This is a genomic window from Streptomyces sp. NPDC104309 (assembly GCF_055584025.1).
Genome location: NZ_JBVJMV010000026.1, coordinates 57,491 through 111,877, shown reverse-complemented (window position 1 = coordinate 111,877; position 54,387 = coordinate 57,491). Strand labels below are relative to the sequence as shown.

Here is a 54,387-nt window from a genome sequence, read left to right as displayed (position 1 = left end):
TCGACCGACACACATCCGCCGACCGACACCAAGAATCCTCCATCGCCCTGGCAGCGTGATCAACCCCCGAAGGACTTCCGGAGCCGACCACTTAGGCATTGTTCACCGGTTCGGGTAATCGCCTGTCATGGGGCAACGGCGTCCGGCATCGTCAGGGGTATGGGCCACCGGTACGTGACGGACCTGTCCGGAACGGTGCGAACAGGCTGGCGGCGCCCTTCCGTCCGGACCGAGAGGAGAGGTGGGAAATCGTGTGGCAGACCGAGGAGTTCGGTGTGGCTCATGAGGGCAGGCCGGGGGTTCTCGTGGCTGACGGCACGGAGCCGAAACCGGTGATCTTCGACGTCGGCAGTGGCCCGTCCGTGCACAGGAGCAGCGACTGGTGGGTGTACGACGGCACGCTGGGCGCACCGCGAGCCTCGGAGATGCGGGCGGTGTGCTCGTGCGGCTGGCGCGGTGACAGCCTTTATCCATTGGACTGGGATGCCGTGGACCGGCGCTGCCCGGACCTGTTCGACACGTCGGGCCCCGAGGAGGACTGGGACCAGCACATGGCTGACGTCGGTTCAGCCGCGGTACCGGTACCGGAGGACGTGGTCGCGCTGCTGACACGGGTGGAGGAGCGGCTTGACGCGCTCGCCGACGATGAGCCGCTGGCCGCACTGCGAGCGATCGCCACCCTGGAACGCACAATCGCCGATGCCGGCCGCACGGCGGCGTGCCACGCACAGTCGGACGCGAGGACGGTGACCGAGATCGGGACAGGACTCGGCCTGCCCGCGCGCGATGCCCGCTCACGTCTGCTCCGTTACACGCTGCCCCGCTGAGGGCGCGCTGGGCCAAGGATGAAGCACCGCCCTCAGAGCGGGGAGCGCGAGCAGCGACACCGCCGCCGACCACATCACCGCCACCCAACTGGCCCTGGCCCAGCTCCCGAAAGAAGTACCGGCGCGGACGCCGCACTGATCCGCACCGACTCCGGCGGCGGCACCCACGAGTTCGTCAACCGGCCCATCGCACGGGGCCGGTGGCTGTCGTACTCAGTCGGCATGACCACTACCGACGCCATTCGCCAAGCCGTGCTGAAGGTCCCGGCATCGGCCTGGACGCCGGCCATCGAGCCCGGCGGCCAGGTCCGCGACGGCGCCTGGGCCGCCGAACTCGCCGGAGACTGCCTGAAAGGCTGACCGAAGGGGATGCGCCTGATCGACCGCAAAGAACGCCCGTGCCCCGGCGCCCAGTTGCGTTTCACTGACGCCGACGACATGCGCCTGACCTGCTTCGCCACCCACACTCCCGGCGCGATCGCCGCCCTGGAACTGCGGCACCGCGAGCGCACCCGCTGCGAGGACCGCATCCGCAATGCGCGCGACACCGGCCCGCGCAACCTTCCCCTGCGCGGCTTCGCACAGAACCAGATCCGGCTGGAGATCGTCCAGCTCGCCCTGGATCTGCTGGCCTGGACGCCGATGCTCGCCCTCACCAGCCACACCAGGCCATGGGAACCCAAACGCCTGCGGCTGCGACTGTTCTCCGACGCTGCCCAACTGGTCACCACCGGCCGCCACCGCTACCTCCGCCTCGCGGCGCACTGGCCCTGGACCGGTGTGATCACCGCAACAGCCGAACGGCTCCAAACCCTGCCGAACCCCGGCCGGCCAGCACCTCCCGCCCCTACGAGCAGAACTGCCTCACCGGAGCTGTGGAAACCGGCGCCCACCCGACGCGACAGCCGGGCCGTCAGGATTCCCGCCATCAGCCCACAACAGCGAAACGGCCCGCCGGAAGAACCGACGGACCGTCATGCAAGATCGAGGCTGGGTCTGATGCCCTCAAAGGGTCACGAGAAGAAACCCCGGACCAATGCCGTCGAGGCGGTCAGTCCCCGGTGTTGGTGGCCCAGACCGGGCGCCTGTCCGCGTTGTAGACGACTACGTTTCCGTCGTCCTGGATGGCGAGGTACGCCCCCTTGTTCCAGGTGCCGGAGGCCCACAGCGGATTGCCGCCGCGGTCGTAGAGCACGAAGTTGCCGTCTTCCTGCATGACCGCGTGATCACCGTTGGGATAGGCGCCGGGAGCCTGCCACACCGGGCGGCCGTCCTTGTACAGGACGAAGTTCCCATCCTGCTGCACCCGCAGGATGGCCCGGCCGTTGCCCGAGGTCCAGGCTTGGTTCTTCTCCAGCGTCGCCCTCGGGTAGATCAGCGTGTCGGACGTGGGGCGCGCACCGGAGACCTGGGTGTGGCGGGCCGCGGCCGGTGCGGACACCGAGGCCTGAGCGGTGCCCGCCAGCATTCCGCCGACCGCGAGTACCGCGGTCGCGACGGCAAGGGTCGGGAAGGTACGGAGTTTCATCAATTTCCCTTCACGGGATCGGGATGCCCTGCTTTCAGGGCCACGCCCTGAAACTCCCACAAATCTCCCGGAGGAAACCCATTCCGAGAAATCAGGAATTAGTCAGGATTGCCGAAATCCATATCAGCATGAAAGGGATCTTGTTTCACGGAAAACCATCTCCAGACCTCAAAGGAATGTCCACCACAAACTCAATGCAACTGCCGTACGAATCTCGGCGCGACACAACCTCGGTGGCTACCGGGCACGGGCGTGGTGAGGATGCGCAGCGCATGGCTCGCGCCACAAAAGGGCGCTTGAGGCCGTCGGCGCGTTCGCCGTCCTGACCGTACGCCGAGGTGCATGGCGTACTGCTCGACGCCGCCCGGGACTTCGTGGCCGACGAGACAACTGGAACGTTCCCGGCGCCGGAGCACATGTTCTGACGGAATCAGTCAGGACCGAGCGGACAGCGAACAGTTGGCCCACTGCTGTCCACCCATGTCCGCCGCGGGTCAGCGCGGCTCCGCTGCCGGCCACGCGCGCGGGTACGGCACGCGCAGCGACTGCGGTGGTACCGCGGCGTGTTCGGCGGCCGCGTGAAGGCGCCCGTCGCGCACGACGACGGCTCCGCTGCGAAGCATCGCGGTGGTCAGCTCGGCGGCGAGCGCCTCGGGTGTGCGGTCCAGGAGCCGTGCGGCATCGGTCAGCCAGGCCCGCGCGTACAGGTAGGGCTCGACCTCTTCGGCCGGGATACCGCCGCGGATCATCAGGGCGAACGCGAAGATCCGCCGGGCTCCGTACCAGACCGCTCCGTCCGGGTCGTCCACGAGACGCCGGGCCCGGCGCAGGGCGGTGGCGAACGCCGCACCGGGATCCGTCGGGACGGGTCCGTGTGAGGGGAGCAGCACGCGCGGGGCGAGGTCGGCCATCCGCCGCAAGGAGGCGAGCGCCGTCGTGGCCGCGTCGAGCCCGTCGAGGGCGAGGTTCACCCAACCGACGTCGTAGTCCGACAGTGCGTCCCCGACCACCAGCAGTCGCTCGTCCGGCTGCCACAGCGCCAGATGCCCGGGGGTGTGCCCGGGAGTGCGGATGACCTCCCAGTCCGCTTCCCCGAGCCGGAGGGTCTGTCCGTCGTCGAGCGGTATGTCGACCGTGTACGGGGCAACCGGCTGGTCGAGGTACTCGGCCGCGCAGCATCCCGGGTCCCTGCGGGAGATGGCCTCCGCCTCCGGTGCTCCGGCCGCGATGCCCGCGCCCCTCGCCTGGAGGAGGGCGTTGCCGCCGACGTGGTCGGAGTGCCAGTGCGTGTTCACGACCAGGCCGACGTCCCCGGCGTGTGCGTGGGCCCAGTCGGCTGTCTCCTCGGCGTGGCCGACGAACCCACTGTCGACCAGGGCCGGTTGGCGTCCAGGCAGCAGCAGCGTGTTGGCGTCGGGGAACGGCCTCCGCCGCCAGGTCACCCAGGACGGCAACGACGGCTGTGGGCTCACGGAGCGGTCCTGTTCACGCGGATCAGCGTCTGCTGCCCGTTGGCGACAAGTTTCCGCTGTCCGTCCTCGGCGCCGAACACCTCCAGCCGGCACACGGTCAAGGTGCGTCCGGACTTCAGGACGGTCCCGACCGCCTCGATGTGGTCGCCGACGGCGGGCGCCAGCAGGTTGATCTTGTACTCGACAGTGAGCACATCGGTGTTCTCGGGGAACAACGTCAAGGCGGCGTAGCCGCCGGCGCTGTCCGCGATGGCGCTGGTGGCGCCGGCATGGAAATAGCCGTGCTGCTGGGTGACTTCGGGGCGGCTCGGGAGCGCGATGTGCACACGTCCGGGTCCGATGTGGGTTATCCGTGCACCGAGATGGCCCATGAGCCCTTGGCGGTCGAAGCCGGCCCGGATCCGTGCCCGCACCTCGGGGCTCGCCTGTTCCTGTTGCGTCTGGTCTTCCACGTGCTCTCCTTCGACGGACATCACGGTCTGTGAACGGGGTGAGGCGGGGTCGGTCAGCCGATCAGACGTTCCACCGGCAGGAACCCGGCAATGACGATCATCATGGCACCTGAGGCTCGGGGGACCGTCCCGACCGCCGACGGGCGGGTCTTCGGCACGGTGCGGGCGAGCACGCCGACGGCGAGGTGGACGACGGCGCAGGCCATCATGTGGAGCATGCCGAGCAGCGCCGACCGCGCGGCGGCCGGCCAGCCGCCGGTGGGGTCGATGAACTGCGGGACAGTGAGAAGTAGAGCAGCAGCGCCTTGGGGTTCAGGCCGCTGATCCCGGCCCCCTTGAGCATGGTCCGCCCGCGTGATGAGGCCACGGTCTCTGTTGACTCGCCCAGGGCCGTCGGCCGCGACAGGACACCCCAGCCGAGCCGCATCAGGTAGGCGGCCCCGGCAACGGTCAGCGCGGTGAGAACGGGCCCCGAACTCGCCACGATCCCCGCCGGACCGGCCACGGCGAGCACTGCGTATCCCGCGTATCCGGCTGTCAGCCCGGCAACCGCAGGAACGAGCGACCGGCCCCGCAGCCCCGCCGCGATCGCATAGGCCCAGTCCGCGCGTGAACACCAGCAGCAGATCCACTGCCAGAAAGGCCGCCACCCTCGTCGTATCCATCGATCGATTCCTCTCATTCCTTGCCTTGAGAGGGAAGATCAGATCGAATACGCCCGAAATAGTTTCCATATTTACCCCACAGACTGCCATGATGAGGGAGGCCTTTCATATGAATGCCCTGGGAAAATTCTTGCCGAGCTGCAGCTGGACGGCCGCCCGACGGTCACCCAACTGGCCGCGCGCGTGCGGCTGAGCGTCTCGCCCTGCCACCGCCGCCTGCGCGATCTCGAACGCGAGGGCACCATCCGCGGCTATCGCGCCGTCGTCGACCCAGCCGCGGTCGGCCTCGACTTCGAAGCCCTCGTCTTCGCCACACTGCGCTGAGAGGACCGCGACACCGTCACCGCCTTCGAGGAGGCCGTGACCGCCATCCCCCACGTCATCCAGGCTCAGCGTCTCTTCGGCGAACCCGACTGCCTCCTGCGCGTCGCCACCACCGACCTGGCCGCCTACCAGCAGCTCTACGACCAGAAGCTGGCCACTTCGCCGGGCGTCCAGCGCGTGACCTCCACCCTCGTCATGAAGAACGTCGTCGACGACCGACCACTGCCCCCATAGCCAACGTCGGCACACCACACGTCGGCCGACCCGAGAACCGCCCAAGCGGTTCGTCGGCGCCTTCCTGACAGTCACCTTCTTCGGGCCGACATCCCGCGCCGGCGACAACGGAACACTGTCCGGCGTCCCTGGCGGCCAACTACACGTCGGCGAAACGGCCGACTACGAATCGACACCACGCCATGGGCCGGGTCGGCGGTCGAGCCACCGGCCCTCCGTCGGCCGATGTCGCAGCCGGCGCCGGCACCTCCGCCGAGGCCGGGGAGGGGCGGACCGCTCCGCCGCTGCTCGACCCGTTGCGCCCGCGGCCGACCGCCTGCCGCTTTCCCTGGACGCACCGCGTGGCCGATCGGTACCGCCGGGCGCTCCGGACCGGTCGCTCGTGCTACGCGGCCGGGAGGCCCAGCCCCGCGGCAACCGCGCTGACTCGGGTGAAGACGGAGACCGGGAACTGGTCGTCGCAGAACTTGTTGCCTGTGGAGACGACACCGATCACCTTCCAGCCTGCCACCGGAGGACCGCCGGAGTCACCGCGGCAGATGCTGTCGTGGGCGCCGACGGCGGTGACCCCACACACCTTCTGTGTGTCGGACTCACTGGGGTCGGTGAAGGGCTCACAGCTCTTGAGCGGCGCCAAGGTGAGCACGGCCGACTTCAGCCGCGTCCCCGAGGTGTTGGTGCCGGTCCTGCCCCAGCCCACGGTCTTCGCTGTCTTCCCGAAGGTGTACAGGGCCGAGTCCTTCGGTCCCCCCACCGGAAGCGGCGCGTACGGCATCGCCGAGGAGAGCGTGACGACGGCAGCGTCGTAGGTGAGTGTGTTCTGAACGAACTTCGGGTGGACCTTGACCGAGGCAACGTGCCGGACTGCCCCCTTGGTGCTGCCCATGTCGGTGCGACCGCCTATGACCAGCAGGTCGAGGGGCGCGGCGGCGTCCTTGATGCAGTAGCGGCGGTGAGCACCTTGGTGGGGGCCACGAGAGTGCCGCCGCCGAACTGCTGGCCGTCCGGAGTCTCGATGAGCATGGCGTAGGGGTGATCCACCACGGTGGTGTTCTGCCCGCCGTGGATGGCGGTGGCCGGTGTCGCGGTGGCGGCGAGACCGGCCGCGGTGAGAAGGGAGGCGGTGACTGCGGCAGCCGCCGTACGCATGTTGAGCGCGAACACGTGATTTCTCCAAGGAGTGGTGGGCGGCCCGGTGTCCGCGTGTCTGACCTGCGATGTGTCCGCGATGGTGGCGTCCGGCGACGCCCCGGCGAACGAGTACCCGGCCGCGATGTGCAACGGCCCGCCCGGCGCGTGGGATGGACGAGTACGTACTCGGGCACGCCACACTGCGATTACGGAACGCGCTCATGGAGGTTCCCCCGAATGTGACGGTGCCGCGGACGCCCGGTCGTCCGGTGAGCCGCCCCTGACCCGATGGCATCAATCTCCCGCCCGGCGCTCACGTCCTGTTGCCGCGCCGCTGGCGTCGGGCTGACGTCCGCTCCACTTTCCCGAAGCGGGACGGGCCGCGCGACGCCGGTGACGTGTCGCCTCCTCTCCCGCTGCCTCACGCGTCTCGGCAGCCCCGACCCCCGGCCACGACGTCACCGGTCCGTAACCCCGACACGCGTCCCCCGCCCTGAACCAAGAAGTACCGATACGGGTCCGGCGTCCGCCCCACTGCGACCGACCGCCCCCGCCATTGCCTCAGCCGCCCCCGTCCACGCCTCGACGGCCATCCCGGCGAAGGGCCCCGATGCGGCCGTCATGCGGCTCGACTGCGCTCGCCGACCCGGAAAGCCGAGCGCCCGGCCGGACAGGCCACGCGCGGAGAGGCGGGCGGGGTCGTCATCGTGCATCGGCTCCCCGAGCACATGCGCCCGCGCGGTGAGCTCGTGGACCGCGCACGGGGGCTCCACGGCAGCCGGAATCAGCCGATGGCGGCTCGCTCGCGCTCGCTCTCGGCAGTCCGTCCCCGCCCGCGCGTCGCACGTGCCTAGTGCAGCCTCCAGTGGAACTTGCCGCCACCCACCCAACGGATCAGGCCCGGGTCATCGAGGTCATGGACGGTGATGCCTGCGGCCGCGGCGGTGAGCAGCACGTCCGTCACCGATGTGGCCGCGCTGACGACCTCTCCGTCGATCTCCACCAGGCGAAAGGGCGGATCACCGGGCTGGACGCCGAGCACGACGATCCGGGGCGTCGAGATATAAGGGCTCCCACTTTCAGTCATGCATAGATCGGTTCCACGCCGTGGTCGACGGTAAGCCCGCCAGCAGGATGGGTGACGCGACACCGCACGACACCGCCGCGGCGACCCGGTCCCTGCCCGGAGCGCCCTGATGGGCGGGGCTGTCGACACGCTCGCCTGACTGCAGCAACCCGGCGCGCGCGGCGAACCCCCCACCGCAAAGCTGTGGGCATACGCGCTCCCGCCGTCCTCTCGGCGAACGAAGAAGAAGGTTTCCCCGTGCGTTTGTATCGAATAGCGCTGTGGGTCACGGCTCCTGTAGCGATTGCTCTCTTGGCTGCGCCCCCAGGTGCAGCGACGGCCGGTGGTGCCGGCGAGACGACGCCGGAGGGACCTCTCGCCGTGTGGCGGGCCGGGACGGTTCCGGAAGCGGCTGTCGATCCCTCCCGACCGTTCCCGGCCCTCGGAGCGGCCTCCATGGCGCTTCCTCGTGCAGCACCGCAACCAGCCATCGTGTCGCGTACGCGGTGGCGGGCGGACGAGACCAGACGCGACCCGCATGCGCACTATGCGGAAGGGGTGAGGGCGGTCTTCATCCATCACACCGACACACCCAACGATTACGACTGCGCGAACGTCCCGCGGACGCTGCGCAATCTCTATACGGGCCAGACCCGTGACCGGAGATGGGGAGACCTCGGCTACAACTTCCTCGTCGACAAGTGCGGCACCATCTACGAAGGTCGCGCCGGTGGTGCCGATCGACCCGTGATCGGCTCGCACACCCTCGGGTTCAACCAGGGCACGGCGGGAATCGCCGCAATCGGCACCTTCGGACGAGGGACGCCGGTACCGGCGGCCATGGAACACGCGATCGCCGCCCTCGCCGCCTGGAAGCTCGGCTTGAGCGGCGTCGACCCCACCAGCAAGGTGCGGCTCACATCCACCAATGACAAGAGCCGGTACACCAAGGGAACTTCGGCGCAGTTCGACGCCATCTCGGGACATCGCGACGGCTATGCCACCAACTGTCCCGGGGAAGCGCTGTTCGCGCGGCTCCCCGCGATCCGGGACATCGCTGCCGGCCTCCAGGGGAAATCTCTTCGAGCGCCTTCGGGTACCGGCCTGCCCGCGACCTTGCGGAGCGTCCGTCACGACGGTCGCTGACGGCCATTACGTCGTGGCGCGGTCTGAGCGCAGGCCCGAGCCCTGCGCGACTGCGTGAGAACCGAGGCCCGGCCGACGCCATGCCGCCGGTGGAGGAGGAGCTCGGCGCACCGCGCCTGTGGGGCGGGTGGGCGAACTGGACCGGGTTCGGCCTCAATCCGAGACCGGCCCGGTCCTGTCCGGATTCAGAGGAGCAGGCGGAGCAGATGCGCACAGGCCGCCTGTTCACTCGGATGGCGGGCGATGACCTCGTACGTGCCCCGTTCGTACGCACCGGTCTCCCACACCCCATCGGATGCCTGCCGCAGAAACAGGAAGTCCGTGGGGGTGGGGACCGGTTCGTGAACGCCTTCGATGCGGTAGTAGCCGTCGGCCACTCCTGCCGCGCTCAACGCCGCGCGCAATTCCTGGCGTTCCACGCTGAAGCTACGCGCCGGCGGGCGTGAGGTAGGCGTGCTCCAGCAGCCACTTGACGTTCAGCCGCTGCCCCTGGCCCGGGTCGACGAAGACCGCGTCGAGCTTGATCTGCTGACCGCCCCCCGGCTGCTCGAACCACGGGGCGATACTGCCCTGCCACACCCAGAACGGCTTGGCCACCTTGTAGACGCGGTAGTCGCAAGCGACTTGCGCCTCACGGGTGTTGAGGTTCTGCGGCGGCAGCGCACGCTCTGCGTACGAGTCGCCGGCAGGCGCCAGGTAGCCGCCGTACTCAGAACCGAAACGGTCCAGTCGCTGGCCCGGACGCAGCTTGGTCGGCTCCTTGTCGATCTGGCCGTTGATGTCACCGAAGCCGTCGTTGGGCGGGTACTTCCAGCTGCCGGAGTCGGCGGGACCTTCCCAGTACTTCTTCAGGAAGGTCTGCGGGGACAGGGAGCCGGTGCGCTTGTACCCCTTCAGGAGCGGGCCCACGGGGGCCAGCCGCTTGTTCGGAAGCCACTTCGGGCCGAGCCGGGCATCGCCACGGAACTCGCCGGTGCAGGGCTCGTGCCGCGTCGCGGACGCGGGCGTCCGGTCTTCCGGCTTCGCTGAGGCGCTCGCAGCAGGGGCCGTGACCAGCCCAGCAGTGACGCCGAGCACGGCAAGTACGTTGCGCATGCGGTTCATTGAGAAGTCCCCTCGGATACTGATGATCAATCAAGACAGCTGACAAAGAGTATCCGCCCACTCACCCAGAGCACTCATGCAATGCCGTGATTCGGACATGGAAACAGTACGGCGCGCCGCCCGGCGCTGCTGGGGCCCGCCGGATGGACCGTTCCCACGTGACTGCGTCCGCAGGGTGGTCCTCCAAGGCGGAAGCACCGGCTCCCCGTCTCGCCCACGCACACCCCCAGCACGGCCTGACGTCGATCACGAGAAGGGGCGACACATGACTCCCGGACCTGTCCACCCCCACCCACACCCGTCGCGGTCTCACGGAATCCCGGCGCGTCGCGGTTCATGCCGCCGAAGTCGGCCATGGATCGGTCCCCACGCGACGGCTCCATGTTCGCCCGGCCTGGCGCCTGCGACAGGGCAGCCGGAAGGCAGTCCGCCGCAGCTGCGATCCATCAGCGGCGTTGCCGCAGGTCACGGTGCGAATGGCGGGCATTCGGAGCGGTGGCGTGACGCGCTTTCTTTGGGGGTGTCAAAGACAGACACGCCGACGCCGGGGTGAGCGGGAATCAGGATGTCGCCCGGACAGGCTAACGACACATCAACTCACTGAATTTCGAGTCCAGTTGGAAATTTGTCAGATTATCGGAACATAGCATTTGGCGTAGTTTTTGTCCCTCGATCGGCGATCCGCCCCCTCTCGTCAACATGCCCGATATGACAGGTATGTGGACCGTCAGTACGTTCAATCTCGGGTCGGCTGCTCAGTCGGCCTCTCTGAGACAGGAGAAGTGACATGGCTACCCGTTCCACCGTTGTTACCGCCGCGGTAGCGGCCGCCGCGGCCCTGGCCGCCACCGGCATCACCTACGCGTCGGCCGCCACCTCCGAGCCGCCCCAGGCCGCCCCCGTCGTCCAGCAGGCCGCCGCCCCCGTTTCGGCCCTCAACGGCGGCGACGCCGGCAAGGGCAACGAGGGCAAGGGCAATGAGGGCAGAGGCAATGAGGGCAGGGGCGAAGAGGGCCGCGGCTACGAGCGCCGTGGCCACGAGGAGCGCTACGAAGGCCGGATCCACATCAACGAGCGCACGTACTCCGACGAGCGTGGCGGCTGCATCACCGTAGTCAGCGGCCTCGGCTCCAAGAGCCTCAACATCCGCAACGACAGCCGCCGGACCATCGAGGTCTTCCGCGGGGCCACCTGCGACAACGGTGCCCCCATCGCCACCGTCGGACCTCACAGCTCCAGCGACGGCGTCTTCCCCGGCCACGTCCGGGGCGGCGTCCACGTCCGCGACGGTGTCGTGGGCAGCTTCCGGGTGATCGACCACCGCCACGAGGGCAAGTGGTAACCGAGTCACTCACCTGACACGGAACCCCGGCCCGTCGGAATCGGGCCGGGGTTCCCGTCCGAACATCCCCGTTCGGACATCCACATCCAACCAGCACCTGATAGCCGATTCGCCCACCGCGCCGGACCGGGCGGCGAGGCGTTGCCCGCCAGGCCACGGCAGCCGGACCGTACACGGCCGGCGACCACCGGCTACCGGCTTACGGAGTTCGGCAGGCCCCTCGGCAGGGCCCGGCCATCCGGGCGGCACGACGTGGCACCGGCGCGGCAGACGCCGTCCACGTCCCGGCCGCCCCGGAAACCGGTCACCTCACGACCGGCCACCCCACGGGGCGGACAGGCCCCGCTCGACCGAGGGAACAGTCGCCCCGGGAGAAACGCCGTGGGCCTGCTGGGGGTCGCCGGCCTCCTGGGCCTGGACCAACCGGCCGACCCGGACAGCGCGCAGGTGCTGGAGACCGCCTCCGCCCGCAGCACCGAATGGTTGCGCGTCCACCGGAACACAGGGGGCTTCGTCAGTCCGTCCTGCGTCGGACCCCCGACTGCTCCCGGCACAAACCGCGACGCGCCCGTCCCGACCCGCACAGGCTCAGGACGTTCGGCCGGTCGGCCGCGTTCGAAACGGCCTCGGGCGCGGACGAACGGGACGCGCCCCGGCACGGTCGACCAGCAGGTCCGTGTGTGAAGGATGGTCACCGCGACGCACACGCAGCACCATCTGAGGCGCGACGGGTCGAAGCGGTGTGAGGCGACCGAGGGGGTGGTCCCGCCGATCGGCATCCGACCGCGGGCGTTGTCGGACCGTTGACGGGCTCACCCCTCCTCCCTCGGCGTCAGCCGGTAGGAGCGAAGCACTCCGCCAGGAATCCGCGCAATCCCGACCAGGCCCGCTCGGCCGACCGGGCGTTGTACTCGATCCCCTGTTCGGGCCGGTTCGCGTGTTCCGCCATGAAGGAGTGCACGGTACGGCCGAAGGCATGGATCTGCCAGTCGGCCTCGGATTCGGTGAGCTCCGCCGCCAGCGCGACGACATCCTCCGGTCGCGCGAACGGATCGTCCCAGCCGTGGTAGACCGCGACCTTGCAGTCGATCTTTCGCGGAGCCCGTCCGGGCGGCGGGTTCAGCACGCCGTGAAAGCCGGCGACTCCGGTGACCGGTGCCCCTGTCCGGGCCATGTCGAGCACGCACAGTCCGCCGAAACAGAACCCGATGGCCGCGATGCTGGAAGCATCCACCTCGGGCAGCCCCGCGACGGTGGTCACCACGCTGGACAACCGGTCCGCCAGCAGGTCGCGGTCCTCCAGGAACGGGCGCATCAGCGCGTCGAACTCCTGACGTGTGGATCCGCTGACGCCCTTCCCGAAGAGATCCATGACGAACGCCTGGTACCCCCAGGGCAGTACGCGTTCGGACATCTTCGTCAGTGCGTCGCTGCGCCCCTCCGCCCCATGGCACACCATGACCGTCGGTACGGGACCGGTCGATGTCGCGTCGCGTACGAGGATCCCTTCCAGGGCATCGGATCCGTGTCGGTGGGCGATCGGCTTGCGAGACACTCCGGCCTTCGGCATGGGCGACATTCTAGGACGACCCGGCCTGGGAAAGAACCTCCCGGCGGGCAGGCGTCCAATCGGTCCGGAGGGACGGTACCGGCACCCGTTCCGGGGTGCCGGTACCGTCGCGTCGGTCAGCCGATGTTCACGTCGATGCAGGCGTAGAAGGCATTGGCGGTGTCGGCGACGTTCCAGACGGCGAGGACCTTCTGCTTGCCCGTCAGTCCGCCGAAGTTCACCTGGTGAGTGACGGTGGCGCCGGGCTGTGCGCCGTTGTCATTGAACTCGGCGACCTTCCGGCCGCCGGCGAAGTACTGCCACGTGCTCGTGGCGTGCCGTGCGGTCAGGACCCACTGGAAGGACGTGGTCCCGCTCACCGGGGTGACCCTCCACCCCTTGGAGTCGTCGTCGAGTTCGGCGAACCGGCCGTTGCCTCCGCTGCAGCTGGTGAGCCCCTTGGGACCTTCCACGCTCTGCGGCTCGTACTTGATGTCTCCGCAGCTCACGGTCCCGGCGGCACACTGAGCCTGGCGGCTCGGAGGTGACGAGATGTATCCGTGGGCATCGGCGGAACCGGCCGGAAGGCTCAGCGCCAGTACAGGTGCCAGCAAGGCACCGATGGCTGCGGCTGTCTTCCTTTTCGCGTGCATGCTTCTCCTTCACATGAGGCGTCGCTGCGCACGATCGGGCTGTGGGGGGCCCAACCGATGGCAGGCCGGCCTCTCCAGTGTGGGGGCCAAGAGGCGCGAAGGGCACGGCAAGATCCACCACCGCGTACGCCGTGAAGCAGCAGGCGTCCGGAAGGCGGCCTTGCACTTGGACTAGACCATAACCATCGATGCGTCCGCGTCAAGGGCGTCGACTCGGCGGGAGTCGACGCCGACAGCGACTTTCGGACAGCCCTCATCGGCTCGCATCCTAGGCTCGGGACCGACGCCGAGATCAACAATCACAGGAGAGACCATGACGGTACGTCCCCCCGTCCCGCCGTTCACGCACGAGTCGGCGATCGAGAAGGTCCGGCTGGCGGAGGACGGCTGGAACTCCCGGACGCCCGAAAAGGTGGCACTCGCCTACACCGAGGACTCCCGGTGGAGAAACCGCGCGGAATGGGTCACCGGACGCGAGGAAATCATCGCGTTCCTCGCCCGGAAGTGGGCCAAGGAGCTCGACTACCGGCTCATCAAGGAACTCTGGGCGTTCGAGGGCAACCGCATCGCGGTGCGGTTCGCGTACGAATGGCATGACGACTCGGGCAACTGGTACCGCTCGTACGGCAATGAGAACTGGGAGTTCGACCCGAACGGGCTCATGAGCGTGCGGCACGCCTCCATCAACGATGTACCGATCCGGGAAGCCGACCGGAAGTACCACTGGCCGCTGGGCCGCCGACCGGACACTCATCCCGGCCTGGGCGACCTCGCCCTCTGACGGGCCGGAAGGGACGGTCCCCCCGGGAGATCGATCCGCCGTCGGCCGATGGGCCGGCGAGCCGGCATGCTCGACCCGGCTTCACACCGCTCCGGTTCCGGGCGAGCCCCCGCTCAGTGCGGTCGGCATCGGGCTCTGCGCACCGGGCGCGTGACCGCGGTCTGGGTGAATCCGGATCCGGGTCGGAAGGACGACGTCCATGCCCGGCCCTACCGGTGGGCCGGTCCGGCCGTGATGCCCACAAGGCATTCGCCGCCGCGGCGGACACCGCTCCGCTCGCCCCGCTCCCGGGTCATGCGCCGACCGGTCCGCTCCAAAACGTCCGGCGCCGGGGCGGATCCCGCGCCGGGTCCAGGGTCTTTTGTTTGGATCTCGCCGGGCTCGCGTGCCGCGCTCGCTGACCGGCCTGATCCAAACGAAAGACCCTGGCTCAGTGGCGCATCACCACCCCGTCACACCGTCGGTGCGTTCGCGCAGAAGATCGGCGTGGCCGATGTGGCGCGCGTACTCCCCGATCATGTGGACGTGGACCAGGCGCAGCGAGTACACCTCGTCGGCGTGGGTGAAGGTGTCGTCCAACGAGGCGTCGGCGACAATCGCGTCCGCCAGTCGGCATTCCTCGACGAGGCGCGCGTAGTCCTCGGCGGCGCGGGCCGGGTCCACGTCCTCGAAGTCCGCGTCCTTGCCCTTCGCCGGGTCGTACATCGGATCGAGCGTCTGACCGGCGAACCGCTGCCGGAACCAGACGCGTTCGACCTTCGCCATGTGGCGGATCAGGCCGAGGAGCGTGAGATTGGACGGGGGTACCGTCTGCTCGGCCAGCTGCTCCCCGGTCAGGCCGGCGCATTTGTGCAGGAGGCTGCTGCGGAACCACGCGAGGTAGCCCGTGAGCATCTCCCGTTCACCGGCCACGAGTGAACCGGGTGTGCGCTCTACGTCAGGTGCTGTCCATGTCATCCCATGATCTTGCCTTGCGCGCGCCGGATCGGGCCAGGAATTTCACCTGCCGGCGACGGGTTCCGTCGCCCGGGTGGTCGCGGTGGGTGTGGTGATATCGACGGCCGCTTCGGTGAGCGGGCACGCGCGCCGGTTCAGCCGCTCCCGACCGTCGTGCCGCTGTCGGCCGGCCCGCCTTCGCCGACGGGTACGAGGAGGTTTCTGCGCAACACCGCCACCAGTTCCTCGTCGACACCCAGGAGTTCGGCGGCGTAGGCGTGGACGGAGCCGTGGGCCGTGGCGAGATCGGCCAGGAAGAGCCGCATGACGTCGGCGGGAGCCCTGCCGTACCCGGGCCAGTCCGGTTCCTGGTCGGCGTGGTCCGCCCGCCAGTCGGCCAGGAGCCGTTCGGTGGCGAGTTCGGTGAGGGTGAAGTCGGCGACGATGTCGTCCTCGGACACGCCGAGCAGGGACAGAACGAGCGCGGCGAGCAACCCGGTGCGGTCCTTGCCCGACGCGCAGTGGAAGACGGCGGGTGCGCTGTCCTCGGCGGCGAGCACGTCCAGGGCGCGGCGGAGCTCGGCGACGCCGTCATGGGCGACCTCCGCGTACCGGTCGGCCAGGAAGCGTCCTGTCTCCACCTCCGGCCCCAGGGCCGCCTGGTCGTAAGGCCGGTGTTCGATGCTGAGGTGGTGGTAACGCAGTCCCGGTGCGTCGGGCACGCGCCCCTTGGCAGTGATCTCCCAGTCGTAGCGCAGATCGATGACCGTGCGGACGCCGAGGCCGAGAAACCGGTCCCAGTCCTCGCCGCGGAGCTTGCCCAGCGAGTCGGAACGGTAGAGCCGCCCCCAGCGGACCTGGCGGCCTCCGTCCGCTCGATACCCGCCCATGTCACGGAAGTTGTGCAGTCGCTCGAAGGCTATGTGTCTGTTCACCTTGCAGAACCCTACGGCAGCGGCGACCGCGGATTCTTCGTTCCAAGTGCCCCGAGCCCGGCAGGCCGGGTACTCACACCCCATCCGGCGCGAGACCGGGGTACCGACCGCGGCCGTCGCCCGGATCACCTCATTCGACCAGGCCGCCCAGCTTCTGGAATCCGGACACTGCGAGCTCGTGCTCATGGGACGCCGGCTTCTCGCCGACCCCATGGTCCCCGCTCGCAGCGCCCCCGACCTCGCGCCTCTCCCCTACCGGCGGGCACTGGCCGCCACCGCGGCCGTGGACGGCCACCTGCCGCCCGGACTCCGACCCGCCCAAGAGAGCACTCTCATGCTCGTACCGCACACGCACCGGCTCATCTTCGTCCGCACACGCAAAGCGGCGGGCACCTCGGTCCAGACCGCGCTGTCCCGCCATGCCGGTCCTGACGACATCATCACGTCCTTGTCTCCCCGCGACGAGGCGCTGTGCCACCGCCGCCGTCATCGCGATCCGGTGGTCGCCGCAGGAATCAACCTCACCGGCGCGCCAGACGGGTGCGAGGCGATGTGCCGCCGTTCGGTGACGCCTGGCGCGCACCCCAGCATGCGATGCGACTGCCCAGTGCGGCTTGCCGGGGCACAACGGTGGTTCCCCTACATCCCATGTGAGCAGGTCGCCGCGTTCGTGGGTCCGTTAGGGAACGCGCCGGTGCAGAACGCTCGCCGAGCGTTTTCGGCTGATCGGCAGTGAAGGGCGGATCACGGGGGTACCGTGGCCCAACCCGAGTCCGACCTGGCCGTTTCGGCCGCACGAGGTGACGAACGATGAACGATTACGCACTGTCCGCACCGCACCCCACGAACGCGCACCCCGCCCGCGTATACAACGTCTGGCTGGGCGGCAAGGACCACTATCCGGTGGATCAGGAGGCAGCCGAGCTCGCTGGCCGGGCGAACCCGACGATCGTGCCGTCGGTGCGGGCCAACCGGGCCTTCCTCGGACGCGCAGTTCGTCATCTGGCGGCGGCCGGGGTCCGTCAGTTCCTCGACATCGGTACGGGTATTCCCGCCGCGGAGAACACCCACGAGGTGGCCCAACGGGCCGCTCCCGAATCGCGTGTCGTCTACGTTGACAACGACCCGATCGTCCTTTCCCACGCGCGGGCGCTGCTGGTCAGCGGCCCTGCGGGGCAGACCGACTATGTGCAGGCTGACGCTCGGGACGTGGACACGATTCTCGACGCGGCTTCCCGCACCCTGGATCTGGACCAGCCGGTCGGCCTCATGCTGGTGGCGATCCTGCAGTACATCAAGGACGCCGAAGACCCGTGGAACCTCACCCGCCGTCTGCTGGACCGCCTCGCCCCGGGCAGCCACCTTGTCCTGTCCCATCCGGCCGTCGATGTCACCGCCCGCGAGGTCGCCGAATCCATGCGAATCTACAACGAGCGCGCCGCCAGCCACGCCTCCGCCACCCCCCGCACCCACGAAGAGGTGCAACGATTCTGCGACGGCCTGGAGATCCTGGAACCGGGCGTGGTCACCCTGACCCGCTGGCGTCCCGGACCGGACGACACCCCGGACGACACCCTGCCCATGTGGTGCGCCGTCGCCCGCAAGGGTTAACCGGCGACTTCCCTGCCCTGCGCCCCACTTCGCAGCACACGAATCCCCTCTTCCCAGACATGTGGGCCCCGTTCACCGCAGCTGCCCGACAGCTCGCCCCCGCCGCCACCAAGGACGAGCCGGAGAGCCTGTGGAGCGACGGGGTGCACCTGACGGAGCTGGGCGAAACCGTGCTGCTCCAGCAGGCCGAGCGGCTCCTCGCCGAGCACCGGATCGTCGAGAAGCTCCTCGACTACCCGCTCCTGGAACGCGATCAGGCGCTGGCCACGTACGGCCCGCTGTTCGCCCGCTACCGGCCGGCCGGCTCCTGAAGCCCCCGGGGTACCGGCACTGGTCGGCCACCGCCGGTACCCCGGCCACCATCCCCTCCCTGTCCACCATCTCCTTCGAGGGAGTTCTCCGTGTCCCCGTCGAGCCGCGCGCACAAACAGGCGCTCGCCACCGCGTTACCCCTGCTCGATACGGGCCGCCTCCAGATCTGGGGCCGCCTCCTCGCCGACCGACTGCCCGCGGGCGGCCGCCTGCTGGTCGCGAGCAACAGCGGATCGGCGGATCGGCGGCCGAGGCCCAGCACCTGACCTCCGAACTCGTCGGCCGTTCCCGCACCGAACGAGCGCCACTGTCCGCTATCGCACTGCACACCGGCTCCTCCTCGGTAACGGCCATCACCAACGACTACGGGCCCGAGGAGGTCTTCGCCCGGCAGGTCCGCGCGCACGGCCGGCCCGGCAACGCCCTGCTGCTGCTCTCCACCTCCGGCGCCAGCCCCAATGTGCTCGCCGCCGCGAGGGCGGGCCGTGAGCTCGGCCTCACCGTCTGGGCGCTGACCGGTCCGGTACCCAACCCACGCGCCGCGGCCAGTGATCAGGCCGTGTGCGCGGACGCCGCCCAGGTCGCCACCGTCCAGGAATGCCACCTGGTGGCGGTGCACGTCCTGTGCGCAGCCGTCGAGACCCTCCTCACCGGGCCGGCTGTTCCCGGGGACGAGGAGACGGACGGCGTACGGCGGCTGGTAGTGGTGGTCGGTGACGTGCTGCTGGACCGCGACATCAACGGCACGGCCGACCGGCTCTCCCCGGAGGCCCCGCTCCCGGTCGCCGCCGACGCCCGCGGCACCGACCGGCCGGGCGGCGCCGCGCCGGCCGCCATTCTGGCCGTCCGGGAGCCGGGCTGGCGCGTCACCCTCGTGTGCGGCCTCGGACAGGATGAGCCGGGGGCACGGATCCGTGCCCTGCTGGATGAGGGGCGGGCGTCGAGGTCATCGACCTCGCCACCAGCGGCACCACTCCGGTCAAGACCCGTGTCCGGGGCCGCCGACCGCACACTGCTCCGCTGCGATACGACCACCGGCCCACTGCCGCTCGGCCCGCTCCCCGACGCTGTCCGCGCCCGGCTCAAGGATGCCTCGGCTGTGGCGGTCTGCGGCTACGGACACGGCGTCACCTCCCACGACGAACTCCGACAGGCCCTCACCGACCCGGCCACCGGCCGCCCCCTGGTGTGGGACCCGCACCCCACGGGCGCCGATCCGGTACCGGGGACGGCCCTGGCCGTTCCGGACGCAGACGAAGCCCGGGTCCTCACCGCCGGCAGCAGGCAGCAGGACCTCGCAGGCGACACAACGCGTGCTGTTTCGAGACCGGCACCGCACGCCTCGACGGCAACCTGGTCGGCTACGTCCACGGCGTGACGCTGCCCTCCGGCAAGCCCTGGTGGGCCTCCCTCGGCGATGCCCGCCCAGCCGAGGCGCAGTCGGCTGCCGCAGCCGGGGAAGTCTTGTGGCTGCGTGAACTCATGGTCCGCCCCTCCCACACCAACCACGGCATCGGCCGCCGGCTCCACGACGCCGTGATCTCCGGCCGCCAAGGGCAGCCATGGACCACCCTCATCTGCATCCTCGACAACGAACCCGCGCACGGCGCGCACCTGTGCTGGGACTACCAGATCACGGGCCGCGTCAAGCACGCGCCCGAGTCACCCGTCCATGACGCGATGCTTCTTCGCCCCCTCCAGGTCAACGGGCACCGCTTCCCGGCGACGGCTTTCCACGTCCGAGAGGCATGACGAACTGCCCACTCTCCTGAACTGAACCCGCCTCTCGCACAGGGCGTGGCAAGACCTCGCGCCACGGCCCGATCAGCCATGCGCAGAACAGACCGAAGGTCCAGGCGCTCTGATCCCATCAGGAACCCCGGTCCGCGCCCCTGGGCACGCGACCGACGGCGTTTCGGCCAACACCCACTCATGGAGCGCCTCTTGCGGCACAAGGGCTCATGCATCCCGCACCTTTCAGCAGCCGCATGGAACCGGGATTCGAAACTCGGCCGAAAGACACGTGTTCGAAAACTCGGCGGGGTCGTTGAACCCGACGATGCCGCCACGACCATCAGGAAGGAGCGACGTTGACACGCACCGGCCCACACCGCGATACCCCGCAGGACGCGAAGAGCACGCCGGCGAAGGACACGATCTCGAACGCGGAGCGCGAGCTGTACGGGGGCAGGCTGCGCCATGACCAGTCCTTCGTACGTCACGCGGGCTCGCTGACCAGGCTCTCGTTCCGGCACATGGAGGCCGCGCTGCCGCGCATGGTCGCCCTGGTGCTGCGTACCGGCCGGCAGACGGATCGGCGGGCGATGGCGGGAGTGGTGGCCGCGCAGCTCGGGCAGGGGGTGACCGCGGCGTGGGGGCTGGTCGCGGTCAACAGCGTGCTCACGGATCCGTTCGCGAAGGGCCCGACGGCGGACGAGCTGCGCCAAGCTCTGCCGGCCCTGTCAGCACTGGCAGCGACCGCGGTGACCGCGGCCCTTCTGATGGCATGGTCGCCGGCGCATGTTCGACAAGGGCGTCGTCGCCGAAGCGGGCACGCACGGCGAGCTCATGGCTGTGGACGGGGGGCTCTACCGGGAGATGTACGAGGCCCCGGCCGCTCAGTACGGGCTCGACCAGCCAGCAGCATGCAAGATGCCCGCGCCGCGGAGCGGCACTGACCGGCACCAGCCAACCCAACAACCCTTCGGGGGCCTTGCCTCGCTCACGCACCAGCGTGGTGCGGCCGGCCCGGCGAAATGCAAAGAGGGGACCCACGCCCCGCACACTCCTACTTCGAGCGCGATGACCTACTGCCACGCCTCCTCCCTCAGTAGCCCCAGGTTGCAGACGACCTCCCCGATCCGAGTGCTGCGAATTGCCCGAAAAGCCAATCAACTCCCTACGTCTAGGCGGTATTTCCTTGAACGCGTCCACTTCCTCTCAGCCCACAGGCACCGCCGTCCTGATCGTCAACGGCCGCGGCGAGTACCTCCTTCACCTGAGGGATGCACACAAACCGATCTGCGACCCCGGTACCTGGTCCCTGGTCGGCGGCGGGCCTGAACCCGGCGAAACTCTGGACGAAGCGATCGCCCGCGAGATCCTCGAGGAGACGGAGCTCGTCCTCTCCGGTATCACCCCCTACACGACCGTGCGGGCCCACGGCCCGGACGTCACCGAGGGGAACATCCAGGTCTATGCGGCCCACTGGGACGGCGTCGCCCACGACCTGCCTGTCACCGAAGGGATCATGTTCGCCTGGTTCGACGTCGCCACCATGGAGCAGCTGTCGATGTGCCGGTGGGCTCATGAGGTGATCAAGGCCCACCACACCGAGCACCCCGCGCCGCCGCTGCCCGGGCCACGGGACCACGCGGTGAAGAACGTGATCGGCGCGCACCTGTTCCTGGAACGCGACGGCCGTACTCTCCTTGGTCTGCGTCACCCGGATGTGAAGTTCGCGGGCGGCGAGTGGCATGCCCTGGCCGGTCATGTGGAAAGGGAGAGTGTTCGCGCGTGCCTGGTCAGGGAGGCGTATGAGGAAGCCGGGATCATCATCGAGCCCGCAAACCTCACCCTGGTGCACACCGTGCACCTGCTCGACGATCACGAGAACGCCGAACCCCGAATTCAGCTGTTCTTCCGGGCGAGCCAGTGGTCCGGAGAACCGGAGATCCGCGAGCCTGACAAGTGCACGGCCTGGCGGTGGTGGCCGCTGGAAGGGCTGCCGGACCCGATGGTCCGCTACACCCGTGCGGCGATCGAGGGCATCCGCACCGGCACCGCGTACACCGAGCTCGGCTGGGCGCCCACAGTGCCTGCCACCGGTGGCAGGTGAACTGCGGTGAAAGCCGAATCCGGCACGGTCGGCTCGGCGGCCGAAGCCCGGCTCACCGACGCGGCATCGGCGCGCCTCGCGCTGGTCGAACGCCTTCAAGCCGACGGAGTGCTGGCCGATCGCGCTGTCGCGCCTGGACCGCGGCGTGCTGATGCCACGGGCGTATGTACGCCGTAGTGAACAGGGCAGCGAGCCAGTGGTGTGGGAACTGCTCGACGGAGCACACCTCAAGGACCGGGCCGAGTGGCAGGACCTCGTGTACTCGGGCGAGTCGGTCCTGGTCCAGCGTGGCGGCGAACGGCTGGAAGGTCAGGTCCGTGGCGTCGTGAGTGGGGGCCGGATGACGGCGATGTCGACGTTCACCCCGTACACCGTGGAAGTCCTCCAGAGGATGCGGATTGCGTCCGGGCACAGGTACCTGGACCTCGGAACCGGGCCGGGCGTCTCGCTCGCGCTCGCCGCTGCGCTCACCGGGCCCGGACGGGCGGTCGGTGTCGAACGGGACGAGCACATGGCCGCGTTCGTACAGAAGAATCTCGACCGGGTCGGCGTCGGCGCGAGGGTGGTGGCCGGCGACGCGCTCGACGGGCACGCTCCGCAGGCGCCGTACGACCGGATCCATTCCGGGATCGGCGTACCGTGCCTGCCGTCGGCGTGGGTGGACCAGCTCGCTCCCCGCGGGCGGCTGCTGACCACGTTGGCGACGCGGACGCCTAGCTGGCCCGGCCACTGCCTGGTGACGCGCACGACGGGAGGGCACGTCGAGGCCGTCCTGGAAGGCGGACCTCGCGGCCACCGCCCGCTGCACGGATACACCTGGCTCACCGCCCAGCACCATCTCCAGCAGATCACGAGCCGCCCCGGGAAGAGACGCCCCACCGCTTTCACTCCGCCGCCGGATCACGCGTACGGGTTCTGGCTGGCAGCCGCCTACCTCGTTCCCGGCGTGGTGCGGCACTTCCAGGCCGACACACTCACTTTGGTGGCGCCCGAGGAGAACTCCTGGGCCGTGGCGGGTCCCGGTGACTGCACCGTCCGTGTCCATGGCCCGCGCGATGTGTGGACCGAACTCGAACATGTCCACGGCCTCTGGGTGCGGGCCGGGTCCCCCGCGGCCTTCCACGTCGACATCCCGGACGACGGCGCCCCGCAGCACGTCACCTCCAGAACCGGCACCACCGCCCTCGGATGGGAACTGCCCGCACTCTCCGCCACGCCATGACAGCCCACCTGACCCGCACTTCCCGCACGGAAAGAGGATCTGTGACCTTGTTCGATTCGGCGGCGGCCGACTACGCCCGCTACCGACCGGGATTTCCCGACGAAGCCGTCCGGCTCCTTGCCGACACCCTGGACGGCCTCGACCGGCCGACCCTGCTGGACCTCGGTTCGGGCACCGGCCAGGTCCCGACCGCCCTGCTGCCCGCCGTTCCCAGGATCACCCGCGTCGACCTCGTTGAGCAGGCCTCTCCCCCGCGGCCTGCCCCGGCCGGCAGCGGCCCGGCTGTCGCCAAGGCCGACCGGCACCTGGCCGCGGCGCAGCTGCGTCTGGAGCCGGGTGACGAGGAGTTCGTCCGTGGCCTCGTCCAGCGGGCGCCGTCCCTGCCGCCGCTGGAGTGGGTGGAGACCCACGGCGATTTCCAGCTGCGCAACATCCTCCACGCCGGCGACGCCGGCACCGCCGAAGCGGCGGACGACGCCGACAGTTTCGTGGCGGTGATCGACCTTGAGAGAAGCGAGCCCGGGCCTGCCGTACGGGATCTGGTCCGCTTGTCCGATGCCTGGGCCGGCCGTCCCGACCTGTTCGAGGCGTTCGTGGCCGGGTACGGCAGGTCTCTGACCGGTGCTGAGGAGGCACGGCTGGTCATCGACAAGGCTCTCGATGCGGTGAGCGGGATCGCATATGGCGTCGCCCACGGTGATCCCGAGCTGGTCGAGAGGGGCCGGCGGACGCCGGCCCGGCTGCGCGCCGAGCACAGCGCCCCCAACTCGCCGACAGGAGGAACCTGGTGAACCGCAACATGGCATTGCCCGGCATGGTCGGGCCTTCGGGTGCCGTCGGGCGGCTGCCGGTCCGCGCGGCCACGGCCGCCGACGCCGAGGGCATCGTCCGGATGCGCTCGGAGCATGTGCTGTCCGAGCCGTTGAGCGAGGAGTGGATCCGGCGGTGCACGGCCGAGCTGGCACCGCGGCTGACCGAGGAGGGGGACACTCGGGCCTTCGTCATCGACTGCCCCGGACGGCGCGCTCGCTGCCTGCGCCCTCGGTCTGATCCACCCCGTGCTGCCGGCACCGACCTACCCCTTCACCCGTCTCCGCCTCACACCAGACCCGCCCGGTCTGCGGCACTTGACGGCCTGACCTCGCGCCCCCTTGAACTCCTCTACCCACCCGGCATCCCCCCGTCCAGAAATGAGAAGCACCGCCGTGTCGCCGCTGGATCCCGCCCTGCCGCCAACTTGCGGCACCCGCATACCGCTCACCGAGGCGATCCACCGACTCGCCCATGACGCGGCGCCAGGGGCGCCCGGCGTGGCCCGCCGCACCCTGATCCGTGGACTCGGCGCCCGCGGACCGGAGATCGAGCACGCCGCTGTCGCCCGCTTTCTCCACCGTTCCCAGCGGGGTGCCGCCTGCGTGCAGTGGACAGACTCGACCGCGCCGTCGTGCACCGCCCGGGAGAACTGTCCTCGCACCGGGGGTGGGGCAGGCGTGTGCGCTGTTTCGCCTACCATCCCGGCGGCTGTACGTTCGCCCTCGAAAGCACCCTGGCGGAGGACGAGACGCGGGTGCGGCAGGATCAGCGATGCACTGGCCGTCCTGGCCGAGCACACGTGTCACGAGGACGAGACCGTACTCAAGGCCGGGCACGACAGCGTGCTGCTGGCGTGGGACGAGTTGCGGTTGCGGGCCCGGCGGATCTGGGACCAGTTGGCCGAGTGGGACCAGGCGGCCGCACTCCGGGCCGTCCGCCGCGCCGCAGCCCATGCGGGGGTGGGGGGGGGGGGGGGGGGCGGGCCCCCCCCCCCCCCCCGGGGGGGGGGGGGGGGGGGGGGGGGGGCGGGGGCCCGCCCGCCCCCGCCCGGCGGGGGCGGGGGGGGGGGGGGGCCCCCCGGGGCCCCCCCCCCCCCCCCCCCCCCCGGGGGGGGGCGCCCCCCCCCCCCCCCCCCCCCCCCCCACCCCCGCATGGGCTGCTCACGGCTCGATCTGCGACGGCTCCGGGGCCGTCACCGGCCCGGGTGGGCCGGTTTCACGAGCCTCCCGGTCAACCCGTGTTCCCGGCCGCGTTCCACGTGCGGCCGGTTGCGAAGCGCATCCTGCTCAGGCGGAGCGGGCGGCCCGGAAGGTCCTGATGGCCGCTGCGACCGCCTTCACCAGGAGCACGTTCAGCACTCCTCCAACCAACGCATATCCGAGATCGGAAACGACCTGCCCCACGGCAGGAGGAATTCCGATGAAGGCCAGCGCAGGAGCCACCACGAAGTAGAGAAGCGGTGACGTGAGGATGGAACACGGAACGGTTATCGCAAGACAGACGAGGAACGTCACGTCCTTGTCGAATATCCCGCCGGCGTGGACCAGTCCAGCAATGAGGACCACTGCCAGATAGATCTTGATCGTTTTGATGGGCATGTTCTGCACTCTCGGTGGAGGGCGGGGCGTGTGAAACCGATGTCTTCAGAACTTCTTCTTGATGGTGTTACGGAGATTCTTGGCCAGCTTGTCCCAGTACGGCTTGGCTCTGGCCTGGTTGAAGCTCCGGTTGGCGATGGCCGCCAATCCTCCGAGGTAGCCCCGAACCTCCAACTTCATTCTCCCCTTCTTCTTGAAGAGATCGAATCCTATCCAGCCTCCGGGCCAGTCCGGGTGCCCCGGCCGGGCGCCCAACTGGAGATAGCTCTTCGTAATGCTGTTGACCTTCACCGGGAAGTACATGGAGATACCGGCGATGACGGGTCGAAGCGTGAACTTCTGTCCCTTCTTGGTGATCTTCCCGGGGCGGCCGGGTATGGGGAAGATGGATTTGAAGTGGCTCTTCCAGTAATTGAAGACGCTCTTGTCGCTGGCCGCTGTCTTTCCGAGGTCGTAGTTCAGGTAGTAGCTGGCGAACCCGTCGATGTCCTGGCAGTTGACGCCGTCGCCGTCGCAGTACGCGTAGGCGTTGGCACCTCCACCGTATTCGGGGTCCTGCTGGAGGAATCGGCCGGTCCCCGGCTCGTAGAGCCGGACACCCATGCGGACATATCCACCGAGGGTGTCGCTCTCCACCTGTGCGCCGCCGAGCCAGCCGTATCGGGCCGACGCGGTGTTGAGGAGCGGATTGCCGTACTCGTCGTAGCGAAGGACCGACGGGACCTGCTCGGGGTCGAGCGGAAGCTGGACCCCGACGTCACCGTGGAGGTTGGCGAGCTGGAGCACGACGTCGCCGTCGGCGGCGGTGACCGCTCCCAGGTTTCCGGTGAGGTCGTCCACGTTCCGGCTGATCGTGTCGCCGGACTTGCTCCAGGACGGGCTGTCCGCGTTGTCGCTGTAGTGGTTGACGACCGTGTCGTCCGTGACCCATGTGCCGTCGGTGGTGCGCGTCCGGTCTTGCGACCGGCCGACCCGTCCCGCGGCGTCGAGGTCCCACACCTTGCGGCGTTCGCCGCTGGTCTCGGTGCGGATCAGGTTGTTGACGAAGTAGGACAGGTCCGTGTCGCCGCTCTTCAGCGTCCGGCCGAAGGCGTCGTATGCGCGGGAGCCGCTCGTGAGCCGGTCCGCCGAGTCATACGTGTACGGGACCGTCTCGGTCCGGGTGTCGTTGGTCGTGCTGTCGCAGTCGTCCGAACGGGTGGTCAACTTGGTGCGGTTGCTGTTGGCATCGAACTCGTAGTCACGGCTGACACAGGAGTCGGCCGTGCTGTCCGTGGCCCTCACGAGGCGTCCCACGCCGTCGTAGGAGTACTGGCTCTGGATGGAGATGCCGTCCGACTGCGTATGCCCGGCCTGTCGGGCGTGGACGGTGAACTGCGCGGAGTCCGCGAGAACGATCTCCCCGGCGCGCGTCGTGTACTCCTTGCTGACCGGCACCCCTGCCGTGTTGGAGACCACGGAGAGCGTGTAGCCACCGGGCAGGGTCTGCGAGGTGAGGTTGCCGTCGATGTCGTAGGCGGCGGTGAAGGTGCCCGCGACCGAGTCGGTGATCTCTCGCGGCCGGTCCGCCGTGTCGTACGCGTACGTCGTGACCGAGGGTGCAGAGTCGGTGACCTTGGTGACCCGGTCCCGGCTGTCGTACGCAGTCGTGGTGGTGTTCCCGGCCCCGTCGCCGTAGGAGATCACGCGGCCGAGGGCGTCGTAGCGGTACGTGATGGTCTGCCCGCCCGAGGACTTGCTCGCGATCTGCCCGCTCACCGCGTCGTACGTGGTCAGCGTATCCGGTACCGCTTCGCCATCGCCGCTGACGCCGGACGAGACGACGCGGCCCGCCTTGTCGTATTCGATCGTGACTTTGCGGGTGACCGAATTGACCGACTCGGTCCGGGTTGACTGTCCTCCCCAGCGGTTGTAGGTGTACACAGTGGTGGCGAGTGCGTTCGGGTTGGCGCCGCCGTTGGTGATGGCAGCCGCGGGTTCCGTCCGGCACAGGAGCCCTGCCCACTCGGGTCGTCCCGCACACGATCCGCTGCCGGTCGCGGTGTAGTACTGGTAGCGCAGTGTCCCGGCATCCTTCCCGTTCGAGGCGGGAAGGCTGGTGGTGATCAGTCGGCCCGCGTCCGTGTAGCTGGACTTGGTGGTCACTGCCGCGCCGAGTGCGTCCTCCGTGCTGGACGTCTCCTCGCCGGTGGACCAGTTGTAGGTGCTCCTGCTGATGACCACGTCGGCGTCGGTGGCGAAGCCCTCGACGGACGCCCCGATGGCGGAGGAGGTGATCACGTCCTGCACGGCCGCATCGGCCGGGCGTCCCTCGTCGTACCGGAACGAGGTGTGGGCCCGAGCCAGCACCGTGTCACCGGGCGCGAGCGTGTCGCCGATCCCCTTGACCAGCACGATCTCGTGGACCGGGCCGTAGGTGTCGGTCAGCCGCTGGTTGGACGGGTCGAAGAAGGACACCGTCGACAACCGCTGGGCCCTTTCCGACGTGCTGAGTCCGGCCAGCCCCAGGGACGCCAGCGTGTCCGCTGCCGCGGGCGCGGATCCCAGTGCGAGATCCCGGTTGCCCGCCGAGAGTTCAGCGACGGTGTGCCCGTACTCGTCGTACTCGGTGGTGGTGATGCCGCCTCCGGGCTCGGCGGTATTGGTCTCCTGGCCGTTGGCGTCGATGTACGAAATGCTGGCCTGCTGGTACGCGTCCTTGGACAGGTTGCCACCGTCGCTGGACCCCGGCACGGTTCCCGGCGGGAAGATCGCGGTGGCGTCCGTGGGGGCCACGTCCTGTCCCCATGCCGCCACTGCCGCCTGGTTCATGGCGTGCGGTGCTCGGGCTCCCGACAGCGGTACGCCGTACACGATCGTGGTGGCGGCCGTTCCCGAGGTCTCCGTCGCCGACCCTTCGGTCAGGGCCGGACGGGAGGCACCGAGCAGCATGCCGTCCCCCGCGATCGCGGCCGGACCGGCGCTGCCGTAGGTGAACGTCCAGGGGAGCCGGCCGGACTCGTTGAGGGTACGAACCCGCCCGTCGGAGTCGTAGGTGTACTCGGTTCTCTGCTCGAACGGCAGCCTCGGGTCCCACACCTGGCGCAGCCGGCCGGACGCGTCGTAGACGTAGCGCGCGAGGGTTTCCTCGCTCGCCTTCGCCGCATTGGCGTCGGTGGCCCAGAGCTTGATGGACGACACCTGGTTCTTGTAGTCGCCCAGAGCGGTTCCGGCAGCTTTGGTCTCGTCGGCGTAGACGAACTCGATGACCCTGCAGCCCTTGGTGGAGGGCGCGGTCCGGCAGACGTCGGCCGCGACGGCTTCGTTCGGCGATACGACGCTCTGCGGACGGGAGAGCGTCTTGCCGTTGACCGAGATCTCTTCCGCGAAGGTGACAACGGCCGAATCGTCTGCCGCCGACGCGCTCGACGAGACGATCCAGTTCGTTGATTTCTCACTGAGGCGCTTGAACACCGTCACGTTCGCGTCAGTGTCCCGCAGAGTGAAGGTGCCTGTGAATCCACCCGTCAGGGAAAGTGATTCGGCGCCCTTCTCCGGCTTCCACCCACCTCCTGCCACAGCGGTGAAGGCGACCGAGGAACCGTCTCCGGAGAGCAACTGCAGTGCGGTGTCCGAGGTCTTGATGAGCTGCGTGTACTCGGCTCCGCTCGTGGCCGCCGTCACCGACGAGAGCCACCCGGGACCGAAGATCTGCGCCAGACCTTCCTCCTCGGACTCGTTCCTGCGGGAGGAGAATGTCCTGGTGACCGACAGGTCGAATGCCGTCGCATCGGTGTTGGACAGCTTGTAGTTACCGGTCAGCAGATTGAGGGAGCCCGGGCCGACCGCGCCGGACGGGGCGCTCCCGGCGTCTCTGTCGAGCGTGGTCCCGACCGTCTGGGAATAGCCCTTGCGGCTCCCGTCCGAGAACACGGCCCGCAGTTCGATCACGCCGTCCGAGGGCAGCGATTCGGCCGCGTCCCAGACCAGGCCGGTGGCGTTTCCCCCCGTGACCGCGGCGGGCCAGGTGGAGAGCTTGCCGTCGGCGGAGGACACGTACTGTGCGGGCACGACATGCCAGGGGTCCTGCGGACCACGGCGGTACTCCCACGTCACCCCGGTGTAAGAAGTGAGTCCTTTGGCCGCGAGTCGATAGCGGCGGGCCGTGGTGTCACCTTCGCGCGGCGACAGCACCGCCGCCCCGTCCACACCGACACCGAAGGCGTATTCGGCCGGACTGCCGGGTGAGATGTTGCCGCCGGAGTCGACAGTCCTGGCGTACAAGGTGTGCCAGCCGTCGGCGGGCTTGACCGTGATGGTCAGCGGATCACCACCGTTGCCGTCGACCGTGTCGTTGATCCGGTTCGGGACCTTCGGGTCGTCGAGTCCCCAGAGATAGCCCTGCCCGTCGGACGAGGTGGTGTCCAGGACGCACTCGGCGCCGTCGGGGTCCTTTTCGGTCCAGGTGTCCTTGGCATAGGGCTCGCACTCGATGCGCGGTGCCACCGGCAGCCCTGTGTTCATGACGAAGTTGGTGTACCCGGTCCAGTCGCCGTAGACGGTGCCGTCATGGCCTCGCACCCTGTACCGCAGATGCGAACCGACCGGAAAGGCGGACGCGGACGGGATCGTGATGCTCGCTGTGCCACCCGACGCCACGGCCGCGCTGGTCGCGGTGTACGTGTAGCTTCCGGCGTCCTTGTACGCGGGGTCAGGGGTGATCTCGAACTGGCCCTTGACCGAACCGGCCTCGGGGTCGGTGAGCTTGGCCGACAGCCTGGGCGTCAGAGAGGTGACGTAACGCTTGCCGTTGTAGGCATTCACCGTCGAGGGCGAGATGGCGGTACCGCTGGGTTTGGCCGGAAAGGAGTTGTACGTCACGGAGATGTAGGGGGTACCGGACGCCGCGTCACCGGAATGGAAACGCTTCCAGCCCTGTGCCTTCTCCTCGTCGGTGGCACGGATTCCCAGATGATGGGTGGTGGCGGTGTGATCGGCCCACACCTGCACCATGGAGGTGATGTCCGCGCTCACCCATCCGGCGGCGCAGCCCGACGCCCCCTTGGTGGCGGTGGAGGTGGCGTACTTCTCCATCCAGGTCGGTTGCGCGGTCCACCGGGATGCGGTGTTCACCGTCCCCGAGCGCCACACTTCCCAACTGCCCGAACCTGCCGCGCTGCAGGTCCACGAGTGGTGGTTCCACAGGTTCAGCTTCGCGCCGAGGATCTTGCGCCCCTGCACCGATCCTGTCTTGAACTGCAGGAAGGACCGGGCGATCTGACCGGCTCCGTTGTTTCCGAGCTTGAGTTCGGTGGCTGCGGACTGGTCGGTGGTGTAGCCCTGCTGGACGAACGCGTCGAAGGTCGTACCCAGGTTGACCGCCGGGTCGACGGTCACGGGGAAGACGGTGTCCGGAGCGGCGAGGAACTCCGCGTCGGGGGTGAGGGTCAGGTCCACGTCGTCGCCGCTCTGCGCGACCTTCAGGCCCACGTCGGCGACACGAGTGTGCTCCCCGGTGCGAGGGTCGGTGCGTGCGTCCCACATCACGGGCGCCTGCAATGCAGCTATCTCTTTGCCGGTGCGGTTGTCCACGAAGGAGACCGAGCGATCGTCCCCCTCCTTCGCCGTCAGGCCCGGCGTGTGGAGGGTGAGCGTGACCGAACCGTTGGCCTCGACCGCGGAACGGTCCTTCAGCTCAAGGGACTGCTCGAATCCGGTGCGGGTGGTCTCCACCACCAGGTCGGTCGCGGTGAGCGCGTTGACGTACCGGGCTCGGCTCCCGTTCAGCACGGGCTGGGGCAGGACACCGCGCCACGAGAGCGTCATCGGCCTGCCATCGTCGGAGGTCAGGCTGAGCAGCGGGACAGCGGGAGTGTCTTGGTGACCGGGCTCGTGGTCGGAGGCCATGATGCGTGCGGCCTTCGCGGCAGGTGTCTTCCCCGCCAGCTCCAGATCCAGGGGATGAGACAACGCCTCGACCGTACCGTCAGCGGACCTGACCAGATCGATGTCGATGTCACGCCATTTGCCTGCCTCGTCACGGAAACGGACAGGCCCCGAAGAAGTGTCCTGCGTGGTGGAACCATCCGGATTGATCCAGACGGTCGACGTCTCGGTACGCGCCGAGAGCACCTCGATCCGGCGATTCTGCAGTCGCGCCGCCAGTGCCGCCGAGGCTGGGTCCTCGGCCTCGGCGGGCCCTCGTTCGGCCGGCGGGGCCGATGTCGTCGACCGGGTCGGTGTGGACTGGGGCACGGCCACGGCGCTTCCGGCCGCCCCCGCGGCGATCACGGCCTCGGCGACCAGCAGGGCGGAGGTGGCGAGCGCGATCGCCCGTAGCCGCGGGGATATGAGGTGGGGCGGCGGAGGCGAGGAGGCCCGTCTCCATCTGAATGAAACGTTCATGAAGATCCCGACATGATGAGCGTGCCCACGGTGAGCACAAATGATCTTCACAAGTTTCGCACGTAAAGATCTCCATCCTTACGCATACCCGCCTACCTTCTCTCGTGACGAGCCCAGGCCGGAAAGGGGCGGATTGGACGTAAATAACCTTTTATCGGGGTCTGTTGATGACCCGTTGAGCTGGGAATGTCACATATGGCAATTCGCCTGGCCGCACCTCGCTCCCAAGTAGCTGTTGCCGTACGGATCTTGAGCGGCGTCCGTCGATCGGGAGTCTCGATCGGGTGATCGTGGCTGGTGCCGGGCACGAGAACAGGGCCGCTCGGTAGCTCGGTAGCGTCAACCAACTCAAGCAACAGGAGGCCCAGACTTCGGAGTCCAGCCCGGTCGCCCGTGCGTGTTGATCAGAGGGGTTTCGTCTCAAGGCTCCGGCGGTGCTGGAATCACCGGCCCGGGGCCGTTTCGTCCCACGCGTGTCTCACACGCTGTGTGTAAGACGGTGGTCCAGGAGCCCCCGACCTGAACCTCGTGGACCTGATGGACGCTCACGAACCGCTGAAGACGACGGGTAAGCTCTGCAGGCGTGTCCACTCCTGTTCCCCCCGCCACTGGGTGCGACCCATGGAGCGAATGGGCTCTGTTGCTGTTGTCGGCCGCTTCCGGGGCGGCGGACGCGTTCGTCTTCATCTGTGTCGGGCAGGTCTTCGCCGGGGTGATGACCGGGAATCTGGTGCTGCTGGGCGCTTCCGCCGCCGGTGTCGGGGAGCACGGGGTGGCCCTGCGGGTGATCACCGCGCTCGTCGCGTACGGCGTCGGCGTCGTGTGCGGTGCGTGGATGAGCGAGCGGTGGCGATGGCCTCTGCCGTGGATGCTGCTGGTCGAGGTGGCACTGCTCGCAGCGGGGGCCGTGCTGTGGTCGCTGGATCTGATCACCTCTGCCGGGGACCTGCTGGGGCTGCTCGTGCTCATCTCCGTGGCCATGGGGATTCAGGGCCGTATCCGCGCGACGCCCACCAACTACTTCACCGGCACGCTCACGTCCTTCGTCGGCCGCTTGGCGCTGCGGTCGTGGGACCGGGGGGACCGCTGGGTGGCCGGCCGGCTGACCGCGGTCGTGGCGGGCGCGGCCGTGACCGCGCTGGCGGTACGGCTCTGGCCCGGGGCCGCGGCCGCGGTGGCCGTGCTGCCGGCGGCGGGTGCGTTAGTGATCGAGGCGATGCCCAGGAAGCCGCCGCGGGGCTGACAGCGGTCCGGGCCGGTCCATCACTGTGTGGCCGCGGTGACACGTTCCGCGACGCGCCTTCCGCACGAGGCCTGCCGCCTCCGCCTGGCGGCCCTGTCGATTTCCGGATACGGGGTTCCGGCCCAGCCCATCGACGTCGGGCACCAGGCGTGATCCGGCTCGCGCCCATGGGGCAGAAGGATGCCCCGGCCGGATCGGGGGAATCCAGCCGGGGCGGTTCGGGTGTGGGCGCGATACGCGACATCCACATATAGGTGAACGATAAACCATCACGCCGCGTTCCCGGGAACTCGTGCCCTGGACTGTGATCCGGAGCACGGAATCACCGCTTCAGGGTGGCGCGGATCAGCTTCCCGCGGACGTCCGGCCGCCGTAGCGACGATTGAACCGTTCGATACGGCCGGTCGTGTCCAGCACCCGCTTGGTCCCGGTGTAGAACGGGTGGCTCGCCGATGAGGTCTCCACATCGACGACGGGATAGCTCAGGCCGTCCTCCCACGTCACCCGCGCATCCGAGCGCACGGGCACGGTCGAGCGGATCAGAAAGGCCGCCCCCGCGGCGCGGTCACGGAAGACCACCGGACGGGAGACGGGGTGAATACGGGACTTCATGCGCGTTCCTTTCCTGGTGCCGCGAGAGGACCGTACGAGCCGATGGTCAGCGTTCCTCGCGGAAGAGGACGTGCCGCCCCACGGCGGGATCGAACTTGCGCAGGACCAGCCAGCCGGGGTTGTTCCGGCGGCTCTTGCGCGTCACATAGCTCTGCCCCGTTCCGGCCGTCGACCGGAGTGTCACCACGGGGCGGGCCTCACTGCGGGCCATGTACGCCTCCAAACTCCTCCTCGACCCCGATTCCCCTGGTGAGAATGGGTGTCGTTTTCGTTCTGCTGTCGTAACGCGAGAGGGCCCGGCCGCATTCCCTTCCCTGGGCGCCGACCGGACGCCGCACCGCGCCCGCACCGAACGGACGGATGGCGCGTGCGGGCGTCGGGCATCTCGCACGGGCCGACGCCGGAATCACCCGCCGGGCGCTCGACGGCGATCCGACCGGGATCCCCGCGCGACCCCACCAGACCCGCGCCGCCGCGTACGACGCATCCCGGGCCGGGTGCCGCGAACAGCCCGTGGGGGCTCCTTCCCATGCGCCCCCGCCTCAGCCGCACGCGCCGTTCGGGGGAGCGCGCGTGGGCGCGCGACCACCCGTGCACGCCGGGCGACTTGCACCAACGTCCCCCGACAGCAAGGCTGTTCGACGGATCGATGCCCCGCTCCGCCGGTGGCATATGCCAGAAGCAACAACGTATCGAGTGTTGCCAAATCCCTTACGAGCCCCCGCGGCCTGTGCGACAGTCGTCTACGGTCCACCTTTCGGACCTGGTCGCGCCGCGCCTGTATCGGAGTACGAGATGCCGTCCCATCTGTCCGCGGACCGCCCCGCCCCCCAGCCACCCGAACAACATGCCGTCGACGTGTTGATCAGCCGGACCCGTCGGCTGCGTGGCGATGTGGATGCCGTGCGGCCGGACACGATGCTGATCGACGAGGAAGACCCGCAGATGCGCTGGCGGCGTGCGCTCTGCGATCTGGCGGTCCATCACCTCGACGATCTCGGTACGCATCTGGGGCAGCTCAGGGAGGGCCTTCCGCCGGAGTCGCCGCAGGCGCCGGAACAGCCCGCGGGTACCTCGGCACTCGACGTCTCGGACGAGACCCTCGACCGGTCGGAGTCCGGTTCCCTCATCGGCAGGGTGGGCAGCGCCGAGTGGAATCTGCTGACCGACGAGGTCACCTGGTCCGAGGAGCTGTTCCAGATCTTCGGCAGATCCCCCGACGCGGGGCCGCTCTCGCTGGACGAGCTCCCGTCCATGCTCCTTGCCGAGGACCAGCCTCTGCTCACCGCCATGGTGACGGACTGTCTGGTCGACGGCAGGCCGATAGACGGTGAATTCCGCATCCTGCGGACTAACGGCCGGATGCGCACGCTCCACATGATGGGCGAGCCCGTCCTCGACGCGGACGGCTGCACAGCCTCCATGTGGGCGGTCCTGCGCGACGTCAGCGATCTGCGGCGCAGCCAGCAAGCAGTACGCACGAACCACGACTCGCTACGACGTCGACAGCACAGGGCACAGACCGAGCACCGGATGGCGGTCGAACTGCAGGAAACCGTGCTTCCGCCGTGGCGGGACTCGCTGCGGCTCCCTTCGCAGGGGGTGGGCGCTCTGGATGTCGCGGCCCACTACCTTCCCTCCCGGTCCAGTTCGCTGATCGGTGGCGACTGGTACGACGCGTTGGAACTGCCGGACGGCCGGACCGTCCTCACGGTCGGAGATCTGACCGGCCACGGCATCCAGGCCACCTCGGCGATGGCGATGCTGCTGGGCGCGCTGCGCGGGATGGCCGTGGCCGGCATCGAGCCGGGGGCCCTGATGGGCCATCTCAATCAGTTACTGGAGTCCTCCGTCCAGCCCGCTCTCGGCAGCGCGGTGTGCTGCCGCTTCGATCCGTCCACCGGCGTCCTGACCTGGGCACAGGCGGGGCACCCCGCTCCGCTGCTGTTCCGCGACGGAACGGGGCGCCCGCTGCTGCCACCGGACGGGGTTCTGCTCGGCGCGACCTCCGCTGTCGCGTACGAGCAGGACGAAGTGCACCTGCTGCCCGGTGATGTACTGGTCCTGCACACCGACGGGCTGAACCGCCACAGGGACCACGACGCGGGCCCGGACGACCTGCTCGCACTCGCCCCCCGCTTCGCACAGGCCCGTACGGCACGCGAGTGTGTGCGGTCGGTCGTCACGGAGTTCGGTGGCACCGAGCGCCTGGACGACGGGTGCGTGCTGATCGCGCGCATCAGGGAGTAGGGCACAGCGGCCCGTGCGCGAGGACAGCGAGCACACGGAACACCGGACACGACGCGGTCCGCGGGAGACAAGCCGTCCACGGGTGCCGTACTCGGTCATGCGACGGCCGGACCGCGATCGGTCGATCAGTCGGTAGTCGGACGTGATCGGCGGCGCCCCCTCATCGCGGGGCCCGCATGTTCAGATCTCCGACGAGCGCCTGGGCTGCTTGATGATGGAGCTCTGTGGCAGGGCGAGCTTGATCTCCTCGCGCAGGTCCTCGATCTTGGCGTAGCCCGCGAACTGGCCCGTCAGCCGGTACATTTCGCGCAGCCGGTCCCAGGTGCGGTGCGAGGAGGTCTCCCCCATCGTCACCAGGGCGAGCCGCGCATAGCGGTCGGCCTGCTCGGGATCGTCGGCGATGAAGCATGCCGAGGCGAGCGAGATGTAGTCGAAGATCTTGGAGCGCTGACGTCCGTTGGCCCGGAGCTCCAGAGCCTGCTTGGCATGGCGCTGAGCCACGATCGCCACCGACGGGTCGTGTTCGGCGAGCGTACGGAACGCCAGGGCCTGCATGCCGTGCAGATCCGCCTCGTCGAACAGCTGCATCCAACTGGGCGGCGGCACATCGCTCTTGTCGGATACGAAGAGCTCCTCGGCCTTGCCCAGTGTGCGGCGCATCGCCTGACCGCGGCCCATGGACGCCTGCGCCCAGGCCTCGATGGTGTGCAGCATCGCCTGGGTGCGCGGCAGAACCATGTCGCCGGAGCCGGACTTGGCGAGCTTCATCAGGTCCAGGGCGTCGTCGGGGCGGCCCAGGTGGACCATCTGACGGGCCGCCCTGGAGAGTGCCTCGCCCGCGCGCGGGCGATCGCCGCCCTCGCGCGCCGCGTGGGCGGCGATGACGAAGTACTTCTGGGCGGTGGGTTCGAGGCCGATGTCGTGGGACATCCATCCCGCGAGCACCGCGAGGTTGGCGGCGACGCCCCAGAGACGGCGCTGAAGATGGTCGGGGTGACGATAGGCGAGCATGCCGCCCACCTCGTTGAGCTGGCCCACCACTGCCTTGCGCTGAAGCCCGCCGCCCCGGGACGCGTCCCAGGCGCGGAACACCTCGACGGACCGTTCGAGCGCCTCGATCTCCTCCGACCCGATGGGCGCGGCCTCGTACCGGTCGAAGCCGGCGGGGTCCGCGTACAACGGGTCATTGGTCCGTGGGGCATCGGCCGCCAGCACGGGGTCGGTGTGCAGCCAGTCGTGCATGGGGCCGGTGATGGTCGATCCTGCGGCGAGCGCGGCGCCCGCGCTCACCAAGCCGCGTCGGTTGAGCATGAGGTCCATTCCCGTGAATTCGGTGAGGACCGCTGCCGTCCGCTCGGGCGCCCACGGCAGTCCGTCGGGATTGTGCTGCGTCCCGATCTCTCGCCGTTTCCCCACACGCCCGCGTCGGCCGAACCCGAGGTCCTCGATGGTCACGACACGACCGAGCCGCTCGGTGAACAGGGCAGCCAGCACCTTGGGCACGGGATCGCGGGGGGACTCCCCCATGTCGATCCAACGCCTCACCCGCGAGGTGTCGGTGGCCAGTTGCGGATGGCCCATGGCCGCCGCCTGCCGGTTCACCATTCTCGCGAGTTCGCCCTTGGACCAGCCGGCAAGGCCGAACAGGTCGGACAGGCGGGTGTTGGGTTCTCCGGTCACGTCAAGCCCCCAGGTTCTCGGCTGTGTCGACAGTAACCCCCTGTCAGATGCGTCGCGACTATTCGCCAGGGTTCGCCAGGGTCCGCCAGATGGTCTGCCACCCGCGCCCCGGTGTCAGGTAGGAAAGCGCCACCCCGCCCGGCAGCCCTAGGTACTCCCCAGGGTGCCGAACGGCCGCCGGCCGGGGCGGTGCACGCAACTTGTCGGCGCGCGAAGGGATCTGTCTCGCCCATGTACACAGCATCGTCCTCCGTGACCGCCCCGCCCCGGCCGCTTCGTCCCCTGGGGGCGGGCGGCGGACCGTACCTCGCTCCGCACGCCGCTCCCCCGGCACCCGGCACGGTTCGCCCGCGGCGGCCGGGAGGGCTGGGCGGTCCGCCGCTCAGCGGGCGGCTGGACCTGTCCGGTCCGCAGGGCGCTCAGCTGAGGATGGTGATCGCCTCGGTGCACCGCATCTGTCCGGAGTTCAACCCGGTGCAGGTGCTCCGTCGCAGCGGCCGTTCGGTGCTCCTCGTCGGGTCCACCGGACGCACGACCGCGGTCGCCAAGTGTTTACTGGACCACTCGCCCGCGTGGTCGGAACGGTTCCAGCACGAAATAGCTGCATATCGGGCGTTCGTCCGGCACCGCCCGCCGGTGCGGGTGCCTCGGCTCATCGCGGCCGACCCGGAGAACTGCACCCTGGTGATCGAGCGGATGCCCGGCCGGGTGGCGGCCCTGACCCGGCACCCGTCGGAGGCTCCGCCCCGTGCCGACGTACGGGCCGCGCTCGGTGCGATCAGTCGGATCAACGCCTGGCGGCCGGCTCCGGGTCTCTTCGACGCACCGCTGGACTACGCCTCGCGGATCGCCCGCTATCACGAGCTGGGGCTGTTCACCGACCGCGATCTGGGCGACCTGCAGAAGCTGCTGCACGGCCTGGCCCATGCGGGCGGCCGTCAGGGCATGGGGCAGTTCTGTCACGGTGACGCGTTGCTCTCCAACATCCTGCTCTCACCCACGGGTCCGGTGCTGGTGGACTGGGAGCACGCGGGCTGGTATCTGCCGGGCTACGACCTGGCGACACTCTGGGCGGTCCTGGGAGACGCACCGGCGGCGCGGCGGCAGATCAGTCAGCTGGCGCAGGCCAAGGGGCCTGCGGCGCGGGACGCGTTCCTGGTGAACCTGATGCTGGTGCTGACGCGGGAGATCCGTACGTACGAGACGGCTGTCCAGCGGGCGATGCGGGAGCCGGTGCCCACGGGCGCCGGTCAGGACCGGCCGGGTGGGCTCTCGTCGAGCGAGGAGCAGCGGCTGCTGCTGCGCCGCCTGCACGACGACTGCGCGATGGCCCGCCGGGCCGTACGTGCCGCCGTCGGTACGCGCTGACCCTGCCGAGAAGGGACACGCGCTGCGGGTCCGGTGCCGACACACCGGACCCGCAGCGCGCCGATGTGGTGTCAGGGACTCTTGAAGTCGACCGCGTCCACGTCGAAAGCGTTGTTCTGCGGTGACGTGAAGACGAGATACAGCTTGTGCGTGCCCTTCAGCTCCTGGACGGGCACGGCCGGGGTCTCCTGGTAGTTGTCCCAACCTCCCGTGTCGGGGACGGGGGTGCTGGCGAGCAGAGGACCGTCGGGGGCGTCCGCGCGCAGTTCGATCGCGCCGACCCCGTACGGCGAGGACAGCCGGTAGCCGACCGAGCCGATGCCTTCGACGCTCATCGGTTCGAAGGCGACCCAGTCGCCGTTCGAGACGTCCCCGATCCGCTTGCCGTTCTCGGCGCCTTCCTGGGCGACGATCCGGGTGCCGGACTGGTCGTCGTAGTACTCCGCCTGCTTGTGTTTCGGCTGGAGCACGGCGCGGCCGTAGCCGGTCAGGGCGGAGACGCCGTCGCCGCCCTTGTCGGTGTACTTGGCGTTGAGAACGTAGGTCAGGTCCGCGCCTTCGGGGTGACCGCCCAGGTCACCGGTGTCGACGGTGCCCTCGCAGCCGGGGATGTCAGTGGTGGGGTGCTCGTGATCGTCGTGTCCCAGTGCCGGGTTGACGGTGACCTTGGAGCAGTCGACCGGTCCGTCCTCCGGGTCGGTGACCGTGACCTTGTACGGGATCTTGTCGCCGAACTCGATGAGTTTGCCGTTGACCGGGAAGTCGATGGTCACCTTGGGTGCGGTGTTCCCGGCGGTGACGGGGATGTTGGCATAGCCGGACTTGCCGGTGGAGTCGGTGACCTTGAGCTGTGCGGTGAAGTCGCCCTTGACCGTGTAGGTGTGGCTGGGGTTCGCGTCGGTGGAGTCGTATGTACCGTCACCGTCGAAGTCCCAGGCATAGCTGAGCGTGTCGCCGTCGGGGTCGTTGCTGCCCTCGCTGGAGAAGTCGACCTTCAGTGGGACGGGGCCGTCGGTGGCGGAGGCGGCGGCCTTGGCGACCGGTGCGCGCTGACCCTGTGCGTAGTCGATGCGGTAGAGCCCGGAGTCGTTGTTGCCGCCGCCGAAGGCACTGCCCCATTCGAGGACGTAGAGCGATCCGTCGGGGCCGAACGTCATGTCCATCGGCTTGTTGAACTTCTGGGAGGAGAGGAAGTCATTGATCTTCAGGAGCTTCTGGTCCTTGTCGAACCGGATCTCCTTGACGAAGTCGCGCGACCACTCGTAGAAGAAGCTCGCTCCCTCGAAGTACGCGGGGAACTTCGTGGTGGACGGGTTCTTCTTGTCGTAGTGGTAGACAGGACCGCTCATCGGGGCCGAGCCACCGCTGCCGACCTCGGGGAATTCCTGGGACGCGCCGTACCCGTACCAGATCTCCGGTTGCTGGACCGGTGGGAGTGCGGTCAGCCCGGTGTTGTTCGGTGAGGGATTGACGGGATTGGCGCAGTCGAACTTGGGACCGACTTCCTTGGTGTCCGGGTTGTAGGGGGCGTACGCCTGGTTGTTGCCGTGGCAGAACGGCCAGCCGAAGTTGCCGGCCTTCTTGATGACGTTGTATTCGACCAGGCCCTCGGGGCCCCGGTCGGTGGTGGGCAGTCCGCGGTCGGGGCCGTAGTCGGAGGCGTGGACGTACCCCGTCTTGGGGTCGACGGTGAAGCGGAACGGATTACGGAAGCCCATCGCGTAGATCTCGGGGCGGGTCCTGGCGGTTCCGGGGGCGAAGAGGTTGCCCTTGGGAATGGTGTAACCGCCGGAGTCCTTCGGCTTGATGCGCAGGATCTTGCCGCGCAGGTCGTTGGTGTTGCCCGCCGTGCGGGCGGCGTCCAGCATCTGCTTGCCCTCGCGCCAGTCGAGCGGGGCGTACCCCTGCCAGTTCGGGTCGAGGTTGGGCGGGGTGTCGTCGCCGACTCCGAGGTAGAGGGTGCGATCGGGGCCGAACTCGACGGCTCCGCCGGTGTGTCCGGGTTCCGGGAAGGTGCGGTCGCGGTAGGCGGGGACGTCGAGGAGCTTCTTCTCGCTGGCGAGTTCGAGGGTGTTGCCCTTGACCGTGAAGCGGGAGAGCCGGTTGACGTCCTCGGTCGCGCCGGCGGGGGCGTAGTAGAGGTAGATCCAGTGGTTCTTCTTGAAGTCCGGGTCGAGTTCCATGCCGACGAGGCCGTCCTCGCCGCCGGTGTAGACGTCGAGCTTGCCCGCGGTGGTGGTGGCGTGGGTCGCGGGGTCGTAGACGTTCACCTCGCCGCTGCGCTGGATGTAGAAGACCCGGCCGTCCTTGGCGACGTCGAGCTCCATCGGGTCGGCGGTGTTGTCGTCGAGGGTGACCTTCTCGTAGCCGCTCCAGACGGTGCCGCCGCAGTCGCCGGGTTTGTTGCCCGCGGCCCACTTGACGCCGCCGACGACATGGGCGCGGAAGGCGGCTTCGCTGTACGAGGCGGTGTCGTGGCCCATGGCGGTCGCCCAGATCCTGCCGCCCTCGGCGTTGCGGCACCAGGAGATGGGGTGGTCCGCGCCCATGGCGGAACCGCCGGGGTTGTACGTGGTTTCGTCGGCGGTGACCAGGACGTGGACGTCACCGCGGGGGTTCCTGTCGAAGTTGTACCACTCCTCGGGGCGCTCCCAGCGCTCCGGGAGTCCCGCGGTGGAGGGGTGGACGCGGTCGGCGACCTTGGCGGTGCCCTGGAGGACGCCCGGTGAGTGTGCGGGCATGTGGACGCCGCCGTTGATGGCCTCGTCCCACCAGGGAAAGGTGTCCTCGATGCCCATGTCGAGGGTGTTGTGGAGGGCGACGACGCCACCGCCGTCGCGCACGTATGTCCGCATCGCTTCGCGCTGGGCTTCGGTGTCCCAGACCATGCCGGAGTTCTGCAGCATGACGATGACGTCGAAGTCCTTGAGCTTGGTTTCGTCGAAGACGGCGGGGTCGGCGGTCTCGACGAGGGCGAAGTTGTTGGCGGCCGCCTCCTCCTTGAACATCTGGATGCCTGCGGGGATGGAGGCGTGCACATAGCCGACGGCGCGGGTGAAGAGCAGGGCGCGGAAGGCGGGTGCCTTTCCGGTGGTGGCCGCGGTCGCGGGCAGCGCGGTCAGTGCGAGCAGCACTGCGCTCACCAACGCGATGAACGTACTTCGTATGTCACGAGCATGACAGTACCGTCGTTGACGGTTCACGAGCGGGTCCTCTCTGCGGGTGGTGGCCGAGTGGGGTCGAGGGAGGTGGTTTCCAGGAGGGGGTTGAGGCGCTCGGCCGGGCCGAGCGCCTCAACCCCCTCCCAGCGCGCGGCGCAGGAACGCCAGGCCGTCGGTGGCGATGGTGTCCTGGGTGGCGGCGAGCGGTCGCCAGACCGAGGCGGCGACCGCGATGGCGTCGTTGTGCGCGGTGAACGACTCGATGCAGAGCGGGCCCCGGTAGCCACTCGTGGTGAGCGCGGTGAGGAATCCGGTCCAGTCGAGGGAGTCGGCACCGGGGGTGCCGCGGTCGTTGGCGCACACCTGGACGTGGACGATGCGGCCCGCGGCACGGCGTACGGCGTCGGGCAGCGAGCGTTCCTCGATGTTCTGGTGGTACACGTCGAGTGCGAGGCCGATGGTGTCCTCGGGCAGCCCGGTCAGTGCTTCGAGGGCCTGGTCGACGGTGTTGAGCAGACTCGTCTCGTACCGGTTGAGGGGCTCCACGGCGATGCGCACCCCGGCGGCGTGTGCGTGATCGACGACCGGGGCGAGGTTCTGGCGCAACTCCTCGTACGCCGCCACTCGTTCGCCACGGTCCATGCGCCAGGCGCGACCGACCGCCGCGTACACGGGCCCGGCGACGGTGGGAGCGTTCAGGGCACGGGCGGCGTCGACACAGCGGTGCAGGTAGTCCTGGGTGATCCGAACGGTCCGGGGGTCGGTGCGGACGAGGTCGCGGCCGGGCGGCATCACGGCGATCACCGCGGCGGGGGTGAGCCCGGACGCCTTGAGGAGCTTGGAGACGGAGTCGGGCGCCCAGTCCCGTTCGTTCTCCAACGGGATCTCGACGCAGTCGAATCCCCATGCGGACAGACGCGGCAGAACGTCACCGAGTGCCTCGTACGTCACCGGCGAGTGCCAGATCCACGGATTGGCGCCGAGGGGGAACGCGTGAGCGCTCACTTGCTGCCTCCCCACTTCTCCGGGAACCCGGGCAGGTTCTCGCAGCCGCACATCGCGTAGTGCAGCGGCGGCATGCCGGGCTTGAAATACCGATCGAGGGTGTCCTGGGTGACGGTGGGCTGCGGAAGCTTCCATTCCTTCGGAACCTGCTCCCCCCTCAGGATCCTCAGCGCCGCGATGACGGGGGTACGCCACTGGAAGGTGGGGTACGACGGGGCGATCGCGGTGAGCTTCTTCTCCTTCCACACCTGGAGGAAGTCCTGCTGGTCCTCGCCGGTGATGGGCGGTACGTCCTTACCCGCGTCCTCGAAGGCCTCGACGGCGGCGACGGAGGTCGCGCCGGAGTCCATCCATACGCCGTCGATGTCGCCGTTACGGGTGATCGCATCGGTCACGATCGCCTTGGTCCTGGCCGGATCGCCGTCGGTGAACTTCACATCCACCACGTCGAGTCCGCTCCTGTCGAACGCGACCTTCGCAGCCGACCAGCGGGTCTCCAGCACATCGACGCCGGGAGAGATGCGCAGGGCGAGGATCTTCCCCTTGGGCTTCACCTTCCCGACGAGGAAGTCGGCGGCGACCGCCCCGTAGCCGTAGCCGCCGATCGGGTTGATGAAGGTGACGGCGCAGTCGGTCTCGACGCCCCGGTCGAAGACGATCACGGGCACCTTTCCGCAGGCCTTTTCGACGGCGGGGGTGAGCGTGGCCGTGGTGTTCGGGGAGACGATGAGCGCGTCGCAGCCCTGCCCGGTGAGCTCCTGGATGTCGGAGATCTGCTTGTCGTCCTTGCCCTGCGCGTCGAGCACGGTGAAGTCGGTGATCTCCTTGTGGAGTCCGGCCTCGGCCCGCATGTTCTTCAGCCCGACCTGGCGCCACGGATTGAAGACTCCGGCGTTGGACAGGCAGAGGTGGATTCCGCCGGTGCCGCTCTTCTTGTACCGCGTGGTGTCGACCAGCCGCGGCTGGAGCATCTGCTCCCACGGTTTGCCGGCCGGACCCTGCGGGGTCTCCTTGGCGAGGGCCAGCTGGCGGTCGTACTCGGCGCGGTCGAAGAACTTCGACTGCTTTCCGGTACCCGGTTCGACCGCGGTGCCGCTCGCCGCTCCAGCGGGGGCATCGGGCGGTGCGTCGCTCGTGCAGCCGGCGAGCAGGGCCGCGCCGAGCAGGGCGGCGAGGGGCACGAGGACGTGTCGGATCTTTCGCGTACTCATGAGGCTTTCGCTCCTGGGGGCTCGGTGCCGCGACGGCGCGGCCGGGACCAGTCGGCCGCGCCGAGGGCGACGGCGGCGATGACAATGACGCCTTGCACGGTCGATTCCAGGGCTCCCGAAACGCCCTGGAGGTTGAGCAGGGTGAACAGAGCCTGGAGCGAGAAGGCCCCGGCCATCGCCGCGAGGACGGACCCGCGTCCGCCGCCGAGCACCACACCACCCAGGACGACGGCGGTGATCGCCTCGAACTCGTAGCCCCGGCCGGCCTGCGCGGAGACTCCGGAGAAGCCGCCGACGAGTACGGCGGCGAGCGCGGCCGCGACACCGGAGAGGATGAAGGCGATGGTGCGGGCGCGAGCGACCCGGACCCCGGCCAGGGCCGCGGCGCGTTCGCTGTCACCGGTGGCGAGGAGCGTACGGCCGAAGTCGGAACGCATCAGCCGGACGGCGAGGAGGCCCGCGACGACGCAGACGAGGACGGCCCAGGGCAGCCGGCCGAAGGCCGTGCCGCGCCCGAGGCTGCGGAAGGCTGCGGGCAGCGCGCCGTGCGGGGAACCGCCGGTCCAGAAGAAGACGGCACCTTCGAGGATCAGCATCATGCCGAGCGTGGTGATGAACGACGGCACGCGCAGCAGGGTGGTGATCAGTCCGCTGACGAGACCGGCGAGGGCTCCGGCGAGCAGCAGCACCGCGGTGACGAGGGGCCAGGGCGCGCCCGGGAACGAACCGTACAGTTCGGCGGCGACGACCACCCCGGCCGTGACGATCGCTCCGACCGAAAGGTCGAACTCGCCGCAGACGATGACCAGGTACTGGCCCGCTGCGAGGATGACGAGGGGCGCGGCGCGCTTGATGAAGGCGAGGAAGCGGTCGGGTTCGTAGAAGCCCGGGTCGGTGAGGGCCAGCGCCGCGAGGAGCACGGCGAGCAGGACGTAGACGGGTGTGCCGGCGGTGAGGGCACGCAGGACGCGACGGCCGGCGGGTGCCTGTGCGGTGGTCATGCGGTCCTCTCCTGCGGGGTACGGCGGCCGCGCGCGTAGAGGGCGACGGCCGCGATGATGACGACGCCGCGGACGACGTTCTTGAAGAACGGGTCGACGGCGAGCTGATTGAAGACGCTGTCGAGCACGGCGAGGACGAGGACCCCGCCGAGGGTGCCGGCCACCCCGCCGCGGCCCCCGGCGAGCGCGGTGCCGCCGAGCACGACGGCGGCGATGGACTCCAGGTCGTAGCGGGCCTCCGTACCGGCCCAGGGGGCCCCGGCCCCGAGCCGGGCGGCGAGGAAGAGCGCGGCGGCTCCGACACAGAGGGAGCACAGCACGTGGGCGGTGATGACGGTGCGCCGGGTGCGGACCCCGGAGAGCCGGGAGGCGTGCTCGTCGCCACCGGTCGCGTACATGTGGTGGCCGAGCCGGGTTCGGCGGGTGATCAGCCAGAGGGCAGCGGCGACGGCGAGCAGCAGGAACAGGGAGACCGGAACAGGTCCGATCCGGTCGTAGCCGAGGTGCTGGAAGGAGGCGGGGACCTTGCCCGCGGGACCGGTGTAGTTGTCCTCGATCCAGCCGCGCAGCATGAAGGCGGTGCCGAGGGTCGCGATGAACGCGTTGACCTTGAGGCCGGTGACGATCAGTCCGTTGGCGAGTCCGACGGCGGTGCTGAGCGCCAGGACCGCGAGGACCGCCACGAGGACGCCGTCGCTCTCCATCGTCTCCGCTGCGACGAGGGTGCCCAGGCTGATGAGATAGGCGACGGACAGGTCGAGCGATCCGGTGAGGATCACGGCGGACTGGCCGACCGCGACGAGGCCGAGGGCGACGCAGTTCTGCAGGGTCGTCACCACGTTGGTGACAGTGAGGAAGTCCCCGCCGCGGGCGGCTACCGCGATCCAGCCGAGGAGGGTGACGGCGAGGGCCGCGAGCCAGACTCCGGCCACCGGGCCGGCCAGGCGCGGCCGGGCTGTTCGCCCCGGGCGGGTGCGGGGCCGGGTCGTCGGCTCGGGCCGAAGCGCGGTCATGCGGCTCCCTCCCGTGGACGGTCGCCGCCGGTGGCGAGGCGCATGACGGCCTCCTCGGCGGCGCCGGCGGGGAGTTCGCCCGCGAGGCGGCCTTCCGACATGACGAGGATGCGGTCGCTCATGCCGATCAGTTCCGGCAGTTCGGAGGAGATGATCAGTACGGCGAGGCCCTCGCGTGCCAGTTCGCGCACGAGGGTGTGGATGGCTGCCTTGGCGCCGACGTCGACGCCGCGGGTCGGTTCGTCGAAGAGCAGTATCCGGGGGCGGGCGGCGAGCCATTTGGCGATGACGACCTTCTGCTGGTTGCCGCCGGACAGGTACTGGACCTGTCGGCCCTCGTCGTGGGTTCGCAGACGTACGCGTTCCAGCAGCGCGGTCACCTCGCGGCCCGCGGGCGGTCTGCCGCGGGCGGGCACGGCCCGGGTCACGAGCAGCGCGTTGTCGGTCACGGACTGGCGCAGGGCGAGGCCCTCGGCCTTGCGGTCCTCGGTGACGAGGGCGACTCCGGCCCGGATTGCGTCCCGGGGACGGCTCGGGCGCAGTGGTTGCCCGTCGACGGTCATGGTGCCCGTGGTGAAGGGGTCCGCGCCGAAGAGGGCACGGGCGAGGGTGGTGCGGCCGGAGCCCTGGAGACCGGCGACACCGACGACCTCGCCGGCCCGCAGGCTCAGTTCGATGCCGGAGATCCGGGCGTTGCCGCCACCGCTGACGGTGAGCCTCTCGGCACCCGCCTCGCCCGGTCGGGCCCTGGGCGGGTAGTAGGCGCCGAGCTCCCTTCCGACCATGGCGCGGACGACCGAGCCGGCGTCGGTGTCGCGCGTGGTGAGCGTGGCGACGCGGCGGCCGTCCTTGAGCACCGTGATGCGTCGCGAGAGTGCGAAGACCTCGCGGAGCCGGTGCGAGATGTAGAGGATGCCGATGCCACGGGCGGTCAGGCGACGTGTGAGTGCGGTGAGTTGTTCGACCTCGTGGTCGGCGAGGGCGGCGGCGGGCTCGTCCATCACCAGGATCCGGACGTCGGATGCGAGGGCTTTGACGATCTCCACGGTCTGCATGCGTGCGACCGACAGCTCATGGACGGGGGTCCGGGGGGTGATGCCGGTCTCGGCCAATTCGGCGAGGAGCTCGGCGGTGCGCCGTTCCATGGCGCGCCGGTCGACGAGTCCGTACCGGGTCGGTTCACGGCCGAGGAAGACGTTCTCGGCGACGGTGCGGTGCGGGAGCAGCGCGAACTCCTGGTGGATGATGCCGATTCCGGCGACCTGGGCCTGCGCAGGGTGACTGAAGGAGTACGCGGTTCCGTCGATGGTGAGGGTTCCCTCGTCGGGTAAGTGCTCGCCCGCGAGGATCTTCATGAGAGTCGACTTCCCCGCACCGTTCTCTCCCACCAGTGCATGCACTTCTCCGGCTTCGAGGTCGAGCCCCACCTCGTGGAGCACACGCACCCCGAGGAAGCTCTTGGACACACCGTGCATCGTCAGCATCGAATGACTCCTCGCTCAGCGGTCTGCAGAGCAGAGTCGTGACACGACTTAGGACTGTCAAGGGCTCAAGCGCCTTTGTTTTTAAGCGACTTGGCATGGACTTATGCCGATGACCGGATGCCGGACGCCTTGTGAGCAGCAAAAGTCGTCCTTAGGGTGACTGTCATGTCTTCGCCGTCGGATCGCACGTCCGCTGCCGCCTCGCACTCACCGGGCGAGGTACTCGCACTGATCAGTTCAGGGACGGTCGCGACCCGTGCCGACATCGCCCGGATCACGGGGATGGCCCGTTCGACGGTCTCCCAGCGGGTGGACGCGCTGATCGCGCACGGCCTCGTGGACGAGGATGCCGACGGCGGCTCCACCGGTGGCCGCCCGCCGCGCCGGCTGGCGCTGCGCACCCGTGAGCACGCGGTGGCCGGGGTGGATCTGGGAGCCTCGCACTGCAGGGTGGCACTGATGGACATCGGCGGCGCGACCCTGGCGGTCCAGGAGGAGCCGATGTCGATCGGAGACGGCCCGGACTCCGTACTGCGGCATGTGGAGCGGACGGTGCGTGCCTTGCTCAAGGAGACGCACCGGGAGCCAAAGACGCTGCGGTCCATCGGTGTCGGAGTGCCGGGGCCGGTGGAGTTCTCCACCGGGCGTCCTGTCGATCCGCCGATCATGCCGGGCTGGCACCAGTACCCGATCCCGGAGTTCTTCGCCGCCCGCTTCGGGGTGCGGGCGCTCGTCGACAACGATGTGAACGTGATGGCTCTGGCCGAGCAGCGCCGCGCGTTCCCGGACTGCCGCTATCTGCTGTACATCAAGGTCGGCACGGGGATCGGCTGTGGGATCGTCGCCGACGGCGAGCTGCACCGGGGTGCGCAGGGATGTGCCGGCGACATCGGCCACATCCGTGTCGCGGACCTCGACGATCCTTGCCGGTGCGGAAATTCGGGCTGTCTGGAGGCCGTCGCGGGCGGTGCGTCGCTGGCGGCGAAACTGGTCGGCCTGGGGCTCGACGCGACATCGGGCAGCGATGTGGTGCGGCTGGTGCAGTCCGGAAACCGGGATGCCGTACGGATGGTGCGGGAGGCGGGGAGGGCGGTCGGCGAGGTCCTCGCCGGACTCGTGAATTTCTTCAACCCCGACACGGTGGTGATGGGGGGCGCACTGGCCGCCGTGCACGACCAACTGCTCGCCGGTGTAAGGGAGACGGTCTATCGGCGGTCACATCCGCTGGCCACCCAACTGCTGCGCATTGAGCCGAGCCGTACGGGTGAGAACGCGGCGGCGGTGGGGGCAGGGATCCTCGCGATCGAGCACGCGCTCTCTCCCGCGCAGGTGAACCGCCAGGTCGTGGGCTGACTCTCGTGCCCCCTTCGTGGACGGTGCCGTTCGCGAAGGGGGCACGACTCGCGGGCTCACGCGGTCAGGCCGGAATCATCGGGTCCCATCGGGCCTCGAACCACAAGGCCTCCTCCTCGTCGTACGGATGGACGGGGATTCCGATGCCGCCGGGAGACCGCCCGAGCGGCCTCAGTGCGCGCGCACGATGTCCACGTCGGAGGACTTCACGAAGGCGATCCGGTGGCCTACCTGCACCGTCACGTACTTCTCCTTGCCCCGGAAGTACGCGTGGTCGAGCGGATAGGAGGCGTCGATCGTCGGGGCGTAGAAGAAGCCCGTGGGTGCCTCACCGCCGCCGGGGTAGGACTGGCCCGCCTTGATGGTGTACTGCAGTGGCGAGCCCACCCGCTGGTCCGTGAAGTCCGTGGGGTACTCGGACTTCTCCGGGTACGCCACCCCGTACACCGGCACCTCGGTACGGCCGGCCTTCGGCTTGACCACGTAGCCGGAGGTGGGCGTGGTGGTCCGGGTGTGCGCCGGGGTCTGGAACCAGGCCTTCTGGCCGTACCACCAGATCGCCGTCCAGCCCGGGGCGTGGTCCGCGACGACGGCCTGCTGGGTTGCGCTGATCTTGCTGCCCCAGTCGGCGGCGCAGTTCGTGCCCGGGGAGCCGTCGGTGTGCAGGCCCGGGTCGGAGAAGAGCGGTGCGCCGGTGGACGGCGCGGTGTGCAGCGGGACGGCGCTGGAGCCCTGGACCGGCAGGTCCACACTCTTCTCGCAGTCCCGGAAGGCCTGCTTGTTCTTCTTGAAGTCCGGGCTGACGGTGATGAGTTCGCTGCTCTTCGGCGCGCTCGGCACGGTGGGCTTGCCGAGCAGGGTCATGAAGTGGTTCCAGTCCCAGTACGTGCCCGGGTCCCAGTGCATGTTCTTGGTGCCGGAAGCGCTGGTGGGCGGTACACCGTCGTGGCCGATGATGTGCTGGCGGTCGAGCGGGATGTCGTACTTGGCCGCGAGGTAGCGCACCAGCTCGGCGGTCGAACGGTACATCTCCGGGGTGTACCACTTGGCGCCCTCGACGGCGACACCCTCCTGCTCGATGCCGATGGAGTGGCTGTTGACGTACCAGTTCCCCGCCTGCCAGGCGACGTCCTTGCCCTTGACCATCTGGGTGACGTGGCCGTCGCCCGAGCGCACCACATAGTGGGCGGAGGTCTGCTTCAGCGGGTTCTGGAAGATCTTCAGGGTGGTGTCGAAGTCCTCCTCGGTGTCGTGCAGCACGATGAATCTGATCTTGTTGGTGTGTGGCCGGTCCGAGGTGTCGTAGTTCCCGTACGTCTCCTTGTCGGTGGGGTCGCCCGTCTGCTGGTAGGCAGCCGGTACCCAGTCGCATGCGAGGCCGCGTGGGCATTCCGGCCGCACCCCGTCCGCACCGGCCTGCGCCGCGGGACTGAGCAGCGCCATGCTCAGGGCACCGACCGTGGTCAACGCGAGTGCAAGTCCGGTCCTCTGCTTGGACGTCATGACAACCCTTCTTGGAGCCGTGCGTGATGGAGCCGTGCCTGATCCGATCTCACTGTTGCGCTGTGCGCGCACACTCTCCGACCTGAGATGACAGCACGTCAAGAGGCCAGTGAGGGACGCGGGCCGAGCCAGTGGACCAGACCACTGGCGGGGCGCCTGACCTGCGGTGGGAAAGAAGACGGGCACGCGCTGACGACCGCGCCACCCGACGTCCACGAGACCGGCGACCGGCCGGGGACCCGCACTCACCGGCCACGAACGAGCACACCATTTATGCGACTAATCCCGGATGTGCGTGCCCCGAACGGGCGAAGGGTAGTGCTCGCGCGGACACCACCGGTCCGTGCGGCGGTCGCTGCACGGAGATCTCGGAAAGGCCGGACGCACACATGGCTCAGCCCTTCACCCTGCCGGACTTCTACGTTCCGTATCCGGCGCGGCTCAACACCCATGTCGAGGAGGCGCGAGCGCACACCAAGCACTGGGCACGCAGCATGGGGATGCTGGAGGGGTCGGGAATCTGGCAGGAGAAGGACCTCGACTCCCACGACTACGCGCTGCTGTGCGCGTACACCCACCCCGACTGCTCGTCCGAGGCGCTCTCGCTGGTCACCGACTGGTACGTGTGGGTCTTCTTCTTCGACGACCATTTCCTGGAGCTGTTCAAGCGCACCCCCGACCGTGAGGGCGGCAAGCGGTATCTGGACCGATTGCCCGCGTTCATGCCGATGGACCGCGGTGCTCCGATGCCGGAGCCCACGAATCCGGTCGAGGCGGGCCTGGCCGACCTGTGGGCTCGGACGGTGCCGGGCATGTCCGACGCCTGGCGGGTCCGGTTCGCCGAGGCGACGAAGAACCTGCTCGACGAGTCGCTGTGGGAACTCGCCAACATCAACGAGGGGCGCATCGCCAACCCCGTCGAGTACATCGAGATGCGCCGCAAGGTGGGCGGCGCCCCGTGGTCCGCGGGACTCGTGGAGTACGCGGCGGGCGCGGAGGTACCCGAGTCGGTGGCCGACGAGCGTCCGCTACGGGTGCTGCGGGACGCCTTCTCCGACGCCGTGCATCTGCGCAATGACCTCTTCTCGTACCAGCGGGAGGTCGAGGACGAGGGGGAGAACAGCAACGGCGTGCTGGTCCTTGAGCACTTTCTCGGCTGCTCCACGCAGGAGGCCGCCGAGGCGGTGAACGATCTGCTGACGTCACGGCTCCAGCAGTTCGAGAACACCGCGCTCACCGAACTCGGCCCGCTCTGCGCGCAGAAGGGGCTCGACCCGGCGGACACCGCGGCGGTTCTGGCGTACGTCAAGGGGCTGCAGGACTGGCAGTCGGGCGGTCACGAGTGGCACATGCGCTCAAGCCGCTACATGAACGACGGCGGGGCCGGTGAGACCGCGCCCGGCTTCGGTATGGCCGCGGCGTCGATCCGGTTCACTCTCCGCTCCGAAAGGGCCCGGCTGCGCAGCCACACCCATGTGCCCCTTCAGCGGGTCGGCCCGTCCCTGCTGCCCGACTTCGAGCTGCCGTTCGGCACGACGCTCAGCCCGCATCTGGACGGGGCGCGGGCACGGATCGTCGACTGGGCGCGTCGTACGGGAATCCTGGAAGCACAGCCCGGCGTGCCCGGCTCGCACATCTGGGACGAGGAGCGCCTCGCCGCGATCGATTTGCCGTTGTGCGCGGCGGGTCTGCACCCGGACGCGACGCCGGAGGAGCTGGATCTGTCCTCCCAGTGGCTGACCTGGGGGACGTACGGGGACGACTGGTTCCCGGTCGTCCACGGGCGGCCCCGCGATCTGGCGGGTGCCGGGCTCGCCAATGAACGTCTGTCACTGTTCATGCCCCTGGACGGGTCCGCGACGCCCGAGCCGGTCAACGCGCTGGAACGGGGGCTCGCCGATCTCTGGGCGCGCACCTCCGCACCGATGGACGCGAGCGGGCGCCGCACGTTCCGCAAGGCGGTCGAGGACATGACCGCGAGCTGGGTGTGGGAGCTGGCCAACCAGGTGCAGAACCGCATCCCGGACCCGGTGGACTACATCGAGATGCGGCGCATGACCTTCGGCTCCGACCTCACGATGAGTCTGTGCCGACTGGGCCACGGCAGGAAGGTGCCGGAGGAGATCCACCGCAGCGGTCCGCTGCGTTCGCTGGAGAACGCGGCGGCGGACTACGCATGCCTGATGAACGACCTGTTCTCGTACCAGAAGGAGATCGAGTACGAGGGTGAGGTGCACAACGGCGTCCTGGTCGTGCAGAACTTCTTCGGTGTGGACTATCCGACCGGGGTGGCGATCGTGCACGACCTGATGAAGTCGCGGCTGCGTCAGTTCCTGCACGTCGCCGAGCAGGAACTCCCCGTGCTGTACGACGACTTCGGGCTGGACGCCGAGGCGAGGGAGATTCTGGCCGGGTACGTGCGGGAGCTCAAGCACTGGATGGCGGGGATCCTGATCTGGCACCGGGGCTGCCGGCGCTACCGCGAGCAGGATCTGCGGCGGGGCACCGCCACCCCGTGGCACCTCGGCGGTCCCACGGGGCTCGGTGTGTCGGCGGCGCGGGTGACCGCGCTGTTCGCTCAGCCCTCGGCCTCCAGCGTGTAGCGTCCGCCCGCACGCGCCTTGAAGACCTTCTCGCCGCTCGCGAACAGCGAGCCACGGACGGTCGCTTCGCGGCTGCGGCTCGCCGTGATCACCACACGGCGGGCCTGCCCCGCGGCCCATTCGATGTCGACGGTGAAGCCGCCCCGGGCGCGCAGTCCGCGCACCGATCCGTCCGGCCAGCTCGCCGGGAGGGCGGGGAGGATCTCGATGGCATCGTGCTGGCTCTGCAGCAGCATCTCGGCGATGCCGGAGGTGGCGCCGAAGTTGCCGTCGATCTGGAACGGCGGGTGGGTGTCCCAGAGGTTGGGCAGTGTGGAGTTCTTCAGCTGTTCCGCGAGCATCTTGTGGGCGTGGTCGCCGTCGCGCAGCCGCGCCCAGAAGTTGATCTTCCATGCCTTGGACCAGCCGGTGCCGCCGTCGCCGCGTGCGCGGAGGGAGACCTTCGCCGCTTCGGCCCACTGGGTGCCGGGTTCGATCTGACGGCCGGGGTGCAGGCCGAAGAGGTGCGAGACATGGCGGTGGGTGTCGGCCGGGTCGTCCCGGTCGGTCTTCCATTCCTGGAGCTGGCCCCAGGAGCCGATCCGCAGTCCGGGGTCGAGCCGGTCGAGGGCCGTTTCCAGGCGGCCGCGGAAGGCGGGAGCGTCGCCGAGGATCCGGGCGGCTTCCAGGGTGTTGGTGAGGAGGTCGTGGACGATCTGCTGGGACATCGCCGCACCGGCGGTGAAGTCCCCGTGCTCGGGCGAGTAGCTGGGGGTGACGACGAGCAGTCCGTCGCGCGGGTCGGTGCGCAGATTGGCCAGCCAGAACTCGGCGGCCTCCTTCAGCGCGGGGTAGGCGGTGCCGCGCAGGTAGTCGGTGGAGCCGCTGAACCGGTAGTGCTCGTACATCTGCTGGGTGAGCCAGGCGGCGGCCTCCGGGAACCAGAAGGCGGTGGACCAGTCGTGGACGCCGGTGAAGCCGTACGGGTTGGTCTCGTT

45 protein-coding genes and 3 pseudogenes (1 of these 48 running past the window's edge) are annotated in these 54,387 nt (G+C 69.2%); 21 read left to right on the top strand and 27 right to left on the bottom strand.

Annotated elements, in window-relative coordinates; all coding sequences use genetic code 11:
• The first annotated feature begins 251 nt into the window (after nt 1-251).
• Both ACZ68L_RS30995 and ACZ68L_RS30990 read left to right on the top strand, forming a co-directional pair.
• Nucleotides 252-827: a hypothetical protein gene (locus tag ACZ68L_RS30995; RefSeq protein ID WP_469583323.1), complete on the top strand. Its 576-nt coding sequence runs from the start codon at nt 252-254 to the stop codon at nt 825-827.
• Nucleotides 828-858: 31 nt separating this feature from the next.
• Nucleotides 859-1,655 (top strand): annotated as a pseudogene (locus ACZ68L_RS30990) (transposase); the annotation flags it as partial.
• 223 nt (nt 1,656-1,878) lie between these two features.
• Here the strand turns inward: ACZ68L_RS30990 and ACZ68L_RS30985 are convergent.
• From ACZ68L_RS30985 to ACZ68L_RS30965, 5 genes are all read right to left on the bottom strand, one after another.
• Nucleotides 1,879-2,355 (bottom strand): hypothetical protein, encoded by a 477-nt coding sequence (locus tag ACZ68L_RS30985; protein WP_469583320.1) that lies wholly within the window; start codon nt 2,353-2,355, stop codon nt 1,879-1,881.
• A 494-nt stretch (nt 2,356-2,849) separates the two neighbouring features.
• Nucleotides 2,850-3,827, bottom strand: coding sequence for an MBL fold metallo-hydrolase (locus ACZ68L_RS30980; protein WP_469583315.1), 978 nt, complete (start codon nt 3,825-3,827; stop codon nt 2,850-2,852).
• The gene (locus ACZ68L_RS30975) at nt 3,824-4,279 is read right to left on the bottom strand and encodes a PaaI family thioesterase (protein ID WP_469583312.1); all 456 of its coding nucleotides are present in this window, start codon (nt 4,277-4,279) and stop codon (nt 3,824-3,826) included. The genes ACZ68L_RS30980 and ACZ68L_RS30975 overlap by 4 nt, the downstream gene beginning before the upstream one ends.
• A 53-nt stretch (nt 4,280-4,332) precedes the next feature.
• Nucleotides 4,333-4,497, bottom strand: a complete 165-nt coding sequence (locus tag ACZ68L_RS30970; protein WP_469583308.1) for a hypothetical protein — start codon at nt 4,495-4,497, stop codon at nt 4,333-4,335.
• Nucleotides 4,485-4,961 carry a LysE family translocator gene (locus ACZ68L_RS30965; protein ID WP_469583304.1) on the bottom strand — a complete coding sequence of 159 codons (477 nt, stop codon included), beginning with the start codon at nt 4,959-4,961 and terminating at the stop codon, nt 4,485-4,487. Before ACZ68L_RS30965 ends, ACZ68L_RS30970 begins: the two co-directional genes overlap by 13 nt.
• Before the next feature lie 52 nt (nt 4,962-5,013).
• On the opposite strand from ACZ68L_RS30965, the pseudogene ACZ68L_RS30960 reads away from it, so the two are divergent.
• A pseudogene (locus tag ACZ68L_RS30960) lies at nt 5,014-5,502 on the top strand (Lrp/AsnC family transcriptional regulator).
• 385 nt (nt 5,503-5,887) lie between these two features.
• Here ACZ68L_RS30960 and ACZ68L_RS30955 read toward each other — a convergent pair.
• From ACZ68L_RS30955 to ACZ68L_RS30945, 3 genes are all read right to left on the bottom strand, one after another.
• Nucleotides 5,888-6,388 carry a S1 family peptidase gene (locus ACZ68L_RS30955; protein ID WP_469583299.1) on the bottom strand — a complete coding sequence of 167 codons (501 nt, stop codon included), beginning with the start codon at nt 6,386-6,388 and terminating at the stop codon, nt 5,888-5,890.
• A 14-nt stretch (nt 6,389-6,402) separates the two neighbouring features.
• A complete protein-coding gene (locus ACZ68L_RS30950) occupies nt 6,403-6,666 on the bottom strand; it encodes a hypothetical protein (protein ID WP_469583297.1) in 264 nt (87 codons plus the stop codon).
• A gap of 817 nt (nt 6,667-7,483) precedes the next feature.
• Nucleotides 7,484-7,720 carry a hypothetical protein gene (locus ACZ68L_RS30945; RefSeq protein ID WP_404254748.1) on the bottom strand — a complete coding sequence of 79 codons (237 nt, stop codon included), beginning with the start codon at nt 7,718-7,720 and terminating at the stop codon, nt 7,484-7,486.
• A 471-nt stretch (nt 7,721-8,191) separates the two neighbouring features.
• Here ACZ68L_RS30945 and ACZ68L_RS30940 point away from each other — a divergent pair, with 471 nt between their 5' ends.
• On the top strand, nt 8,192-8,845 hold the full coding sequence (locus tag ACZ68L_RS30940; protein WP_469583291.1) for a peptidoglycan recognition protein family protein: 654 nt from the start codon (nt 8,192-8,194) through the stop codon (nt 8,843-8,845).
• Between the two features lie 185 nt (nt 8,846-9,030).
• Here ACZ68L_RS30940 and ACZ68L_RS30935 read toward each other — a convergent pair whose 3' ends face one another.
• Both ACZ68L_RS30935 and ACZ68L_RS30930 read right to left on the bottom strand, forming a co-directional pair.
• Nucleotides 9,031-9,264: a hypothetical protein gene (locus ACZ68L_RS30935; RefSeq protein ID WP_469583288.1), complete on the bottom strand. Its 234-nt coding sequence runs from the start codon at nt 9,262-9,264 to the stop codon at nt 9,031-9,033.
• Between the two features lie 7 nt (nt 9,265-9,271).
• Nucleotides 9,272-9,949 carry a TNT domain-containing protein gene (locus ACZ68L_RS30930; RefSeq protein ID WP_469583284.1) on the bottom strand — a complete coding sequence of 226 codons (678 nt, stop codon included), beginning with the start codon at nt 9,947-9,949 and terminating at the stop codon, nt 9,272-9,274.
• Nucleotides 9,950-10,736: 787 nt separating this feature from the next.
• On the opposite strand from ACZ68L_RS30930, the gene ACZ68L_RS30925 reads away from it, so the two are divergent.
• Entirely contained in the window at nt 10,737-11,291 is a 555-nt protein-coding gene (locus ACZ68L_RS30925; protein WP_469583281.1) for a hypothetical protein, read from the top strand.
• Between the two features lie 832 nt (nt 11,292-12,123).
• Here ACZ68L_RS30925 and ACZ68L_RS30920 read toward each other — a convergent pair.
• Nucleotides 12,124-12,861, bottom strand: a complete 738-nt coding sequence (locus ACZ68L_RS30920; protein WP_469583278.1) for a dienelactone hydrolase family protein — start codon at nt 12,859-12,861, stop codon at nt 12,124-12,126.
• A gap of 116 nt (nt 12,862-12,977) precedes the next feature.
• Complete coding sequence (locus tag ACZ68L_RS30915) at nt 12,978-13,493, bottom strand: lytic polysaccharide monooxygenase auxiliary activity family 9 protein (protein WP_469583275.1); 516 nt, start codon at nt 13,491-13,493, stop codon at nt 12,978-12,980.
• 313 nt (nt 13,494-13,806) lie between these two features.
• Between ACZ68L_RS30915 and ACZ68L_RS30910 the strand changes: the two genes are divergently transcribed.
• Nucleotides 13,807-14,274 carry a nuclear transport factor 2 family protein gene (locus ACZ68L_RS30910; RefSeq protein ID WP_469583272.1) on the top strand — a complete coding sequence of 156 codons (468 nt, stop codon included), beginning with the start codon at nt 13,807-13,809 and terminating at the stop codon, nt 14,272-14,274.
• 441 nt (nt 14,275-14,715) lie between these two features.
• Here ACZ68L_RS30910 and ACZ68L_RS30905 read toward each other — a convergent pair whose 3' ends face one another.
• Nucleotides 14,716-15,231: a DinB family protein gene (locus ACZ68L_RS30905; RefSeq protein ID WP_469583271.1), complete on the bottom strand. Its 516-nt coding sequence runs from the start codon at nt 15,229-15,231 to the stop codon at nt 14,716-14,718.
• Nucleotides 15,232-15,365: 134 nt separating this feature from the next.
• Nucleotides 15,366-16,145: a tyrosine-protein phosphatase gene (locus ACZ68L_RS30900; RefSeq protein ID WP_469583269.1), complete on the bottom strand. Its 780-nt coding sequence runs from the start codon at nt 16,143-16,145 to the stop codon at nt 15,366-15,368.
• 810 nt (nt 16,146-16,955) lie between these two features.
• Here ACZ68L_RS30900 and ACZ68L_RS30895 point away from each other — a divergent pair.
• From ACZ68L_RS30895 to ACZ68L_RS30850, 10 genes and pseudogenes are all read left to right on the top strand, one after another.
• The gene (locus tag ACZ68L_RS30895) at nt 16,956-17,756 is read left to right on the top strand and encodes an SAM-dependent methyltransferase (RefSeq protein WP_469583266.1); all 801 of its coding nucleotides are present in this window, start codon (nt 16,956-16,958) and stop codon (nt 17,754-17,756) included.
• The gene (locus ACZ68L_RS30890) at nt 17,729-18,067 is read left to right on the top strand and encodes a hypothetical protein (protein ID WP_469583263.1); all 339 of its coding nucleotides are present in this window, start codon (nt 17,729-17,731) and stop codon (nt 18,065-18,067) included. The genes ACZ68L_RS30895 and ACZ68L_RS30890 overlap by 28 nt, the downstream gene beginning before the upstream one ends.
• Before the next feature lie 90 nt (nt 18,068-18,157).
• Nucleotides 18,158-18,334 (top strand): hypothetical protein, encoded by a 177-nt coding sequence (locus ACZ68L_RS30885; RefSeq protein WP_469583351.1) that lies wholly within the window; start codon nt 18,158-18,160, stop codon nt 18,332-18,334.
• A pseudogene (locus tag ACZ68L_RS30880) lies at nt 18,301-18,528 on the top strand (D-sedoheptulose-7-phosphate isomerase); the annotation flags it as partial. The gene ACZ68L_RS30885 and the pseudogene ACZ68L_RS30880, both read left to right, overlap by 34 nt.
• Nucleotides 18,529-19,446, top strand: coding sequence for a hypothetical protein (locus ACZ68L_RS30875; RefSeq protein WP_469583349.1), 918 nt, complete (start codon nt 18,529-18,531; stop codon nt 19,444-19,446).
• Nucleotides 19,422-19,820, top strand: coding sequence for a GNAT family N-acetyltransferase (locus ACZ68L_RS30870; RefSeq protein WP_469583346.1), 399 nt, complete (start codon nt 19,422-19,424; stop codon nt 19,818-19,820). Before ACZ68L_RS30875 ends, ACZ68L_RS30870 begins: the two co-directional genes overlap by 25 nt.
• 338 nt (nt 19,821-20,158) lie before the next feature.
• Nucleotides 20,159-20,746: a hypothetical protein gene (locus tag ACZ68L_RS30865; RefSeq protein ID WP_469583260.1), complete on the top strand. Its 588-nt coding sequence runs from the start codon at nt 20,159-20,161 to the stop codon at nt 20,744-20,746.
• Nucleotides 20,747-20,988: 242 nt separating this feature from the next.
• Nucleotides 20,989-21,906, top strand: a complete 918-nt coding sequence (locus ACZ68L_RS30860) for an NUDIX hydrolase (protein WP_469583256.1) — start codon at nt 20,989-20,991, stop codon at nt 21,904-21,906.
• Nucleotides 21,907-22,057: 151 nt separating this feature from the next.
• Nucleotides 22,058-23,128 (top strand): methyltransferase domain-containing protein, encoded by a 1,071-nt coding sequence (locus tag ACZ68L_RS30855; protein ID WP_469583343.1) that lies wholly within the window; start codon nt 22,058-22,060, stop codon nt 23,126-23,128.
• 41 nt (nt 23,129-23,169) lie between these two features.
• Nucleotides 23,170-23,919 (top strand): phosphotransferase, encoded by a 750-nt coding sequence (locus ACZ68L_RS30850; RefSeq protein ID WP_469583254.1) that lies wholly within the window; start codon nt 23,170-23,172, stop codon nt 23,917-23,919.
• Nucleotides 23,920-25,227: 1,308 nt separating this feature from the next.
• Here the strand turns inward: ACZ68L_RS30850 and ACZ68L_RS30845 are convergent.
• Both ACZ68L_RS30845 and ACZ68L_RS30840 read right to left on the bottom strand, forming a co-directional pair.
• Nucleotides 25,228-25,539 carry a hypothetical protein gene (locus ACZ68L_RS30845; protein WP_469583252.1) on the bottom strand — a complete coding sequence of 104 codons (312 nt, stop codon included), beginning with the start codon at nt 25,537-25,539 and terminating at the stop codon, nt 25,228-25,230.
• A gap of 45 nt (nt 25,540-25,584) precedes the next feature.
• Nucleotides 25,585-31,923 carry a DNRLRE domain-containing protein gene (locus ACZ68L_RS30840; protein WP_469583249.1) on the bottom strand — a complete coding sequence of 2,113 codons (6,339 nt, stop codon included), beginning with the start codon at nt 31,921-31,923 and terminating at the stop codon, nt 25,585-25,587.
• Between the two features lie 640 nt (nt 31,924-32,563).
• Between ACZ68L_RS30840 and ACZ68L_RS30835 the strand changes: the two genes are divergently transcribed.
• Nucleotides 32,564-33,166: a YoaK family protein gene (locus ACZ68L_RS30835; RefSeq protein ID WP_469583341.1), complete on the top strand. Its 603-nt coding sequence runs from the start codon at nt 32,564-32,566 to the stop codon at nt 33,164-33,166.
• Nucleotides 33,167-33,511: 345 nt separating this feature from the next.
• On the opposite strand, the gene ACZ68L_RS30830 is transcribed toward ACZ68L_RS30835, so the two are convergent.
• A complete protein-coding gene (locus ACZ68L_RS30830; RefSeq protein WP_469583246.1) occupies nt 33,512-33,778 on the bottom strand; it encodes a type B 50S ribosomal protein L31 in 267 nt (88 codons plus the stop codon).
• Nucleotides 33,779-33,824: 46 nt separating this feature from the next.
• Nucleotides 33,825-33,989 (bottom strand): 50S ribosomal protein L33, encoded by a 165-nt coding sequence (rpmG, locus tag ACZ68L_RS30825; RefSeq protein WP_469583244.1) that lies wholly within the window; start codon nt 33,987-33,989, stop codon nt 33,825-33,827.
• Nucleotides 33,990-34,573: 584 nt separating this feature from the next.
• On the opposite strand from rpmG, the gene ACZ68L_RS30820 reads away from it, so the two are divergent.
• Nucleotides 34,574-36,028 carry a PP2C family protein-serine/threonine phosphatase gene (locus ACZ68L_RS30820; RefSeq protein ID WP_469583243.1) on the top strand — a complete coding sequence of 485 codons (1,455 nt, stop codon included), beginning with the start codon at nt 34,574-34,576 and terminating at the stop codon, nt 36,026-36,028.
• Between the two features lie 180 nt (nt 36,029-36,208).
• On the opposite strand, the gene ACZ68L_RS30815 is transcribed toward ACZ68L_RS30820, so the two are convergent.
• Nucleotides 36,209-37,708: a DNA-binding protein NsdB gene (locus tag ACZ68L_RS30815; RefSeq protein WP_469583241.1), complete on the bottom strand. Its 1,500-nt coding sequence runs from the start codon at nt 37,706-37,708 to the stop codon at nt 36,209-36,211.
• Between the two features lie 231 nt (nt 37,709-37,939).
• On the opposite strand from ACZ68L_RS30815, the gene ACZ68L_RS30810 reads away from it, so the two are divergent.
• On the top strand, nt 37,940-39,076 hold the full coding sequence (locus ACZ68L_RS30810; RefSeq protein ID WP_469583238.1) for an aminoglycoside phosphotransferase family protein: 1,137 nt from the start codon (nt 37,940-37,942) through the stop codon (nt 39,074-39,076).
• Between the two features lie 71 nt (nt 39,077-39,147).
• Here the strand turns inward: ACZ68L_RS30810 and ACZ68L_RS30805 are convergent, their stop codons facing one another.
• From ACZ68L_RS30805 to ACZ68L_RS30780, 6 genes are all read right to left on the bottom strand, one after another.
• Nucleotides 39,148-42,228 (bottom strand): ThuA domain-containing protein, encoded by a 3,081-nt coding sequence (locus tag ACZ68L_RS30805; protein ID WP_469583336.1) that lies wholly within the window; start codon nt 42,226-42,228, stop codon nt 39,148-39,150.
• A 141-nt stretch (nt 42,229-42,369) separates the two neighbouring features.
• The gene (locus tag ACZ68L_RS30800; RefSeq protein WP_469583236.1) at nt 42,370-43,242 is read right to left on the bottom strand and encodes a sugar phosphate isomerase/epimerase family protein; all 873 of its coding nucleotides are present in this window, start codon (nt 43,240-43,242) and stop codon (nt 42,370-42,372) included.
• A complete protein-coding gene (locus ACZ68L_RS30795; RefSeq protein WP_469583232.1) occupies nt 43,239-44,453 on the bottom strand; it encodes a substrate-binding domain-containing protein in 1,215 nt (404 codons plus the stop codon). The genes ACZ68L_RS30800 and ACZ68L_RS30795 overlap by 4 nt, the downstream gene beginning before the upstream one ends.
• Nucleotides 44,450-45,454: an ABC transporter permease gene (locus ACZ68L_RS30790; protein ID WP_469583229.1), complete on the bottom strand. Its 1,005-nt coding sequence runs from the start codon at nt 45,452-45,454 to the stop codon at nt 44,450-44,452. Before ACZ68L_RS30790 ends, ACZ68L_RS30795 begins: the two co-directional genes overlap by 4 nt.
• Entirely contained in the window at nt 45,451-46,467 is a 1,017-nt protein-coding gene (locus ACZ68L_RS30785; protein ID WP_469583227.1) for an ABC transporter permease, read from the bottom strand. The genes ACZ68L_RS30790 and ACZ68L_RS30785 overlap by 4 nt, the downstream gene beginning before the upstream one ends.
• Entirely contained in the window at nt 46,464-47,951 is a 1,488-nt protein-coding gene (locus ACZ68L_RS30780) for a sugar ABC transporter ATP-binding protein (protein ID WP_469583224.1), read from the bottom strand. The genes ACZ68L_RS30785 and ACZ68L_RS30780 overlap by 4 nt, the downstream gene beginning before the upstream one ends.
• 165 nt (nt 47,952-48,116) lie before the next feature.
• Here ACZ68L_RS30780 and ACZ68L_RS30775 point away from each other — a divergent pair, with 165 nt between their 5' ends.
• Nucleotides 48,117-49,304: an ROK family transcriptional regulator gene (locus ACZ68L_RS30775; RefSeq protein ID WP_469583222.1), complete on the top strand. Its 1,188-nt coding sequence runs from the start codon at nt 48,117-48,119 to the stop codon at nt 49,302-49,304.
• Nucleotides 49,305-49,475: 171 nt separating this feature from the next.
• Here the strand turns inward: ACZ68L_RS30775 and ACZ68L_RS30770 are convergent, their stop codons facing one another.
• Nucleotides 49,476-50,807 carry an N-acetylmuramoyl-L-alanine amidase gene (locus ACZ68L_RS30770; RefSeq protein WP_469583221.1) on the bottom strand — a complete coding sequence of 444 codons (1,332 nt, stop codon included), beginning with the start codon at nt 50,805-50,807 and terminating at the stop codon, nt 49,476-49,478.
• 389 nt (nt 50,808-51,196) lie between these two features.
• Here ACZ68L_RS30770 and ACZ68L_RS30765 point away from each other — a divergent pair, with 389 nt between their 5' ends.
• Nucleotides 51,197-53,410: a terpene synthase family protein gene (locus tag ACZ68L_RS30765; RefSeq protein ID WP_469583220.1), complete on the top strand. Its 2,214-nt coding sequence runs from the start codon at nt 51,197-51,199 to the stop codon at nt 53,408-53,410.
• On the opposite strand, the gene ACZ68L_RS30760 is transcribed toward ACZ68L_RS30765, so the two are convergent.
• On the bottom strand, nt 53,386-54,387 hold the 3' portion of the coding sequence (locus tag ACZ68L_RS30760) for a glycoside hydrolase family 95 protein (protein ID WP_469583333.1). Its footprint extends 1,233 nt past the window's final position; the window shows 1,002 of its 2,235 coding nt (coding positions 1,234-2,235); its start codon lies beyond the right edge, outside the window; its stop codon occupies nt 53,386-53,388. The two genes, ACZ68L_RS30765 and ACZ68L_RS30760, sit on opposite strands and share 25 nt — an antisense overlap.

What these genes read in the sequence shown, in the direction of transcription:
- ACZ68L_RS30985 (WP_469583320.1), bottom strand. Translation starts at nt 2,355, where the DNA reads ATGAAACTCCGTACCTTCCCGACCCTTGCCGTCGCGACCGCGGTACTC.
- ACZ68L_RS30970 (WP_469583308.1), bottom strand. Translation starts at nt 4,497, where the DNA reads ATGCTCCACATGATGGCCTGCGCCGTCGTCCACCTCGCCGTCGGCGTG.
- ACZ68L_RS30965 (WP_469583304.1), bottom strand. Translation starts at nt 4,961, where the DNA reads ATGAGAGGAATCGATCGATGGATACGACGAGGGTGGCGGCCTTTCTGG.
- ACZ68L_RS30955 (WP_469583299.1), bottom strand. Translation starts at nt 6,388, where the DNA reads ATGGGCAGCACCAAGGGGGCAGTCCGGCACGTTGCCTCGGTCAAGGTC.
- ACZ68L_RS30945 (WP_404254748.1), bottom strand. Translation starts at nt 7,720, where the DNA reads ATGACTGAAAGTGGGAGCCCTTATATCTCGACGCCCCGGATCGTCGTG.
- ACZ68L_RS30930 (WP_469583284.1), bottom strand. Translation starts at nt 9,949, where the DNA reads ATGAACCGCATGCGCAACGTACTTGCCGTGCTCGGCGTCACTGCTGGG.
- ACZ68L_RS30925 (WP_469583281.1), top strand. Translation starts at nt 10,737, where the DNA reads ATGGCTACCCGTTCCACCGTTGTTACCGCCGCGGTAGCGGCCGCCGCG.
- ACZ68L_RS30920 (WP_469583278.1), bottom strand. Translation starts at nt 12,861, where the DNA reads ATGCCGAAGGCCGGAGTGTCTCGCAAGCCGATCGCCCACCGACACGGA.
- ACZ68L_RS30915 (WP_469583275.1), bottom strand. Translation starts at nt 13,493, where the DNA reads ATGCACGCGAAAAGGAAGACAGCCGCAGCCATCGGTGCCTTGCTGGCA.
- ACZ68L_RS30910 (WP_469583272.1), top strand. Translation starts at nt 13,807, where the DNA reads ATGACGGTACGTCCCCCCGTCCCGCCGTTCACGCACGAGTCGGCGATC.
- ACZ68L_RS30905 (WP_469583271.1), bottom strand. Translation starts at nt 15,231, where the DNA reads ATGACATGGACAGCACCTGACGTAGAGCGCACACCCGGTTCACTCGTG.
- ACZ68L_RS30895 (WP_469583266.1), top strand. Translation starts at nt 16,956, where the DNA reads ATGAACGATTACGCACTGTCCGCACCGCACCCCACGAACGCGCACCCC.
- ACZ68L_RS30855 (WP_469583343.1), top strand. Translation starts at nt 22,058, where the DNA reads ATGCCACGGGCGTATGTACGCCGTAGTGAACAGGGCAGCGAGCCAGTG.
- ACZ68L_RS30845 (WP_469583252.1), bottom strand. Translation starts at nt 25,539, where the DNA reads ATGCCCATCAAAACGATCAAGATCTATCTGGCAGTGGTCCTCATTGCT.
- ACZ68L_RS30840 (WP_469583249.1), bottom strand. Translation starts at nt 31,923, where the DNA reads ATGAACGTTTCATTCAGATGGAGACGGGCCTCCTCGCCTCCGCCGCCC.
- ACZ68L_RS30830 (WP_469583246.1), bottom strand. Translation starts at nt 33,778, where the DNA reads ATGAAGTCCCGTATTCACCCCGTCTCCCGTCCGGTGGTCTTCCGTGAC.
- rpmG (WP_469583244.1), bottom strand. Translation starts at nt 33,989, where the DNA reads ATGGCCCGCAGTGAGGCCCGCCCCGTGGTGACACTCCGGTCGACGGCC.
- ACZ68L_RS30820 (WP_469583243.1), top strand. Translation starts at nt 34,574, where the DNA reads ATGCCGTCCCATCTGTCCGCGGACCGCCCCGCCCCCCAGCCACCCGAA.
- ACZ68L_RS30810 (WP_469583238.1), top strand. Translation starts at nt 37,940, where the DNA reads ATGTACACAGCATCGTCCTCCGTGACCGCCCCGCCCCGGCCGCTTCGT.
- ACZ68L_RS30795 (WP_469583232.1), bottom strand. Translation starts at nt 44,453, where the DNA reads ATGAGTACGCGAAAGATCCGACACGTCCTCGTGCCCCTCGCCGCCCTG.
- ACZ68L_RS30790 (WP_469583229.1), bottom strand. Translation starts at nt 45,454, where the DNA reads ATGACCACCGCACAGGCACCCGCCGGCCGTCGCGTCCTGCGTGCCCTC.
- ACZ68L_RS30785 (WP_469583227.1), bottom strand. Translation starts at nt 46,467, where the DNA reads ATGACCGCGCTTCGGCCCGAGCCGACGACCCGGCCCCGCACCCGCCCG.
- ACZ68L_RS30780 (WP_469583224.1), bottom strand. Translation starts at nt 47,951, where the DNA reads ATGCTGACGATGCACGGTGTGTCCAAGAGCTTCCTCGGGGTGCGTGTG.
- ACZ68L_RS30775 (WP_469583222.1), top strand. Translation starts at nt 48,117, where the DNA reads ATGTCTTCGCCGTCGGATCGCACGTCCGCTGCCGCCTCGCACTCACCG.
- ACZ68L_RS30770 (WP_469583221.1), bottom strand. Translation starts at nt 50,807, where the DNA reads ATGACGTCCAAGCAGAGGACCGGACTTGCACTCGCGTTGACCACGGTC.
- ACZ68L_RS30765 (WP_469583220.1), top strand. Translation starts at nt 51,197, where the DNA reads ATGGCTCAGCCCTTCACCCTGCCGGACTTCTACGTTCCGTATCCGGCG.